The 57671-nt window shown below is 44.3% G+C and carries 51 protein-coding genes (1 of these 51 only partly in view); 35 read left to right on the forward strand and 16 right to left on the reverse strand.

The window, feature by feature from the left end:
- The 4 genes from oppC to R7O03_RS10000 form a co-directional block, all read left to right on the forward strand.
- Positions 1-176 carry the end of an oligopeptide ABC transporter permease OppC gene (oppC, locus tag R7O03_RS09985; protein ID WP_017633861.1) on the forward strand. Its footprint begins 727 nt before the window's first position, so the window shows 176 of its 903 coding nt (coding positions 728-903); its start codon lies off the left edge, out of view; its stop codon occupies positions 174-176.
- Positions 177-203: 27 nt separating this feature from the next.
- Positions 204-1175: an ABC transporter ATP-binding protein gene (locus R7O03_RS09990; protein WP_005380792.1), complete on the forward strand. Its 972-nt coding sequence runs from the start codon at positions 204-206 to the stop codon at positions 1173-1175.
- The gene (gene oppF, locus R7O03_RS09995) at positions 1154-2167 is read left to right on the forward strand and encodes a murein tripeptide/oligopeptide ABC transporter ATP binding protein OppF (protein WP_005387265.1); all 1014 of its coding nucleotides are present in this window, start codon (positions 1154-1156) and stop codon (positions 2165-2167) included. Before R7O03_RS09990 ends, oppF begins: the two co-directional genes overlap by 22 nt.
- Positions 2168-2334: 167 nt before the next feature.
- Positions 2335-3282 carry a glutathione S-transferase family protein gene (locus R7O03_RS10000; RefSeq protein WP_262638645.1) on the forward strand — a complete coding sequence of 316 codons (948 nt, stop codon included), beginning with the start codon at positions 2335-2337 and terminating at the stop codon, positions 3280-3282.
- 114 nt (positions 3283-3396) lie between these two features.
- On the opposite strand, the gene R7O03_RS10005 is transcribed toward R7O03_RS10000, so the two are convergent.
- From R7O03_RS10005 to R7O03_RS10015, 3 genes are all read right to left on the reverse strand, one after another.
- On the reverse strand, positions 3397-3819 hold the full coding sequence (locus R7O03_RS10005; RefSeq protein WP_005387269.1) for a hypothetical protein: 423 nt from the start codon (positions 3817-3819) through the stop codon (positions 3397-3399).
- A gap of 343 nt (positions 3820-4162) precedes the next feature.
- Positions 4163-6307: a phosphate acetyltransferase gene (pta, locus tag R7O03_RS10010; protein WP_005380805.1), complete on the reverse strand. Its 2145-nt coding sequence runs from the start codon at positions 6305-6307 to the stop codon at positions 4163-4165.
- Positions 6308-6443: 136 nt separating this feature from the next.
- Positions 6444-7640 carry an acetate kinase gene (locus R7O03_RS10015; RefSeq protein WP_005380807.1) on the reverse strand — a complete coding sequence of 399 codons (1197 nt, stop codon included), beginning with the start codon at positions 7638-7640 and terminating at the stop codon, positions 6444-6446.
- 346 nt (positions 7641-7986) lie between these two features.
- On the opposite strand from R7O03_RS10015, the gene yfbV reads away from it, so the two are divergent.
- The 6 genes from yfbV to R7O03_RS10045 all read left to right on the forward strand — a co-directional run bounded on the left by yfbV (position 7987) and on the right by R7O03_RS10045 (position 15239).
- A complete protein-coding gene (gene yfbV, locus R7O03_RS10020) occupies positions 7987-8439 on the forward strand; it encodes a terminus macrodomain insulation protein YfbV (RefSeq protein ID WP_005380809.1) in 453 nt (150 codons plus the stop codon).
- A 330-nt stretch (positions 8440-8769) separates the two neighbouring features.
- A complete protein-coding gene (locus R7O03_RS10025; protein ID WP_017633858.1) occupies positions 8770-9735 on the forward strand; it encodes an ABC transporter substrate-binding protein in 966 nt (321 codons plus the stop codon).
- A gap of 174 nt (positions 9736-9909) precedes the next feature.
- On the forward strand, positions 9910-10845 hold the full coding sequence (locus R7O03_RS10030; RefSeq protein ID WP_005380812.1) for an ABC transporter permease: 936 nt from the start codon (positions 9910-9912) through the stop codon (positions 10843-10845).
- On the forward strand, positions 10842-11636 hold the full coding sequence (locus tag R7O03_RS10035; protein WP_005387275.1) for an ABC transporter ATP-binding protein: 795 nt from the start codon (positions 10842-10844) through the stop codon (positions 11634-11636). The genes R7O03_RS10030 and R7O03_RS10035 overlap by 4 nt, the downstream gene beginning before the upstream one ends.
- Positions 11637-11777: 141 nt before the next feature.
- Positions 11778-13604 carry a maltodextrin glucosidase gene (gene malZ, locus R7O03_RS10040; protein WP_262657317.1) on the forward strand — a complete coding sequence of 609 codons (1827 nt, stop codon included), beginning with the start codon at positions 11778-11780 and terminating at the stop codon, positions 13602-13604.
- Between the two features lie 174 nt (positions 13605-13778).
- A complete protein-coding gene (locus R7O03_RS10045) occupies positions 13779-15239 on the forward strand; it encodes a sensor domain-containing diguanylate cyclase (protein WP_005387278.1) in 1461 nt (486 codons plus the stop codon).
- A 50-nt stretch (positions 15240-15289) separates the two neighbouring features.
- Here the strand turns inward: R7O03_RS10045 and dusC are convergent, their stop codons facing one another.
- Positions 15290-16249, reverse strand: coding sequence for a tRNA dihydrouridine(16) synthase DusC (gene dusC / locus R7O03_RS10050; protein WP_017633856.1), 960 nt, complete (start codon positions 16247-16249; stop codon positions 15290-15292).
- A gap of 170 nt (positions 16250-16419) precedes the next feature.
- Between dusC and R7O03_RS10055 the strand changes: the two genes are divergently transcribed.
- On the forward strand, positions 16420-17037 hold the full coding sequence (locus R7O03_RS10055; protein WP_005380818.1) for a YecA family protein: 618 nt from the start codon (positions 16420-16422) through the stop codon (positions 17035-17037).
- A gap of 79 nt (positions 17038-17116) precedes the next feature.
- On the opposite strand, the gene dsbB is transcribed toward R7O03_RS10055, so the two are convergent.
- Both dsbB and nhaB read right to left on the reverse strand, forming a co-directional pair.
- Positions 17117-17653 (reverse strand): disulfide bond formation protein DsbB, encoded by a 537-nt coding sequence (dsbB, locus tag R7O03_RS10060; protein ID WP_031781113.1) that lies wholly within the window; start codon positions 17651-17653, stop codon positions 17117-17119.
- Positions 17654-17736: 83 nt separating this feature from the next.
- The gene (gene nhaB, locus R7O03_RS10065) at positions 17737-19323 is read right to left on the reverse strand and encodes a Na(+)/H(+) antiporter NhaB (RefSeq protein WP_005380822.1); all 1587 of its coding nucleotides are present in this window, start codon (positions 19321-19323) and stop codon (positions 17737-17739) included.
- Between the two features lie 639 nt (positions 19324-19962).
- On the opposite strand from nhaB, the gene fadR reads away from it, so the two are divergent.
- Entirely contained in the window at positions 19963-20802 is an 840-nt protein-coding gene (gene fadR / locus R7O03_RS10070; protein WP_005380824.1) for a fatty acid metabolism transcriptional regulator FadR, read from the forward strand.
- Positions 20803-20912: 110 nt separating this feature from the next.
- Here the strand turns inward: fadR and R7O03_RS10075 are convergent, their stop codons facing one another.
- Positions 20913-21722: a hypothetical protein gene (locus tag R7O03_RS10075; RefSeq protein WP_213960464.1), complete on the reverse strand. Its 810-nt coding sequence runs from the start codon at positions 21720-21722 to the stop codon at positions 20913-20915.
- A 210-nt stretch (positions 21723-21932) separates the two neighbouring features.
- On the reverse strand, positions 21933-24008 hold the full coding sequence (gene metG, locus R7O03_RS10080) for a methionine--tRNA ligase (protein ID WP_318131694.1): 2076 nt from the start codon (positions 24006-24008) through the stop codon (positions 21933-21935).
- A 162-nt stretch (positions 24009-24170) separates the two neighbouring features.
- Between metG and apbC the strand changes: the two genes are divergently transcribed.
- From apbC to R7O03_RS10095, 3 genes are all read left to right on the forward strand, one after another.
- On the forward strand, positions 24171-25247 hold the full coding sequence (apbC, locus tag R7O03_RS10085; protein WP_138939567.1) for an iron-sulfur cluster carrier protein ApbC: 1077 nt from the start codon (positions 24171-24173) through the stop codon (positions 25245-25247).
- Positions 25248-25427: 180 nt separating this feature from the next.
- Positions 25428-26069: a uridine kinase gene (gene udk / locus R7O03_RS10090; RefSeq protein ID WP_005380833.1), complete on the forward strand. Its 642-nt coding sequence runs from the start codon at positions 25428-25430 to the stop codon at positions 26067-26069.
- Between the two features lie 188 nt (positions 26070-26257).
- Complete coding sequence (locus R7O03_RS10095; RefSeq protein WP_308386777.1) at positions 26258-28345, forward strand: AsmA family protein; 2088 nt, start codon at positions 26258-26260, stop codon at positions 28343-28345.
- Between the two features lie 62 nt (positions 28346-28407).
- Here the strand turns inward: R7O03_RS10095 and cobO are convergent, their stop codons facing one another.
- Complete coding sequence (cobO, locus tag R7O03_RS10100) at positions 28408-29013, reverse strand: cob(I)yrinic acid a,c-diamide adenosyltransferase (protein WP_005380837.1); 606 nt, start codon at positions 29011-29013, stop codon at positions 28408-28410.
- Between the two features lie 117 nt (positions 29014-29130).
- Here cobO and R7O03_RS10105 point away from each other — a divergent pair, with 117 nt between their 5' ends.
- The gene (locus R7O03_RS10105) at positions 29131-29580 is read left to right on the forward strand and encodes a low molecular weight protein-tyrosine-phosphatase (RefSeq protein ID WP_033905751.1); all 450 of its coding nucleotides are present in this window, start codon (positions 29131-29133) and stop codon (positions 29578-29580) included.
- A 60-nt stretch (positions 29581-29640) separates the two neighbouring features.
- Here the strand turns inward: R7O03_RS10105 and R7O03_RS10110 are convergent, their stop codons facing one another.
- Complete coding sequence (locus tag R7O03_RS10110) at positions 29641-31200, reverse strand: SulP family inorganic anion transporter (RefSeq protein ID WP_005380840.1); 1560 nt, start codon at positions 31198-31200, stop codon at positions 29641-29643.
- A 332-nt stretch (positions 31201-31532) separates the two neighbouring features.
- Positions 31533-34607 (reverse strand): ribonuclease E, encoded by a 3075-nt coding sequence (rne, locus tag R7O03_RS10115; RefSeq protein ID WP_262660021.1) that lies wholly within the window; start codon positions 34605-34607, stop codon positions 31533-31535.
- A 639-nt stretch (positions 34608-35246) separates the two neighbouring features.
- Between rne and rluC the strand changes: the two genes are divergently transcribed.
- Positions 35247-36191, forward strand: a complete 945-nt coding sequence (rluC, locus tag R7O03_RS10120; protein WP_054576337.1) for a 23S rRNA pseudouridine(955/2504/2580) synthase RluC — start codon at positions 35247-35249, stop codon at positions 36189-36191.
- Between the two features lie 58 nt (positions 36192-36249).
- On the opposite strand, the gene R7O03_RS10125 is transcribed toward rluC, so the two are convergent.
- The gene (locus R7O03_RS10125; RefSeq protein WP_170893526.1) at positions 36250-36831 is read right to left on the reverse strand and encodes a Maf family protein; all 582 of its coding nucleotides are present in this window, start codon (positions 36829-36831) and stop codon (positions 36250-36252) included.
- A gap of 149 nt (positions 36832-36980) precedes the next feature.
- On the opposite strand from R7O03_RS10125, the gene yceD reads away from it, so the two are divergent.
- From yceD to R7O03_RS10200, 15 genes are all read left to right on the forward strand, one after another.
- A complete protein-coding gene (yceD, locus tag R7O03_RS10130; RefSeq protein ID WP_005387307.1) occupies positions 36981-37505 on the forward strand; it encodes a 23S rRNA accumulation protein YceD in 525 nt (174 codons plus the stop codon).
- 59 nt (positions 37506-37564) lie between these two features.
- Positions 37565-37735 carry a 50S ribosomal protein L32 gene (gene rpmF / locus R7O03_RS10135; protein ID WP_005396978.1) on the forward strand — a complete coding sequence of 57 codons (171 nt, stop codon included), beginning with the start codon at positions 37565-37567 and terminating at the stop codon, positions 37733-37735.
- Positions 37736-37745: 10 nt separating this feature from the next.
- The gene (plsX, locus tag R7O03_RS10140; protein ID WP_017633846.1) at positions 37746-38771 is read left to right on the forward strand and encodes a phosphate acyltransferase PlsX; all 1026 of its coding nucleotides are present in this window, start codon (positions 37746-37748) and stop codon (positions 38769-38771) included.
- Between the two features lie 5 nt (positions 38772-38776).
- On the forward strand, positions 38777-39727 hold the full coding sequence (locus R7O03_RS10145; protein WP_017821385.1) for a beta-ketoacyl-ACP synthase III: 951 nt from the start codon (positions 38777-38779) through the stop codon (positions 39725-39727).
- A 75-nt stretch (positions 39728-39802) separates the two neighbouring features.
- A complete protein-coding gene (fabD, locus tag R7O03_RS10150; protein WP_054574794.1) occupies positions 39803-40726 on the forward strand; it encodes an ACP S-malonyltransferase in 924 nt (307 codons plus the stop codon).
- Positions 40727-40771: 45 nt separating this feature from the next.
- The gene (gene fabG, locus R7O03_RS10155; RefSeq protein ID WP_031781117.1) at positions 40772-41506 is read left to right on the forward strand and encodes a 3-oxoacyl-ACP reductase FabG; all 735 of its coding nucleotides are present in this window, start codon (positions 40772-40774) and stop codon (positions 41504-41506) included.
- Between the two features lie 246 nt (positions 41507-41752).
- Positions 41753-41986 carry an acyl carrier protein gene (gene acpP / locus R7O03_RS10160; protein ID WP_004406112.1) on the forward strand — a complete coding sequence of 78 codons (234 nt, stop codon included), beginning with the start codon at positions 41753-41755 and terminating at the stop codon, positions 41984-41986.
- 93 nt (positions 41987-42079) lie between these two features.
- On the forward strand, positions 42080-43330 hold the full coding sequence (gene fabF / locus R7O03_RS10165) for a beta-ketoacyl-ACP synthase II (protein ID WP_033905745.1): 1251 nt from the start codon (positions 42080-42082) through the stop codon (positions 43328-43330).
- 107 nt (positions 43331-43437) lie between these two features.
- The gene (gene pabC / locus R7O03_RS10170) at positions 43438-44253 is read left to right on the forward strand and encodes an aminodeoxychorismate lyase (RefSeq protein ID WP_065274708.1); all 816 of its coding nucleotides are present in this window, start codon (positions 43438-43440) and stop codon (positions 44251-44253) included.
- Positions 44250-45266 (forward strand): endolytic transglycosylase MltG, encoded by a 1017-nt coding sequence (mltG, locus tag R7O03_RS10175; RefSeq protein WP_033905743.1) that lies wholly within the window; start codon positions 44250-44252, stop codon positions 45264-45266. The genes pabC and mltG overlap by 4 nt, the downstream gene beginning before the upstream one ends.
- Positions 45263-45895 (forward strand): dTMP kinase, encoded by a 633-nt coding sequence (gene tmk, locus R7O03_RS10180; RefSeq protein ID WP_005387350.1) that lies wholly within the window; start codon positions 45263-45265, stop codon positions 45893-45895. The genes mltG and tmk overlap by 4 nt, the downstream gene beginning before the upstream one ends.
- A gap of 24 nt (positions 45896-45919) precedes the next feature.
- Positions 45920-46882, forward strand: coding sequence for a DNA polymerase III subunit delta' (locus R7O03_RS10185; RefSeq protein ID WP_033905742.1), 963 nt, complete (start codon positions 45920-45922; stop codon positions 46880-46882).
- Entirely contained in the window at positions 46873-47640 is a 768-nt protein-coding gene (locus R7O03_RS10190; protein ID WP_005372957.1) for a TatD family hydrolase, read from the forward strand. Before R7O03_RS10185 ends, R7O03_RS10190 begins: the two co-directional genes overlap by 10 nt.
- 444 nt (positions 47641-48084) lie before the next feature.
- Entirely contained in the window at positions 48085-49515 is a 1431-nt protein-coding gene (gene ptsG / locus R7O03_RS10195; protein WP_005372959.1) for a PTS glucose transporter subunit IIBC, read from the forward strand.
- Positions 49516-49727: 212 nt separating this feature from the next.
- The gene (locus tag R7O03_RS10200) at positions 49728-50129 is read left to right on the forward strand and encodes a hypothetical protein (protein WP_005372960.1); all 402 of its coding nucleotides are present in this window, start codon (positions 49728-49730) and stop codon (positions 50127-50129) included.
- A gap of 63 nt (positions 50130-50192) precedes the next feature.
- On the opposite strand, the gene R7O03_RS10205 is transcribed toward R7O03_RS10200, so the two are convergent.
- The 3 genes from R7O03_RS10205 to R7O03_RS10215 form a co-directional block, all read right to left on the reverse strand.
- The gene (locus R7O03_RS10205; protein WP_005372963.1) at positions 50193-50288 is read right to left on the reverse strand and encodes a MetS family NSS transporter small subunit; all 96 of its coding nucleotides are present in this window, start codon (positions 50286-50288) and stop codon (positions 50193-50195) included.
- Positions 50285-51751: a sodium-dependent transporter gene (locus R7O03_RS10210; protein ID WP_005372966.1), complete on the reverse strand. Its 1467-nt coding sequence runs from the start codon at positions 51749-51751 to the stop codon at positions 50285-50287. Before R7O03_RS10210 ends, R7O03_RS10205 begins: the two co-directional genes overlap by 4 nt.
- A 569-nt stretch (positions 51752-52320) precedes the next feature.
- Positions 52321-52911 carry an outer membrane protein gene (locus R7O03_RS10215; RefSeq protein WP_206970738.1) on the reverse strand — a complete coding sequence of 197 codons (591 nt, stop codon included), beginning with the start codon at positions 52909-52911 and terminating at the stop codon, positions 52321-52323.
- Positions 52912-53038: 127 nt separating this feature from the next.
- On the opposite strand from R7O03_RS10215, the gene R7O03_RS10220 reads away from it, so the two are divergent.
- Both R7O03_RS10220 and R7O03_RS10225 read left to right on the forward strand, forming a co-directional pair.
- On the forward strand, positions 53039-53131 hold the full coding sequence (locus R7O03_RS10220) for a YnhF family membrane protein (RefSeq protein WP_005372970.1): 93 nt from the start codon (positions 53039-53041) through the stop codon (positions 53129-53131).
- Positions 53132-53175: 44 nt separating this feature from the next.
- Complete coding sequence (locus tag R7O03_RS10225; protein ID WP_005372971.1) at positions 53176-54327, forward strand: patatin family protein; 1152 nt, start codon at positions 53176-53178, stop codon at positions 54325-54327.
- Positions 54328-54435: 108 nt separating this feature from the next.
- Here the strand turns inward: R7O03_RS10225 and pyk are convergent, their stop codons facing one another.
- Complete coding sequence (gene pyk / locus R7O03_RS10230; protein ID WP_151515006.1) at positions 54436-55878, reverse strand: pyruvate kinase; 1443 nt, start codon at positions 55876-55878, stop codon at positions 54436-54438.
- A 410-nt stretch (positions 55879-56288) separates the two neighbouring features.
- Between pyk and R7O03_RS10235 the strand changes: the two genes are divergently transcribed.
- Positions 56289-57506 carry an ROK family protein gene (locus R7O03_RS10235; RefSeq protein WP_213868095.1) on the forward strand — a complete coding sequence of 406 codons (1218 nt, stop codon included), beginning with the start codon at positions 56289-56291 and terminating at the stop codon, positions 57504-57506.
- Positions 57507-57671: the final 165 nt, after the last annotated feature.

Consider the following 57671-nt stretch of genomic DNA (forward strand, 5'->3'; position numbering starts at 1 on the left):
TTGGTGTTCAGGAACCAATGACAAGTTGGGGCGCTCTTCTACAAGAAGGTGCACAGACAATGGAAGTAGCAATCTGGCAGCTGGCATTCCCAGCAGTGTTCATGGTTGTGACGCTATTCTGCTTCAACTACGTTGGTGACGGCCTGCGCGATGCGCTGGATCCAAAAGACAGATAATTAAAAGATAAGATTAAGGAAGCAATGATGAGCTTATTAGATGTCAAAGATCTGCGCGTCGAATTCACCACGCAAGATGGTATCGTAACCGCAGTAAACGATTTGAACTTCTCTCTCAACCAAGGCGAAACCTTAGGTATCGTTGGAGAGTCGGGATCAGGTAAATCTCAAACCGTATTCGCAATCATGGGCCTTTTGGCTAAGAACGGTATTATTTCTGGTAGCGCAAAGTTTGAAGGCAAAGAAATCCTAAACTTACCAGAAAAAGAACTGAACAAAGTGCGTGCGGAACAGATCGCAATGATCTTCCAAGACCCAATGACATCACTGAACCCTTACATGAAAGTGAGTGATCAGTTGATGGAAGTGCTTATGCTGCACAAAGGCATGGGCAAAGCGGAAGCATTTGAAGAATCAGTACGCATGCTGGAAGCGGTAAAAATCCCTGAAGCGCGTAAGCGTATCACGATGTACCCGCATGAGTTTTCAGGCGGTATGCGTCAGCGTGTAATGATCGCGATGGCGTTGTTATGTCGTCCTAAACTGCTTATTGCCGATGAGCCAACAACAGCACTTGATGTGACGGTACAAGCACAGATCATGGACTTGTTGAATGAGCTGAAATCTGAGTTCAACACAGCGATCATCATGATCACGCACGACCTTGGTGTGGTTGCAGGTTCGTGTGACAAGGTGCTGGTGATGTATGCAGGCCGTACTATGGAGTACGGCAACGTAAACGAAATTTTCTACAATCCAAGCCATCCTTATGCGGAGGGGCTGCTGAAGGCGATTCCTCGCCTCGATACTGAGGGTGAAATTCTGCCGACCATTCCTGGTAATCCACCAAACTTGCTTCGTCTACCGCCGGGCTGCCCTTATCAAGAGCGCTGTCACCGTGTGATGGATCGTTGTAAGCGCGAGGCGCCAATTCTGACACCATTTGGTGATGGTCGTCAGCGTGCATGTTTTTCTGAATGGGAGGCTTGGAACAAATGAACGCAGTAGACAAAAAACTAATTCTGGACATTTCTGAGCTGAAAGTTCACTTCAGCATTGCCTCAAAGTCGGCATGGCCGTGGTCAAAGCCTTCGAGCCTGAAAGCGGTAGATGGCGTGAACGTTCGACTATACGAAGGGGAAACGCTTGGTGTAGTAGGTGAATCAGGTTGTGGTAAATCGACGTTTGCTCGTGCCATCATTGGTCTGGTTGAAGCTACTGACGGCCAAGTAGTTTGGTTGGGTCAAGACCTTACTAAAATGAAAAGCGTTCAGCGCCGTGAGACGCGTAAAGAAATTCAGATGATTTTCCAAGACCCATTGGCATCGCTGAATCCGCGTATGACTGTTGGTGATATCATTGCTGAACCTCTTGAGACATTCTATCCAGAACTGTCTAAGCAGGAAGTGAAAGATCGCGTTAAAGAGATGATGGCGAAAGTTGGCCTATTACCTAACGTGATTAACCGTTACCCACACGAGTTCTCGGGTGGTCAGTGTCAGCGTATCGGGATAGCGCGTGCGCTTATCCTTAAGCCTAAGATGATCATTTGTGACGAGCCAGTATCGGCGCTTGATGTATCTATTCAAGCTCAGGTGGTTAACCTACTTAAAGAGATTCAAAAAGAGTTAGGGCTTTCTCTGGTATTCATTGCGCATGACTTGTCTGTCGTTAAACACATTTCAGATCGCGTTTTAGTTATGTATTTAGGTAATGCCGTGGAACTTGGCGAGGCCGAGGCTCTGTTTGCTGATCCTAAGCACCCATATACGCGTGCGCTGATGTCTGCGGTTCCGATCCCGGACCCGGATATTGAGCGCAATAAGAAAATCCAAATGCTAGAGGGTGATCTTCCTTCACCTATCAACCCACCGTCGGGTTGTGTATTCCGCACTCGTTGCCCACAAGCAACCGAAGAGTGTGCGAAGACAAAGCCAACCATTTTAGGTAATGACGTTCACGCGGTATCTTGTTTACACGTTAGTGTATAAATTCAGCCTGTGACGGGCTTAAGCGCGACACCTTCATCGGGTCGCGCTTTTTTTATGTGTCTGATTTATACATTCGAATTTCTTGAACATGATGTCCTAAGTTCGATGATTCTCTGTTTGATAGGAAACGCTAATATAGACACAAACAGAACGAGAGGAGAGCAATCATGGGTAAGTTGGTTGAAGGTGTTTGGCAAGATGTCTGGTATGACACAAAATCAAATGGTGGCAAATTTGTGCGCGAAGATGCCGGATTCCGTAACTGGGTTAAAAACGACCCTGATGCGGAGTTTACACCAGAGTCCGGTCGATACCATTTGTATGTCTCTCTTGCTTGTCCGTGGGCACATCGAACCCTCATTTTCCGCAAGCTGAAAGGTTTAGAACCACATATTGATGTCACGGTCGTTTGCCCTGATATGCTCAGCCAAGGTTGGCAAATGGGGCTTCCTGAGCCATTGTTTGGTCACACGCGCATGTATCAAATTTACACGCAGGCCAAACCCGATTACACGGGCCGCGTAACCGTGCCTGTACTTTGGGATAAAAAGACCAATACTATTGTGTCAAACGAGTCGTCAGAGATCATTCGCATGTTCAATTCGGAATTCAATGCGTTAACAGGGAATCACGACGACTACTATCCAGATCATCTAAAACACGTTATTGATGAGTGGAACGATTTTGTTTATCCAAATGTCAACAACGGAGTGTATCGTTGTGGCTTCGCGACTACACAAGAGGCGTATGAAGAAGCGTTTGATTCTTTGTTTAATGCGTTAGATAAAATCGATGCTCACCTAGCTACGCATCGTTACTTAGCAGGGAACACAATTACTGAGGCGGATTGGCGTTTGTTTACGACTCTTATTCGTTTTGATGCGGTGTATGTGGGGCATTTCAAGTGTAACAAGCAGCGCATCGCAGACTACGAAAATATACAAGGCTACTTAAAAGAGTTGTATCAAGTAAAAGGCGTCGAAGATACGACGGATTTCTATCACATTAAACGCCACTACTACTTCAGCCACACTGGGATTAATCCGACGCAAGTTGTACCAAAAGGGCCTGATTTAGACCTAAATACTCCTCATGGAAGAGAAAGGATTGGCTAGTTTGCTGCTTCCATCGCAAATGAAAAAGTACTTAACGGTTAGCAATGCCGTTAAGTACTTTTGTGTCATCTAAATACCGGGAGTAGGAAGTTTACTTTTTCATTCATCGCCACCTTACTTAGCGCGTACGATGTCCATCACTAGCTTTCCGTCCACTTTTACAGGACCGTCCTCTTTAGCGCCGAGCGTATACTCAAACACACCAGTCTTCATGCCACCTTTCTCTCCGTGGACCATTAACATCAGCATATCGCCTGATTCTACTGGTTCCATCAAAATTGCATTTACGTTTTCATTCTTTCCCATTTTTAACGGAGCGTAGCCGATAACAGGACCAGGCTTCATTGATTCGTCTGTTCGGTGGACAACCATCCACCCATTGTCATCAGCATGAGCCATTTCAGCGGTCACCGTTCCTCCGGACATATCTTGATCGACGCCTTTAATACTCGAGGCGGAAAAGCTGAATGAAGAAAAACTAATCAGAAACGCAGCTAAACCAAACTTTATCAGTGATGTATTGATGAAATCCTTCATATATATTCCTTAGCAGTCAATGAGTTTGTGCATTGCAGTAGCTTTTACGTATTTCCTAGCAAAAAAGTTTAGCTAAAACGTAAATAATGCCGATAAATTGAACAGGGGCCGTGCTGCCTTGGAGCCAATGTATTTTGGGGAATGGGTCAATCGGTGTAAGAACAAGCGCGAGCATTGTCGATTAGGTGTGGTGGGGCGATAGGGAGAAAAGCTTTGCGCACCAGTAATTATAGGTTGTGCAGTGATTGGTATAAAAAACAAATAAGTGTTCTGGCCAGCAATAGAAAAAGCCCTCGACGAATCGAGGGCTTTGTATCTATATCTAACTAGATGTCAGAAGCGATTATTTAGCTTCTTGGTCTGCTTGGATAGCTGTTAGAGCGATGGTGTACACGATGTCGTCTACTAGCGCTCCACGAGACAAGTCGTTTACAGGCTTACGCATACCTTGCAGCATTGGACCGATAGATACTAGGTCAGCTGAACGTTGTACCGCTTTGTAAGTTGTGTTACCCGTGTTTAGGTCTGGGAATACAAATACTGTCGCTTTACCTGCAACTGGAGAGTTTGGTGCTTTAGAAGCAGCAACGTTTTCCATAATAGCAGCGTCGTACTGTAGAGGACCGTCAATGATAAGATCAGGACGTTTCTCTTGAGCCAGTTTTGTTGCTTCACGTACTTTATCAACGTCTGCACCCTTACCAGATTCACCAGTAGAGTAAGAGATCATTGCAACGCGTGGTTCGATACCGAATGCTGCTGCAGAGTCGGCAGATTGGATAGCGATTTCAGCAAGCTGTTCAGCAGTTGGATCTGGGTTGATTGCACAGTCACCGTAAACCAGTACTTGATCAGGCAGAAGCATGAAGAATACTGAAGATACGATAGACGCATTTGGTGCCGTCTTGATGATTTGGAACGGAGGAACGATAGTGTTCGCCGTAGTGTGAACAGCACCAGAAACTAGGCCGTCAACTTCGTCGTTCTCAAGCATCATTGTGCCTAGGAATACTGAATCTTGTAGCTTCTCACGAGCCACAACTTCAGTCATGCCTTTAGCACCGCGCAACTCAACTAGGCGAGCAACGTAGTTTTCACGAACAGCATCTGCATCAATGATGGTTACACCAGTACCTAGCTCAACGCCTTGTTGAGCCGCTACGCGACGGATTTCATCTGGGTTACCTAGAAGTACACAGTCTGCAATGCCGCGTTCAGCACAGATTGCCGCTGCTTTAACTGTGCGTGGTTCGTCACCTTCTGGAAGAACGATACGCTTACCTGCTTTACGAGCAAGTTCAGTTAGCTGGTAACGGAACGCTGGTGGGCTTAGACGACGAGACTTCTGAGTGCCTTCAGTCATAGACTCGATCCAGTTACCGTCAATGTGGCCAGCAACGTGTTCGTTGATGAACTCGATACGCTCTTTATCGTCTGCAGGTACTTCGATGCTGAAGCTCTGTAGGTTTAGAGACGTTTGCCAAGTGTTACCTTGTGCTTTGAAGATAGGTAGACCAGTGTCGAATGCTGGTTTACATAGGCCTTCGATTTCGCTAGGGATATCGTAACCGCCAGTTAGCAGTACTGCACCAATATCCACACCGTTCATTGCAGCAAGAGAAGCAGCAACGATAACATCAGGACGGTCTGCAGAAGTAACAAGTAGAGAACCCGGTTTGAAGTGCTCAATCATGTTTGGCAGAGAACGTGCACAGAAAGTGATGCTCTTGATGCGACGAGTGTTGATGTCACCTTCGTTGATGATATCTGCTTTCAGGTGTTTAGCCATGTCGATTGCACGAGTCGCAATCAGATCAATGCTCCATGGCACACAACCTAGTACACGAATTGGAGAAGTGTTGAAAATTTCCATCACTTTCAATTCGTTTTGTTTCGCGCTGTCTGCATCGTCAAAGATTTCAGATAGGTCAGGGCGAGTACGGCCAGCTTCGTCAACAGGAGCGTTTAGCTTGTTGATGATAACACCAGAGATGTTTTTGTTTTTAGTGCCGCCGAAGTTAGAACATGCTACTTCGATACGCTCTTTCAGTTGCGCAGGGTTATCAGTACCTGGAGTCGCAACTAGCACGATTTCTGCACCAAGTGTTGCCGCGATTTCCGCGTTTACTTGGTTTGCAAATGGGTGCTTACGAGTAGGTACAAGACCTTCGATTAGCGTAACGTCTGCGTCTTTGTTGATTTGGTTGTAACGTTCAACAACGGTTTCTAGCAGCTCGTCCATGTTGTCGTTACCGATTAGGCTTTCAGCAACAGACATCGCCATTGGTTCACCGATCTTCATATCGCTGTTACGACCAACGATAGTTGAAGTCAGATCTGGCTGATCACCACCTGAACGTGGCTGACAGATTGGCTTGTAGAAAGAAACTTTAACGCCTTTACGCTCCATAGCGCGAAGAACACCCATGCTAACGCTTGTTAGGCCAACGCCTGCGCTAGTAGGGATAAGCATAATAGTACGAGACATTCGTAGAGTACCTTTAGCTATTTGGGGGATAAAAGCTCAACTCTTATTCCATGAAGCTCGAAGAATAGGAGTTGAGCCCCTAAGAAATTCGTTTGAATGAAAATCTGGCTAGCCGAGTGGCTAGCCAGGAATTCAATTAAAGACCTGTCAGGCGAGCAGTGTCTTCAGCGATGACTAGCTCTTCGTTAGTAGAGATAACCATTGCAGGGATACGGCTGTTTTCAGTCGTGATAACGCCTTCGCCGCCGAAGCGAGCTTTAAGGTTAGCTTCGCTATCTACTTCGATACCGAAGATGCCAAGACGGTTTAGAACCATTTCACGGATAGGGCCAGAGTTCTCGCCGATACCGCCAGTGAAAGTGATTGCGTCTAGACGGCCTTCCATTGAAGCAGTGTAGCCAGCAACGTATTTAGCTAGACGGTGGCAGAACACGTCCATTGCGCGTGTTGCTTCTTCTTTTTGACCGTAGTTGTCTTCAACGAAACGACAGTCAGAAGTCACTTCAGTTAGACCTTGAAGACCAGACTCTTTAGTTAGCATCGTGTTGATTTGATCAACAGAGTAACCTAGAGCGTCGTGTAGGTGGAAGACGATAGCAGGGTCGATGTCGCCACAGCGAGTACCCATTACCAGACCTTCAAGTGGAGTAAGACCCATAGAAGTGTCTACAGATTGACCGTTCTTGATCGCACATACAGATGCGCCGTTACCTAGGTGACAGTTGATGATGTTTACTTCTTCAACTGGTTTGTTTAGTAGGCCTGCAACTTCACGAGTGATGAACAAGTGAGAAGTACCGTGCATGCCGTAACGACGGATACCGTGTTCTTTGTATAGGTTGTATGGAAGAGCGTATAGGTAAGACTCTTCAGGCATAGTTTGGTGGAACGCAGTGTCAAATACAGCAACGTTTTTCAGCTCTGGGAAGTTTTTCTTAGCCGCTTCGATACCGATGATGTGAGCAGGGTTATGAAGAGGTGCAAATGTTGCAGCGTCTTGAATACCTTTTAGAACTTCATCAGTAATTAGTGCAGATTGAGTGAACTGCTCGCCGCCGTGAACGATACGGTGACCGATTGCGCCTAGGTTAGCTTTAAGCTCTGGCTTAGAAGCAAGAATAGTTTCTACCATAAACGCTAGTGCTTCTTCGTGAGCTGCACCATTGCCTAGTTGAGCTTCGTGCTTGCCATCAAGTTTCCACTTGATGCGAGCTTCAGGAAGGTGAAGACACTCAGCAAGACCTGACAAGTGCTCGTCGCCGTTCTCGGCATCAACAACGGCAAATTTAAGAGAAGAACTACCGCAGTTTAAAACTAAAACTAGCTTAGACATGTATGACTACCTGTTATTCGTCTGATAAAAAATCAGTTAAAGAATGAAAAATTAATCACAAGAATAGCCGATACCCAGAAGGCTGCGTACTAATCCTGGTCAAAAATTGTTCTAATTCCATATAAAGAAATAGTGATGAACCCTTCCATCACTATGATGCGATCCGTGCAGATAGATATCTCGGAGTTGCTTAAATTGTAAATAACAGCAACAATGAGATTGAGGGTCTGCAAAGGATAGCGATAATAAGCAATGATAACAAAAAAAATTTGAAAGAATATTAACTTTCATCAATTTTTTGTACCTTCAGTTGAAATGTTCAACTATTTTTTAGTGAGAGAGCGGTATGAGTAATAAAGTCGGATTGATCCATAGCCTGAAAGATGGCCAGAATTACATGGAGATCTGGCCGGTTCGTAAAGAGCTAAGCGCCATATTTCCGGAACAGCGTATCATTAAGGCGACTCGCTTTGGCATTAAAGTCATGCCGGCCGTTGCTGCGATCAGCGTACTCACTCAAATGGCATTTAACAATTACCACGCGTTACCTCAATCCATTGTTGTAGCCTTGTTTGCGATTAGCTTGCCACTTCAAGGCATTTGGTGGCTTGGTGCTCGATCCAACACGAAATTGCCGCCTTCTTTGGCCTCTTGGTATCGGGAGTTGCATCAAAAAATTGTGGAAACAGGTTTTGCATTAGAGCCTGTCAAAGCTCGCCCTCGTTACAAAGAGCTTGCGATAATACTGAACCGAGCGTTTCGCCAGCTCGATAAATCGTCATTAGAGCGTTGGTTCTAATTTAAATTGTTTGAAATGGAGTGTGCACTGGCCGCTCCATTTTTGATCCTGCCTCTATTACCTACTTTGACGGTCGTTGATGAAGCGAGCGAAGCTTTGTTTACCAAAGATTCTTTCCGGATGAAGAAGTCCCCCCGATCACAAATGTTGCTTTAGTGTTAAATCTTTCTTTTCTTTACTAAGACTTAGTAGTAATAATAAAAACAAGATGCGCAAGAAGTGCACAGTTATATGAACACAACAATACCGCCTTCAAACATTTGAATTCACGAGTCGATACACATATTGAAAGCTCGTGAAACAAGGACGAAGTCACATCAAGGAGTTATGATGAAAACGAAACGTTTATTAGCCACTGCCGTTCTATCAGCTACTGCTATTTTCTCTTCTACCAATGTACTGGCCGCCACTGCAACTGTCGCAGTTTCACAGATTGTCGAACACCCGGCGTTAGACGCGACGCGCCAAGGGTTACTTGATGGTTTGAAAGCGAAAGGCTACGAAGAAGGCAAAAATCTAGAATTTGATTATAAGACCGCACAGGGTAATCCAGCGATTGCGGTGCAAATTGCCCGTCAGTACGTCGGCGAAAATCCCGATGTGTTAGTTGGCATCGCGACACCTTCGGCACAAGCTTTGGTGTCGGCTACTCGCTCTATTCCTGTTGTCTTTACTGCGGTAACAGATCCGGTTGGTGCGAAATTGGTTAAGTCGATGGAACAACCAGGCAAAAACGTAACTGGCCTGTCTGATCTTTCACCCGTTGCTCAGCATGTCGATCTCATCCAAGAAATTCTTCCTCAGGTGAAAAGCATCGGGGTTGTATTTAATCCCGGTGAAGCTAATGCCGTGACTTTAGTTGAATTACTAAAAGAAAGCGCAAAAGCAAAAGGCATACAAGTGGTTGAAGCGACCGCACTAAAAAGTGCTGATGTTCAGTCTGCGACTCAAGCGATTGCAGCGAAATCAGACATTCTTTACGCCCCAACAGACAATACAGTTGCAAGTGCGATTGAAGGGATGATTGTGGCAGCGAATCAAGCGAAGAAACCTGTATTTGGTGGCGCGACGTCGTATGTCGAAAAGGGTGCTATTGCAGGCTTAGGTTTTGACTACTACCAGGTTGGTGTACAAACCGCGGATTACGTGGCGGCGATTCTTGATGGTCAAGAACCAGGCAAGCTGGATGTAAAAGTCGCGACGGGCTCTGACCTTGTAATTAATGAAAGCGCAGCATCTAAGCTCGGTATCAAGCTGCCAAGTTCTGTGGTTGAACGTGCGACAAGCATGCAATAAGTAATGCTTTTTGGGGTTAAGCCTGTCACGTTGGTTGATAGAGGCTTGCCCCAAAACTGATACTCTCCAGATTTCTCGTGTAAAGCATTCTGCTAGAGAAGAAGGGGAGTATACGTTAGAAGTCTTACGTTCAGGTTGGTATTAGCCAGCCTGAGCATGCAGAAAGGAGCAGTTATGTCTGCATTTGCTTTTTTTGGTGCACTCGAAATTGGCTTGATTTATGGCCTAGTCGCTCTGGGTGTGTATCTTACGTTCCGTGTTCTCGATTTCCCCGATTTGAGTGTGGATGGCAGCTTTCCAATGGGAGCGGCGGTGGCTGCAACGGCGATTGTCGCAGGTATTAATCCTTGGCTTGCGACAATAATGGCGATGATAGCTGGTAGTATGACGGGATGGGTAACCGCTTTTCTGGCTGTTCGGTGTGGTATTTTACACCTGTTAGCTTCCATTCTTACCATGATCGCTGCATTTTCAATTAATATTCGTATTATGGGCAAACCTAATATGGCGTTGCTTGGAGAGGATACGATTCTCACTCCGTTTGAAGCATTGGGCGATGCGATGTTTATTCGCCCTCTGGTTGTTGGGGCCTTAGTTCTTCTGTCCGCTTTCTTTGTCATTCGCCTGCTGAACAGCGACTTTGGTCTTGGTTTACGAGCCACGGGTGTGAATGCGCGTATGGTTTCTGCGCAAGGGGCGAGCACTGGCTTTTATACCTACTTTGGCTTGGCTTTATCCAACGGGTTTGTGGGATTCGCAGGCGCGTTGTTTGCACAAACGAACAGCTTTGCGGATGTGACCTCTGGCGTGGGCACCATTGTCGTTGGTTTGGCAGCTGTGATTTTGGGGCAGACCCTTATTCCCGGGCGCAAGATTTGGGTTGCGGTGTTTGCGGTCATCATCGGTTCGGTACTTTATCGCCTTGCAGTGGCTTTCGCTTTGAGTTCTGGCATGTTTGGTTTACAAGCTTCAGACCTCAACCTTGTTACCGCAGTATTGGTGGCTGTGGCGCTTATTGCTCCGAAGCTAAAACAGAGCATGAGAGCGAAACAACGCGTTACTGATGCTAAACAAGCGGCATCAAAAAATGGTTCTGGGGAGGCATTATGATCGAACTAAATAATATTCAGGTCACGTTCAACCCTGGGACGATTTTGGAAAATCGTGCATTGAAAGGCGTCTCTTTAGAGGTTCCAGAGCATCAATTTCTTACCGTGATTGGTTCTAATGGCGCAGGAAAATCGACGTTGCTTGGTGCGGTGACAGGTGAGACGCCGATGATAGGTGGTCAGGTTATCATTGACGGCAAAGACGTCACCAAGCAGACGGTTGCCCAACGTGCGACGCAATGCGCCCGAGTGTTTCAAGATCCATTGGCCGGGACTTGTGGTGAACTGACGATAGAAGAGAACATGGCTCTAGCGCACATGCGTGGTAAAAAACGCAGCTGGGGGTTGGCGCTCTCTACTAAACGTCGCAAGCTGTTCCAAGAGCGAATTAGCATCCTCGGTCTTGGTTTAGAAGACCGCTTGGGCGATAGCATTGGGTTGCTGTCTGGTGGGCAGCGACAAGCCGTTAGCCTTGTGATGGCGACGTTATCGGAGAGTAAGCTGTTATTGCTTGATGAACACACGGCTGCGCTTGATCCTCGTATGGCGGCGTTTGTTATCGACTTAACTAAACGTATTGTTGATGAGTTCGATTTAACAGTGATGATGGTGACGCATTCGATGAAAGACGCATTAGCATGTGGCGATAGGACCGTAATGCTTCACCAAGGTGAAATTGTGCTTGATGTGGCTGGAGAGCAGCGCGCTAACATGCAGGTACCAGACTTGTTGGATATGTTCTCCAAAGTGCGTGGTGAAGAGCTGGCAGATGACAGTCTCTTGTTGAACTAAGCGGTATCCGACAAGTCACTACGCCTACTAAGTGTGATCCTCCTTGAGAAAATTGGCTGATATGTCAACTCGCAAGGAGGATTTCTTGTCTCTAATTCTTCAATAACATAGTGGCATATCCGATGACGAGGAGTGCCCATAATGAACCTGCCATTTATTTTTCATAGTCAAACTATTGATGGTTTAGCTTTTAATGACGAGCAAGTTACAGTCAGACTGAAAACCGAGACATTGGATTTTGATTCCGTCTATGTGCGTATTGAGCCGGACAATGAAGAATATCTGGTCGACATGGCTCAAGTAGGAACGGCTGGTGAATTATTACTATGGGAGGCATTGTTTCGACCAAATCAAGATCGAGATGTCACACATTATGTGTTTAAGCTCCTCAAAGACGGACAACAATACTGGCTCGATGCACGAGGCGTACAAAAGCGTATTCCACCCAAAGAGTTCCACTTTAAGTTGAATGTAGAGCATCAACCACCAAGCTGGGTCCAAGAGCAAGTTTTCTATCAAATCTTTCCTGACCGTTTTTCTGCTAGTAAAAGTGAGTCTGATATTCGCCACGCTTATGCTCAGTATGATTCTGCCTCGTTCGTCAAGGCGTGGGGAGACGCGGTAGGCTCTCACCAAAATACCGGGGCACGTGAATTCTTTGGCGGCGACCTCAAAGGTGTAGAACAAAAGTTGGACTATCTTGAACAGCTCGGCGTTACTGCGCTTTATTTTAATCCGATCTTTTCTTCACCAAGTAATCATAAATACGACACCACCGATTACTTCACTGTTGACCCTATGTTCGGCACCAATGATCAGTTTGCTGAACTGTGTGAGAAAATCCGTGGTAAGAATATGAAGATTGTCTTAGACGCGGTGTTTAACCACACATCAGTGCATCATCCTTGGTTTGATATAGAACAAAAAGGAGAAGGAGCGTATGGCAATCCGCAGTCAAAGTTCCGTGATTACTACTTTTTCGAAGGCGAAACCAATCACTACATTGGTTGGAAAGGCATTGGTAACTTACCGGTTCTGAACTTTGAAAATGAACAGGTGCGCGACTACATCTACCAAAGTGAAGAGTCTGTCATCAAGTATTGGCTGAAGCCACCGTACTTGGTTGATGGCTGGCGGTTTGATGTAATCCATATGCTTGGCGAAGGAGACGGCGCGAAAAACAATGCTCATTATGTGGCAGCGTTTCGTAATGCGACTAAGTCAGTAAACCCGAATGCTTATGTGTTAGGTGAGCACTTTTTTGAAGCAACGCAGTGGTTGCAAGGTGATCAAGAGGATGGGGCGATGAACTACTACGGTTTTGCTCATCCAGTTCGAGCTTTTATCGCACGACAAGACATTATGTACGATCCAATCAACATTGATGGTTTGGAGTTTAAAGCATGGTTGGACGAAGCCAGAGCAAAAATCCCATTTTCTAATCAGCTATCGCAGCTAAATCAACTCGATAGTCACGATACTGCTCGGTTTATCACACTGGTTGATGGTGATAAGCGTAAAATGAACATCGCGCTAGCAATGCTTATGACTTACGTTGGCACGCCTTGTCTTTACTACGGGAGTGAAGTCGGTCTAGAAGGAGGTCTAGACCCGGATAATCGTCGCTGTTTTCCTTGGAATGAAATCGAAAGTTCACAATGGCTATCGCTTTACCAACAATGGATCAAGATACGTAAACAATGTAAGCCTTTACAGTCGGGCTGTATTCAATGGCTGCATTGCACTAACAACCAGTTGGCGTACGCACGTGTACTAGGTCGTGAAGCAGTCGTTGTTATGATTAATCTCAGTGGTAATGAATGTTCAATCGATTTACCTATGTGGCAACTGGGCTTGGAGGTTAGCCAAGTTATATCGTTGCTAGATGACACAGAACAGGTTGATTATAAAGGTCATATCTCTGTCAATATGTCGGCACAGAGCTGCAAATTATGGCGACTAAAGTGACACCACACTCTATATTGATTAAACTCCTTTAATATATAAACGGTCTCAAACAGCGCGCACACATTTGTTTGGTCTCTTGTTATCTGGTGCTGCATTGCATGCGTCACCAGATAACGAGTATCAATTTAATAGCAGTCATAAGAGACTATTGACCTTTCATATGCATGGTACTCAATGGTAAACCAAAGGCGATTTAGCCTCTCATTTGTCATCTTTTTTCCTCTGGCGTTATTTGTAGTGGTTTTACTCGTGACAACGAAAAATTACTATGATGCGGTTAACCGCTATATCGATTCTGAGTATTCGCGTATCGAGCGTGCAATGTCTCGCGGTATTAAAGTACTCACGGCTTTAGATTACAGCTTCACCAACTATACCAATTACGCTAACCCACTGTTTGAAGAACATAATTCTTTAGTCAAAGAAGGGCTTTGTTATCTTTGGCCTATAGATGTGTTATTACTCGAAAGTGTTTATAGTGAAGGGTTACCTGCGGTTGACCTTGATTATATGATCGTAGGGGACGAAAGCTTATGTCAGCAAGGTTCAACGATTAACCAGTTAGCTGAACAAAAGGCGGGTTTTGCGCCGTCATTGTCATTTCTACACGATATTGAATCGCACATTGTTGGAATCCATTACATTGACAAGCGCGGTTACGTTATCTCCTCACCCGATACCTACGCAAAAAATTTCACAAGAGAGCTTTTGTCAACGCTAAAAGCCCGACCTTTTTGGCAAAAAACCGCGCAAGATAAAGTGAACATTACCTTGGCTGGACCAGGGCCTGTGTTGGACTCGATGGAAGGTCAAGTCATTAGTATGACGGTACCCGTCTATGAGAAAGGAGAACACCAAGGTGTTTTGTCTATTGATTTTGATATCAATACGCTCATGGCTTCATCGCTAGGTCTTGTAGGTCAGTTTCATTTGGTTTCCAATTTACAATCCATTCCTTCAAACAGTACACGAATCAAACCAGTCGAATTAGAGCGATTGAGTGCGAATCACAGCATGTACTACGAGTACAACCTTTGGGATGAAGCTAAGAACCTAGCGGTTTTTGAAAAATACAGCCTTATTGTCGCACTATTTATTTACGTGCTGAGTACCGTCGTCTTGTTCTATGTGAATATGCATAGCGAGCGACGTTACTTTAAAGAACTGGCAGCAAGAGACCCAATGACCAGCTTATTGAATCGTCGAGGTATGCAAACCGTGTGGCGTAATAAGATGACAAAAAAACAGGTTGCTTTGGCAGTGTTCGATATTGATAACTTCAAGAAGATCAACGACACCTATGGTCATGATGTCGGTGATTCTGCAATTCAGCTTGTTGCAAAATGTATACGTGAAAATATTCGCCATACCGATGTTGCCTCAAGGTTTGGTGGCGAAGAGTTCGTTTTAGCTATTTATGACGAAGATTCAGAAGGCATTAAACTCATTTTAGACAGAGTAAAAAAAGCCATAGATGAGCGCTCGATACGCGTAACGAAAGAAGGCTTTACGATCTCTGGCGGTGTGGTGTTTAGTAAAGAGAGCCGAGTAGAAAACTTTGATGAGTTGTTTAAAGCGGCGGATGAAAAGTTATATCAAGCCAAAAGTACCGGAAAAAATAAGATTTGTTACTAGGATTTAGGTACTAAAAAGGACGAGATATTCGTCCTTTTTGTGTTCGGGAATTATGCAACCTGAGAGTTTAAGTCATCGCGGTAGCGTTGAATATGCTCAACAATTGGTGCGGCTTTGTTAAACGTTCTGATTTCTCTAAATAGGTCTTTTGCTTCAGGATAAGCCTGACGTAAGTAAGAGAACCATTGTTTTACGCGGTTTGGGTAATACAAGCCTTTATCGCCTTTCATCTCGAACTTGGAGTAATAGATGAGCAACTCAACCACCTCGGGCCATGACATTGGCTGGTGGTTATGTTTCACCATATTGCCTAAGTTAGGGATATTGAAAGCGCCTCGGCACACCATCAAAGAGTTAACGCCAGTCGTTTCAATGCAACGTTGACCGTCTTCATAATTCCAAATTTCACCATTCGCTATCAGTGGGATATCAAAACGTTCGCGAATTTGGTTGATGTAATCCCATTTTATCTCAGAAGCTTTATAACCACCTTGTTTAGTACGTGCGTGTACGGTCAATTCATTTGCGCCAGCAGACTGAATGGCATCGACAATTTCAAAGCAATCTTCAGGGTTCTCCCAGCCAAGACGAATTTTTGCAGTTACGGGAATGGCTTCTGGAACGGCTTCTCGACAAGCTTTAACCACACGGTGAATGAGCTCTGGATGCTGGAGTAGCGCTGCTCCACCTTTACTTTTGTTGACCATTTTGGCTGGGCAACCAAAGTTTATATCAATGCCTCTTGCGCCAAGGTTTGCCGCTTTAATTGCGTTCTCAGCCATCCAGTTCGGTTCTTGTCCCAACAATTGCACATGTACTGGCACACCAGATGCAGTCTGAGAACCTTGCAACAGCTCTGGGCATAAACGGTGAAACACATGATCGGGTAATAGCTGGTCGATTACGCGAACAAACTCCGTAACACACAGGTCATAGTCGTTTATCTCGGTCAGGATTTGGCGCATCAAATGATCTAAAACGCCTTCCATTGGGCCTAGTACAACTCGCATAGCTTGCCTAATACAGTTTGGTGGTAAAAAGGAGGGCGATTGTAGCGATGTAAGTTAAGTTTGTCATTAAAAGACTCGAAGCGCCCAATGCAGTCAAACACACAACGTTAGGTTACGTGCTTTTGAGCTCTGAGGTATAATGCCGCCAAATTTATGGGAAACCAGATGTCATGCAATACACATTGATTGAAAAAGGTGAAGTTCACGTCGATGAATCTTGCCTATTTATCGAAGGCGCAGTGTTAGCTGCGAATCTGACGACAAAACCACTCGCTCCTGAAAAGTGGTTAGAGCCGCTATTAGGTGAGGGATTCAAAGCGATTCAACCAGCTGTGGAAGAGCAAATTCACAAGCAGCATAACCGAATTCAACGAAACGAATATTCCGTGCTAGAGCTAACAGGCAAAGAACCTGAACAACTTGCTGATTTTGCCGAAGGCTTTATGTCTGTTTGGCCAATGATTGAAGAACAGTGGCAAGACGTTGAGCTCAATGATGGATTACAGCGTATGCTGCAAGCATTACTGACCACTTTGATGCTGGCTATCGATGAGCCAGCAACGCAGCAACAGATGCGCGACGCAGGTATTGAAACGCCACCGGCCCTGACAGATTTAGTCGATCAGCTTGATTTAATGGTCGGTGAAGTCGCGCTGGGCGCGGATGAGTTAATGGTAGGCAATAAAGCTCAAAGCCTAAACCCATTCAAAGGTATCGGGCGCAATGATCCCTGTCCTTGTGAGAGCGGAAAAAAATTCAAGCAGTGCTGTGGTCAATCACGCGGCTAAAGCGAATCGCCGCGCTATCCACTTAACAAAAAGCCGACCAGATGGTCGGCTTTTTGTTAATTTTTACGCGTCAGTAGGATTAACGAATTGGATTAACGGGTTTTGCTGGGAAGAATTGTGCAATTACAATTAATGCCAAAGCGATTAAATTGCCTGCAAAAATTACTACTAACCATTGTGGCATTGATAAATCAAGGAGCTGCCACACAACCTTAGAGCAATCACCATATGCTTCAAACATCCAAGGAACCCACTGATTGAGCGGAGCCCAGCTGGGGAATGTGACGAATAAATCGCAAGTCGCGAATGGTGATGGATTAAACTGGTAGTCAACGTGCTGCATCGCAAGTAACAAACCCTTGTAAGCACTTAATCCCCAGCCTATCAAACCTAGCCAGCGGAAAATTGGGTTCTTGGGTGCCAATATACCAACCATTGCAGCGACGCCCACTCCCATCATCGCGACTCTTTCATAAATACACATGACACATGGTGCAAGCATCATGACGTGCTGAAAATAGAGGGCACATGCTTCAAAGAAAACGACGAATAGCAGAAGCAGTAGCCACGATAAACGTCCCTTTGAAAACTGGTTAAGTGAATTTAAAATAGTCACGTTTTTGTTCCTGTCTGAAATAGAAAAAGCTCTGAATACTCAGAGCTTTTTATCGTGGATAAGTTTCCTAATCAACTCAAATTTTAGTGACCACCGGATACTACGGGAGTCAGATCACCACTATGAGGTAAAATCCAACCAGCTTCGTAGAAAGAAGCTGTTGCAGGCTCTAGGAAGAACATGATTCCCATCAGACCGACAATCGCAAGAACGACGGTGTAAGGCAGCGCCATGATAACCATTCGACCGTAAGACAGACGAATTAATGGAGCGAGAGCCGATGTGAGTAAGAATAGGAATGCCGCTTGACCGTTTGGCGTTGCAACAGAAGGCAGGTTAGTACCAGTATTGATTGCCACCGCCAGTAAGTCGAACTGATCACGAGTAATGAGACCCTCAATGAGTGCAGTTTTTACTTCATTGATGTAAACCGTACCAACGAACACGTTATCCGACACCATAGATAATAAGCCATTCGCCACATAGAACAGAGCTAGCTGAGTACCTTTATCTTCAACGGCAAGCACCGCATCGATGACTGGTTTAAACAGCTCTTGGTCAATGATTACAGCAACGATCGAGAAAAATACTGCAAGCAGTGCAGTGAAGGGCAGGGCCTCTTCAAACGCTTTCCCCATGGAGTGCTCTTCAATGACACCAGTAAATGCGGTCGCTAAAATGATCACAGAAAGGCCAATTAAGCCGACAGCCGCTAAGTGCAAAGCGAGTGCAACGATCAACCAAACCGCAATAAGACCTTGAACCCAGAGTTTTGCGACATCTTGATTTGTTCGCGTTTTACGCTCTTCACGGTCAAAATCGACGAGGATCTGACGAACGTTGTTAGGAAGCTTCGCGCCGTAGCCAAACACTTTAAGCTTTTCAACTAAAGCACAAGTGATGAGACCACAGAAAAATACAGGTAGTGTCACCGGAGACATACGGATTAGGAATTCACCAAATAACCAACCCGCTTGGTCTGCAATAATTAAGTTTTGAGGTTCACCAACCATCGTGGTTACGCCACCTAAGGCAGTACCTACACCAGCATGCATCAACAAAGAGCGCAAAAAGGCACGATAGTTTTCTAGGTCATCACGCGTTAGTTCAGTGATCGTGTCATCTTGTGTATGGTCATGGTCACCGATAGGGTTACCAGACGCTACTTTGTGATAGATAGAGTAAAAGCCGATCGCCACGCTGATAACAACGGCGATAACCGTCAAGGCATCCAAAAATGCAGACAAAAATGCCGCAGCAAAGCAGAACGCGAGTGATAGTAGGGTTTTAGAGCGAATGCCAAGTAAAATTTTGGTAAAAATGAACAGCAATAGCTGCTTCATGAAGTAGATGCCCGCAACCATAAATACCAGAAGTAGCAGTACTTCGATGTTTGCTACTAATTCGTGCTTAACTTGCGCAGGGCTAGTCATGCCGATAGCAATGGCTTCAATAGCAAGTAAACCGCCAGGTTGTAATGGGTAGCATTTTAATGCCATTGCTAGCGTGAAAATAAATTCAGCGACCAACAACCATCCAGCTACAAATGGGTTTATTAGGAAGAATACAATCGGGTTAATTATTAAGAAGGCTATAATGGCAACTTTGTACCAATCAGGCGCTTTACCAAGGAAGTTCTTGATAAAAGCGTTTCCGAGCGATATCGGCATGATAATTCTCTTTATAACAAAATTATGAATAGACACTACAATAGTGCTTAAGTATCTGTTTGTTAGACTTATTAACTAGTCTTTAAAAACAATAACTTAGTAAAACAACAATCCTTTGTTTATTGTAGTCTTGCCAAGTTACTTCCCCTGAACTCAAGCACCGCTCACTTTCGACCGCAAACTCTACACTCAGGCATTTATTAGTCAATAACAAAACGTGATGCTACCGACTAAAATGACTTTTTAAATGTAATAACGCGATCAAAACGGCGCTACTATACCATGAAAGTCTTAAAAAAATCCTCTTGGATTTTAAATGACGGTCAGTGACGAGAAAAGGCAAATTAAGAAAGAATATTAACTGTGATATACAAAGTAATTTTTCATATTTTGAATATAAAAATGTGACACGGTTGTCTTTATTTCTCCGAGATTTGTGAGCTGTTTAATTAAATGAAAATTCATATTTTACTGCTTTCGATCGCATGTTAGAGCCTCTTAAATTGACACAACATATAGAGTATTAACTCTATGTTATGTAGTCGTTTCCACTATTGATCGTAAATTTTCTCAAACCGCTAAGTAGTGGTATGATGAGTAGTATCGACCCTCAGAAATCAATATTGGATAAAAAGTAGAATGGTCATAAAGGCGAAAAGCCCTGCGGGATTCGCAGAAAAATATATTATCGAGAGCATTTGGAACGGCCGTTTTCCTCCAGGCTCAATTTTACCTGCTGAGCGCGAGCTGTCCGAACTGATTGGTGTTACTCGAACGACTTTAAGAGAGGTTCTTCAACGACTAGCCCGTGATGGATGGCTGACTATCCAGCACGGCAAACCTACGAAAGTTAACCAATTTATGGAGACCTCTGGTCTGCATATTTTGGATACTTTAATGACGCTAGACGTTGATAATGCGACAAACATTGTAGAAGATCTGCTTGCGGCACGTACCAACATCAGTCCTATCTTTATGCGCTATGCATTTAAAGCGAACAAAGAGAGCTCTGAGCGTACAATTAAGAACGTAATCGAATCTTGTGAAGCTTTAATGAATGCGGCTTCCTGGGACGAATTCATCGCTTCTTCGCCGTATGCTGAAAAAGTTCTGCAGAATGTAAAAGAAGATAACGAGAAAGATGAAGCGAAGCGTCAAGAAATCTTGATTGCTAAAACGTTCAACTTTTACGATTATATGCTTTTCCAGCGCCTAGCATTCCATTCAGGAAATCAAATTTACGGTTTGATCTTTAATGGTTTGAAGAAGCTCTACGATCGTGTCGGTAGCTACTACTTCTCAAATCCAGCTTCTCGTGAGCTAGCTCTGAAGTTTTACCATCAATTGCTCGAAACTTGTGAAAGTGGCCAGCGTGAACAACTACCAGTAGTGATTCGTCATTATGGTATGGAAAGTGCGTTGATCTGGAACGAAATGAAAAAGCAATTACCAACGAACTTCACGGAAGACGACAGTTAAGCGCTGACAAGTTGGATAAGCGAAAACCGCAGTGCCTTAGGCCTGCGGTTTTTTTGTTTTTATTTATAAGTCGGCGACGAACCAAGCACCAATAATAAGGCATGGAACGTTTATCCTGCTAGCGAGAGTCTGGGTAACGGTAGATATAATGACTCTACAACATCTGAAAGGACATGGTCGTAAGTATTGAAGATGGTCAATGACAAGTCCGATGTGACGCCATAAAGCTCTGCTTCTGTTAAGTCGACATGACTCTCTGTCACGTATTCATTTAGCGTCTGTATTGAGTGCGTGGAAGCAGGAGAGGTAATGCTAAGTGGAGCGATAACCGCTAGTTGGTTTAGCTTACGCATCATGACCGATGCATAATTTTTGAAACGTTCATTTCCGCCTTGCTCTCCTAAATCTTGAATGCTGATTCGTAACTGAGTCAGGGTCTCCAAGCTATCCATAATGTTTTGCCAGTTCATGTGATACTCATTATGCAAGTCATCTCTTTGTTCAACCGCTAGCCATGCGATGGTTACTTCATCCATCAAAAACAAGCAATGACGAATTAACTTACCATGCTCCATCTGGTTTCTTGCAACACTATGGTCATTCCATTGTTCAAGTAGTTTCCCTACTTTAATCTGTAATACGCGATACATGGGTTTGTTTTCAAACCGTGATGTTTCGACTAGAAGATGCAGCTTGTTAGTCAGAGCATCATGAAGAGCGTCCAATTTTTGTTGATCGTTTTGTTGGAATTGAAGCGAGTAGTGAGTAGCAGCTCGGTGGTGTCTCAGAAGGTGAACAACATCCCGCAACAATGTTAACAGCTGATATTTGCGCGCATGTTGCTGCTCTCTTTTAGAAGATAAGTGATATATTCCGGCTAAAATAGCGATGGACAATAGTGTGGAAATCAAAACAAACATAACCAACTCCTTGTTAGTGTTTGGACCTAACAAGGAAGATTGCAGTTTTGATGCCACTAATTAAATTCTATTAAAACAGTAATTTAGGATTGTTATGGGAGAGGTGCTGTACAAGTTTGGTGCACAAACTCCCCAAAAGTGTGAATTCAGTCAAAAAAAGTCCCCGCTGAACTGGCGAGGACTTTTTAAATTTGATTGTAAAGCTACAACTTACATTACGCGCATGCCAGGTTGAGCGCCTTCGTGTGGTTCAAGGATCCACAGGTCGCTACCACCAGGGCCTGCCGCTAGGATCATACCTTCAGACATACCAAATTTCATCTTACGAGGTTTTAGGTTAGCGACCATTACGGTTAGCTTGCCTTCTAGCTCTTCAGGTTTGTACGCTGACTTGATACCAGAGAACACCTGACGAGTTTCACCACCGATGTCCAATTGGAACTTAAGCAGTTTGTTGGCTTTTGGTACTTCTTCACAAGAGATGATACGAGCGATACGCATATCTACTGCAGCAAAAGCGTCGAACTCAATCTCTTCAGCGATTGGATCTTTATCTAGCTCAGTTTGGCTAGCCTTGTTCTTTTCCGCTTCGGCTTTTTCTTTCGCCGCCATTTCTGCCGCCGCATCTTCTTTAGACGCTTCGATCATCGCTTCAACATTCTTCGGATCGATACGGTTGAACAGTGCTTTGAACTTAGTGATCTCGTGGCCTGTTAGTGGAGCAGCGATGTTTTCCCAAGTTAGCTCTTGGTTTAGAAACGCTTCAGTACGCGCAGCTAGCGATGGCATTACTGGTTTCAGGTAAGTCATCAGTACACGGAATAGATTGATACCGACAGAACAGATGTCTTGTAGTTCCTGATCTTTGCCTTCTTCTTTTGCTACAACCCACGGTGCTTTATCATCAACGTATTGGTTAGCTTTGTCTGCCAATGCCGTGATTTCACGGATTGCACGACCAAACTCACGCGTTTCGTAAAGCTCAGCGATACGGTCAGCAGCAGCAACAAATTCGTTGTAAAGTTCAGGCTCTGCAAAGTTCTCAGACAGTTTGCCTTCAAAACGTTTCGCGATGAAACCTGCGTTACGAGATGCCAGGTTAACGATCTTGTTAACAACGTCAGCGTTTACGCGCTGAGTGAAGTCTTCAAGGTTAAGATCTAGATCATCGATACGGCTGTTTAGCTTCGCAGCGTAGTAGTAACGTAGACACTCAGGGTCTAGGTGCTCTAGGTAAGTGCTTGCTTTTACGAACGTACCTTTAGACTTCGACATTTTCGCGCCGTTTACGGTTACGTAACCGTGTACGAATACGTTGTTAGGCTTGCGGAAGCCAGAACCTTCTAGCATTGCTGGCCAAAATAGGCTGTGGAAGTAAACGATGTCTTTACCGATGAAGTGGTACAGCTCTGCTGAGCTGTCTTTTTTCCAATACTCGTCGAAATCTAGGTCGTCGCGCTTGTCACATAGATTTTTGAAAGAGCCCATGTAGCCGATAGGCGCGTCTAGCCACACGTAGAAGAATTTGTTTTTCTCACCAGGGATCTCGAAGCCAAAGTATGGTGCGTCACGTGAGATATCCCATTGCTGCAAACCAGATTCGAACCATTCTTGCATTTTGTTCGCTGTTTCAGCTTGTAGCGAGCCAGAGCGAGTCCACTCTTTTAGCATGCTTTCAAACTGAGGTAGGTCGAAGAAGAAGTGCTCTGAATCTTTCATTACTGGCGTCGCACCAGAAACCGCAGATTTAGGATTGATCAGTTCTGTTGGGCTGTAAGTCTCACCACAGTTGTCACAGTTGTCACCGTACTGGTCTTCAGACTTACATTTTGGACAGGTACCTTTTACGAAACGGTCCGGTAAGAACATCTCTTTTTCTGGATCGAACAGCTGAGAGATAGTGCGGCTAGAGATAAAGCCATTTTTCTTCAACTCAAGATAAATGTGTGACGCTAGCTCACGGTTCTCATCTGAGTGTGTGCTGTGGTAGTTATCAAAGCTGATATCAAATCCAGCGAAGTCTTTTTGGTGCTCTTCGCTAACTGCGGCAATCATTTCTTCAGGAGTAATACCCATCTGTTGCGCTTTAAGCATGATTGGCGTGCCGTGAGCATCGTCAGCACAGATGAAGTTTACAGTGTTGCCGCGTAGGCGTTGGTAACGAACCCAAATGTCCGCTTGGATATGCTCAAGCATATGACCAAGGTGGATCGAACCGTTAGCGTACGGAAGGGCACAAGTTACCAGCATTTTCCTTGACGGAAAGTTTTTTGGATCGTTTGCCATACTTAATATTCGCTTTTCTTGATAGGTATAAATAAATTTTGATGGATAATACTACCCCATGAACTGACTAACTCCAAGGTGTCAAACTGCGGAATGCCTTAGTTTTTTTGGGGTTCTGGTTGAGCCTGGACGGTGGTAGCATGACATCTAAAAGGAGGGCTTATGCATCAGTTCACTTCAAAACAAGATTTTTGTCACTGGTTTAACCAATTCCAACATCCACAGTTGGTGGAAAACTGGGCAGATATTCATGGCGTAATTTCGATTACGACACAGGGTTCTATTGATATAACGTTGCCATTCGCAAGTAATGAGCTTCAAACCGTACTGCATGACTGGATCAAACAGCAGCAAGCCTCGGGTAAAGTGGCTGAATTCCCATTTAATATTCGCCTTGGAGTTAAAGCTTTAGAAACTCAAGTGGCTAACTCGGTTAAGGGTGTTAAGAACATCATTGCCGTCAGTTCTGCGAAAGGTGGCGTTGGTAAATCTACTACCGCAGTTAATTTAGCGTTGGCAATTGCTCAATCTGGGGCGAAAGTGGGATTGTTGGATGCAGATATCTATGGTCCGTCTGTACCTATGATGTTGGGGCAAGAAGATGCTAAACCAGAAGTTCGTGATGGCAAGTGGATGGAACCCATTTTTGCTCACGGCATCTATACTCATTCTATCGGTTATTTGGTGGATAAATCAGAAGCGGCGATATGGCGTGGTCCAATGGCTTCAAAAGCGTTGTCGCAGTTATTAACTGAAACAGATTGGCCAGATTTGGATTATTTGGTGATTGATATGCCGCCAGGTACGGGGGATATTCAATTGACTCTGTCACAACAAATTCCGGTAACAGGTAGCGTGCTAGTCACAACGCCGCAAGATTTAGCCCTTGCCGATGCAAGGAAGGGAGCGGCAATGTTTAACAAAGTCCATGTCCCGGTTATTGGTGTTGTGGAAAACATGAGTTATCACATTTGTAGTCAATGTGGCGCGAAAGAGCATATTTTTGGTATGGGCGGAGCTGAAAAAATGTCGCAAGAATTTGGCTTAGCATTGTTAGGACAAGTTCCGCTTCATATCTCTATGCGAGAAGATATTGACGCTGGCGTGCCAACAGTAGCAAGACGCCCAGAAAGTGAGCATGCAGGGTATTATAAGCAACTTGCCGATCGCGTATGTAGCACGATGTTTTGGCAAGGCAAAGCAAAACCAGATGCGATTAGCTTTACAATGGTGAACTAAGTTTACTATGCCTGTTGGTTGATAATTGCACATTTTAACGTTTGCTCGGAGGTTAATCCTCTGAGCAGGCAGAAACTTATGACTAAACCCTAATTCCAACTAGTAACTATGGGGTGAACTCCCTATAATCAGGCAGTTTATCTTTTTATGTGACTAGAAATCATCATCGGGTGCAAACTAATGTCTGATAATAATCAATGCGTCATCGTAGGTATTGCTGGCGCTTCTGCTTCTGGAAAAAGTCTGATCGCGAGCACTATTTATAATGAGCTTCGCGCGAAAGTAGGCGATCATCAAATCGGTGTCATCACGGAAGATTGCTACTACAACGACCAAAGCCACCTAAGCATGGAAGAGCGAGTAAAGACGAACTACGATCACCCGAGTGCGTTGGACCACGACCTACTGTGTGAGCACCTAGAAAAATTGGTACGTGGTGAAGCAGTAGAAGTGCCTGAGTACAGCTACACTGAGCACACAAGAACAATTAACACCACCACAATGACACCTAAAAAGGTGATCATTCTAGAAGGTATCCTTCTTCTTACAGACCCTCGTCTTCGTGATTTGATGCATGCGACAGTATTTATGGACACACCGTTAGATATTTGCTTGCTTCGCCGTGTTAAGCGTGATGTGGAAGAACGAGGCCGAACTATGGAGTCTGTTCTTAAGCAATACCAACAAACAGTACGTCCGATGTTCATGCAGTTTATCGAACCTTCTAAGCAATATGCGGACATTATTGTTCCTCGCGGTGGTAAAAACCGTATCGCAATTGATGTATTAAAAGCTCACATTGCAAGACTTTTGAAAGCTTAAGCCTATAGACGGCTATATCGCTTTATTTTTAAGAGAAGAAGTGGCACCTTAAGTGCCACTTCTTTTTTTGTTTTTAAATTAGTCAGTTGCAGGTTAAAACCAGACACTTTTCACGCTTTTGTGGAACTGTCAGCGGTAAATGGAGTCTGCGCTTATAATTGTAAAAACACTCGAGCAAGGAAAAACAAATGAAGAAACTGCTCTTAATTCTAGCAATACCGATTGTGGTCATTTTGGTCGCAATTTTAACGTTAACCATCTTCGTCAATCCGAATCAGTTTAAACCCCTTATTGTTGAGCAAGCGCAAAAGCAAACGGGATTAGAGTTGGTGATTGAAGGGGATATCAGTTGGCAATTTTTCCCATCGATTGGCTTTGAGTTGGGACATACAGAATTGCGAAACCCACAAGGCTTTAGTAAACCCAATTTATTCAAAGTTGATACCGTTGGTGTAGACATCTCTGTTATGCCACTTTTTAGTCAGCAGCTTGAAATTGGAAACGTCACGCTTGATGGTGCTGAGTTCTACATTGAAACCAAGAAAGATGGCAGCAAGAATATTGATGCATTGACGAAAGCCCAAACACAACAAGCAGAACAAGAGAGCAATGCTGCGCCTACGCAAAATGGTGAAACGCAAACTTCTGGTTCTGATTGGAGTATTAATCTTGCTGGCGTTACGGTTTCTAACGGTTCATTAGAAATGCAGGATAAGCAAGCCGGTAGTTACACCAAACTTTATGATATTTCATTAAACCTTTCCGAATTCGCTTTTGACAACTGGACAACGGCTGATTTTGGCGTGAAGGGCGAAATGAACGACCAAAAGTTCACCGCGAAAGGTCAGGCAGACTTTAAGCTAGAAAAAGGTTTGGCAAACTACGCGCTAAAGAACATCAACTTTGATGCGACATACTCTGACCCTGCCAATAAAATTGAATCGGCAACGATCGGTTTAGACACGTTTGAATTCGATAAAGTAAATAACCTGACTTATGCCATTAAGGGTGACGCTGGTGGTATGAAGTTAGATATGCAGGGTGCTGGTCAACTTAGCGTGGACAAGGCTATCAGCAAAGTACAGTTGGATAAGTTAACTCTTAAATCGACTTTTGAGGGTGATGCCTTACCTCAGTCCCAGATGAAAGTCGACATGGTGTCTGATCTGTCTTTCGACCTAACGAAAAACCATCTGAGTTTTGTTCTAGAGAAGTTAACAGCGAATGCTATCGCCCTAGATGGTAAGGCAGATGTGACACTCGGTGATATTCCTAAAGTACGCTTTGCTCTCCATAGCCCCAATATCGATCTTGATGAGTTCTTAGGGTTAGATAAGCAAGCTGCCGAAGGTAATAAGCCTGCTTCTGGTGGCGAGAGTGCTCCTGCCGGACCTGAGGTTGAGCCTGATTTGTCTGCGTTGAAAGCGTTAGATGTAAAGGGTGACATTACCATCGACAAATTCAAAGCGGCAAATGCGAAGATGGAAGCGGTAAAAACGAGCTTCACTGTAAATCGTGGCGTGTTTGAGCTTACATCATTTAGTTCGAAGTTGTACCAAGGCTCAATCTCAGCGACAGCGAAGTTAGATGCACGCCAATCACCAGCGACTTACAGCGTTAAAAAGTCAATCAAAGGCGTGAAAGTTCAACCGCTACTTATAGACGTTGCTGAAAACGACAAACTTGAAGGGACAGGTAACATTGATGTGAATGTTACAGGTAAGAGTCTCACGCCTACCGGTATCAAGAAGAATCTATCTGGTACGGTTGTTATCAATTTTGCTGACGGTGCGGTGAATGGCATCAACGTTGCTCAGTTGATTCGTGAAAACTATGCGAAATTTAAAGGGCAAAAAGTTGAAGGCACCAATGAAGCTAAGAAAACAGACTTCAGTGCGATGACGGCGACATTGAAACTCAACAAAGGTGTAGTATCAACGGATAATATGCAAGCTCAGTCTCCATTGTTACGTGTTCGTGGTAAAGGTACCGCAAACTACATCAATGAAACAGTCGACTTTACTATCAGCACGTCAGTTGTAGGCAGCCTAGAAGGCCAGGGCGGTAAAGATATAGATGAGCTGAAAGACATCACGATTCCAATCAATGTGTCTGGTAAGTGGGCAGATCCTAAATTCAAGCTCGTATTCGATGATGTTCTGAAGCAGAAAGCTCAAAAAGAAATCGATCGTGGCGTGGAGAAGCTAACGGACAAAATCAAAGACGAGAAAACCAAAGATGCGGTCGATGGTTTATTGAAGAATCTTTTCAACTAACCGTGCGTGAAAATCAAAAGGGTTGGCATTTTGCCAACCCTTTTTAAATTACTCTGCGAGTGTTACCAATCGACGCCTTTGAGGGCCTTTACGCCAGATTCAAATGCGTGCTTTACATTTTTCACTTCAGAAACGGTATCGGCCATTTCAATCAGGGTTCGATGTGCGCCACGCCCAGTAATAATAACCGACTGCATTTTAGGTCTGTTGCTCAGTGCTTCGACCACTTCGTCTAAGTCGATGTAGCCGTAGCTCACCATATAAGTTAGCTCGTCAAACAAGATGACATCGATAGAGTCGTCTTGCAGCATGCGCTTACATTCTTGCCATACGCCTTGCGCTGCTTCGGTATCAGCGGCTTTGTTTTGAGTTTCCCACGTAAAGCCGGTTGCCATTACTTGGAATTCAACGCCGAGTTTCTCAAGTAGGTTGCGCTCACCGTTGTCCCAAGTACCTTTAATAAACTGCGCGACAGCACAATTCAAACCATGACCCACTGCGCGTGCGATCGTACCGAATCCTGATGTCGATTTACCTTTACCATTTCCGGTAATGATCAGTAGCAGACCTTTTTCCTCTTGAGCAGCAGCGATTTTTGCGTCTACCTGTTCTTTGACTTTTTGTTGGCGAGCTTTATGGCGTGCTTCTTTATTTTCTTCGATAGACATAATACTTCCTCAATTCCTTTTCGTGCTGTGCCCAAGCTAATTTGGGTTCATTGATTTATCTCGCTATGATAGACCAACATATCGTGAAGAAAAACCACCGATAATTCAGGGAATAAAATGAAGAAAATACTTGTTGTTTGTATGGGAAACATTTGTCGGTCACCAACTGGAGAGGCAGTGTTAAGAGTGAAAGCTCAAAAGCTAGGCGTTGAAGTAGAGGTTGAGTCGGCAGGTACAATTGGCTACCACGCAGGAAACCGACCGGATTCAAGAGCGATGGCAGCAGGAAAGCAGCGAGGCTATTCTTTTAAAGGAATGCAAGCGCGCCAAGTCACCATTGATGACTTTGAAAAGTTTGACCTTATATTAGCCGCAGATAAAGCAAATTTGGCCGATTTATTGGATATTTGTCCGTTGAAGTATCGACACAAAGTATCGTTATTTTTAAGTCATTCTGAGTCAGTTTACGACGAAGTCCCGGACCCATATTATGGTGGGGAAGATGGCTTTGAACTGGTGCTTGATTTAATCGAAGAGGCATCAGACGCAATTTTGAAGAAGCTATAATCGCCGTGCTTGAAGACAATAGAAAAAGGGATGAGCTCAGCTCATCCCTTTTTATTCGTGTTAACCCGCTAGTATGTCGGTTGCGACTTTGTAGCTTGGGTCTTCCTTCACGTTAATTTCAACCAAGCTGCCAGCTTTGTCCAAAAGTTTACGACAATCTGGGCTTAGGTGACGAAGGTGTAGCGTTTTACCTTGAGCATTGTAACGCTCAGCCAGTGTTTCAATGGCTTCAATTGCAGAGTGATCTGTCACGCGAGAGTCTGCAAAATCGACAATCACATCTTTTGGATCTTCAGGCGCGTTAAACAACTCCAGGAAGTTAGCCGCAGAGCCAAAGAAAATAGGGCCGTGAATCTTGTACTCTTTTGAACCTTCCTCGTTTAAGCACGTGTCGGCATAGATGTGCTTAGCGTGTTGCCATGCAAACATTAATGCAGAAACGATAACACCAACCGCTACGGCAACAGCAAGGTCAGTAAGAACAGTAACAACGGTCACAAGAACAATAACGAAGAAGTCTTGCTTCGGTACGCGGCGTGCTAGCTTAAATGTTGCCCATTCGAATGTACCAATGACAACCATGAACATCACACCAACCAGAGCAGCGAGTGGGATCATTTCAATTAGCGAAGAAGCGAATAAGATAAACATCAATAGAGCGATAGCCGCAACGATACCAGATAGACGGCCGCGACCACCTGAGTTTACGTTGATCATCGACTGACCAATCATCGCACAACCACCCATTGCGCCAAACACAGAACACGTCATGTTTGCCATACCTTGACCGATACATTCGCGGTTAGATTGACCACGAGTATTCGTCATCTCATCTAAAACTGTCAGTGTTAGTAGAGATTCAATTAGACCAATGGCCGCGAGAATGATCGCGTATGGAAGAATGATTTGTAGTGTCTCTAGTGTAAATGGTACCGCAGGAATAGAGAAGGTTGGTAGTGAACCTGCGAGTGTTGCAGCTTCATCACCAGACATTGTACGCAGGAAGTCAACAACAGTGCGAGTTTCCAGATCCAAGCCAACCACTAAAGCCGTCACCGTTACGATCGCAACAAGTGAAGAGGGTACAGCTGTTGTGATTTTTGGTAGAAAGTGAATGATTGCCATAGTCAGCGCAACCAAACCAAGCATTAGCAGCATCTGGTCTTGTGGTAGCCAAGTAAGCATGCCGTTGATGTCTGGCGCTTTAAACTGACCCAACTGAGCTAGGAAGATAACAATAGCCAGACCGTTCACAAAACCGATCATCACAGGGTGAGGTACGATACGGATGAACTTACCCAATTTAAACATACCAGCGGCAATTTGAAGAATACCAGCGAGCATGATGGCTGCGAATAGGTACTGGACACCGTGAGTCGCGACAAGCGAAACCATTACGACTGCCATGGCACCTGTTGCACCAGAGATCATGCCAGGACGACCACCGAAAATGGAAGTAATAAGACCAACGATGAATGCAGCGTAAAGACCGACCATCGGATCTACGCCTGCGACGAACGCAAATGCGACAGCTTCAGGAACCAATGCTAGCGCAACGGTTAAGCCTGATAGCACATCATTTTTTACGGAGTGCTTAGAAAATTGGGGAAATTCGAACATGTTTGTTTTTAAGTTCTCTTTGCAATGAGTTAAACCCGACACATATTCGTATTTGCACAAGCCACTGGAAGGTTGATTTTTAATCAAACATTGCAGTGTAAACCGTAGTATTAAAAGAGCAGCATCAGAATGGTGTCGAAAACTTGAGTCGGCGCATGCTACCGAAAAGTGTGATTAAGTTCAAGAATGATACGAATAATGGCGTACAAATGTGATCACGAATCGGTATTTATATGAACAATTTATTGGGCAAATATGAAGATAAAAAAGGCTACCAGATGGTAGCCTTTAATTTATTTATGCCGTTAAGCAGTTGAACGTAATGATTTAGCCTAGTTAAAGTTAGGCTTTGTCATCTCTGCCGATGCACGGTTTTTAGCCACTTGGCTACCAGCACCTTTAGCTTGGTAACGTTCGGTTTTGAACGGTGCTGCTGCAACCGTGATTTCGCGTAGCTCTTGAGGGCCAGGTGCTTTCGTCATCGGTGCGCTAGCGTTTAGCTTAGCCGCAACTTTAATGGCTTCGACTTTAGGCTCTGGTTTATCTACTGGCGCTTCGGCTGCAATCTCTTTTGCTGCTTCAACGATAGGCTCTTCAGCAGGTGCCGTTTCTACAATGACATCAACCGGTTCAGCATGTTCAGTTACAGGAGTTTCAACGATAGGCTCTACCGATGCTGTTTCTACTACTGCCGATTCAGCTTTTTCTGCGATTACTGTTTCAACAACAGGTGCTTCTACTACTGGAGCTTCCACTTTCGCTTCAACGGTTTCTTGAACCTTGTGTTCAACAACTGGCGCATCTGTTACGACAGGTTGCTCGCGACGAATAATCACTTTACCCATTGCCATTTCTGGACACGCAAAGCCACCTTGGATTGTAGGTACTGCTGCTACAGCTTCTTCCTTAACTCGCTCTTCCTTCTTAGGTGCTGGTTTCGGAATGTAACGTGGCATTACTTTACCCATAGCCATTTCAGGAGAAGCGACACCTCCCTTACGTAGGCGGAACGGGTTAGGGCGGCGATCACGGCCACGGCGACGACGCTGGCCGCTTGCACGCAGGTGACGTGGCGAACGACGATTACGACGTTGCTTAGACTCTGCTTGCTTGTTGTCTTGCTGTGCCTCTACCGCTGCTTCTGTTGGCTTTTCAACTTTAGCTTCAACCGTTTCTTGAGTCTTAACCGCTGTTTCTTCGGCTTTCTTCTCAATCGCTTCTTGGTCCTTAACGCGTACAGACTTGTTCAATTTGCGACGTTGGCGGCGCTCTTTCACTTTTTCTGCTTTCGCATTTTGCTGCTTCGGTTTGCTCTCTTCTGGTTTTGTTTCAGTACGAGCTTCCGCTGCTAGCTGCAGACCTTTTTCCGCTACTTTTGCGTTTGCTTTCTGCTCTTGGGCTTTATCTGCCTGTTGAGCTTTAGGTTTACGCTTTTGGTTACGGTTTTGCGGTTTATTTGTTTGTTGTTGAGCTTCGTTTTGCTCATTAGCCTGCTCATCACGAGGCTTACGACGACGTCGGTTATCGCGATTGTCGCGGTTATCACGATTATCGCGCTGGTTGTTATTGCGACGACGATCGTTGCGATCACGTTTGTTACGTCGATTATCGCGATTTGGTTTTTTCTCTTCCTGAGGTTTCTGTTCTTCTTTTGTTTCTTCAGAACCACCGAATAGGAAGCTACCAAGTGCTTTAAACAGACGGCTGAACAATCCAGGTTTCTCTTCTTGTTCAACGTTTTGTTCTTTCTTCTTCGCCTCAGGAGCTGGTTTAGCTGCTGGTGCAGGTGCGGTTTGAGACGGAGCCGCAAAGCCTTTAAGAACTGGCTCTTCAATTCGTTTTGGTTTTACGTCAACTTCCGCTGGCTCTTTACCTTCCGCTTCTTTCATTGCTTCCAGTTTTTTAGGAAGTAGGTAAGAAATCAGATCGAACTCTTCGCCTTCACGAACACGGATAACTTCAAAGTGCGGTGTTTCCATATCAGAGTTAGGAACAACCGTAATTTTCACTTCTTGAATGCGTTCGATATGGTTTACTGAACGACGTTTTTCGTTCAATAAGTAAGAGGCGATTGGCACAGGTACGACTGCAAGTACTTGTGCTGTGTTGTCTTTTAGCGCTTCCTCTTCAATTAAACGAAGTACAGAAAGTGCTAGAGATTCGTTGTCGCGAACGACACCAGTTCCGCTACAGCGAGGACAGATGTGATGGCTTGCTTCTGCAAGAGAAGGGCTCAAGCGCTGGCGTGACATCTCCAACAAACCAAAGCGAGAAATACGACCGATTTGTACACGAGCGCGGTCAAGGCGAACGGCTTCACGTAGACGGTTTTCTACTTCTCGTTGGTGACGAACTGGGGTCATATCGATAAAGTCGATAACCACTAAGCCACCTAAGTCACGTAGACGCAATTGGCGAGCAATTTCGTCGGCTGCTTCTAGGTTCGTGTTTAGAGCTGTTTCTTCAATATCGCCGCCCTTGGTTGCACGAGCAGAGTTGATATCGATAGACGTTAGTGCTTCAGTCGGGTCAATAACAATAGAACCACCAGATGGCAGACGCACTTCACGTTGGAAAGCCGATTCAATTTGGCTTTCGATTTGGTAGTGGCTGAATAGTGGAACTTCGCCTTCATATTTCTTAACGCGGTTAAGGAAATCAGGGCGCACCAATTGAATGTGCTCTTTTGCACGTTCGTAGATGGTGTTGCTATCAATTAAGATTTCGCCAATATCACGACGCAAATAGTCACGGATTGCACGAACGATAACGTTACTTTCTTGGTGGATTAAGAATGGAGCAGGGTTAGAGTCCGCTGCACCTTTGATTGCACCCCAGTGGTTAAGTAGTACATTCAAATCCCACTCAAGCTCTTCAGCACTCTTGCCAACGCCAGCAGTACGTACGATTAGGCCCATGCCCTGAGGCAGTTCCAAAGTACTTAATGCGGCTTTTAGTTGAGTACGCTCGTCACCTTCGATTCGACGAGAAATACCGCCAGCACGAGGGTTGTTAGGCATCAGAACAAGGTAACTACCAGCAAGAGAAATGAAAGTAGTAAGAGCTGCGCCCTTGCTTCCACGTTCTTCTTTTTCCACTTGAACGATAACTTCTTGGCCTTCCGTTAGCACTTCTTTGATGCTTGGACGACCTTGGTAGGTGTAACCTTCAGGGAAATATTCGCGGGCAATTTCTTTGAGAGGGAGGAAACCGTGACGCTCGGCGCCGTAATCAACAAATGCGGCTTCTAAGCTTGGTTCGATACGTGTGATACGTCCTTTGTAGATATTCGCTTTTTTAGATTCATGACCTGGACTCTCGATATCAAGATCGAAAAGTCGCTGGCCATCAACCAGAGCGACACGCAACTCTTCTTTTTGAGTTGCGTTAATTAACATTCTTTTCATTGAAAATTCTCGTTGTCTTTTCTTTTATATCTTTCTTGTCGACTTGCCACTGTTTTTTCGCTCTTTCACGGTGCCTGATCCCATGGCTTGTATTTTGCAGCCTCCCGGCTGGAAGGGGATGCTCTCGGGCACTTCAGTCATCACAAGCCTCTTGTGGTTTCTGTTGGAAACGTAGACTTGTGACCCGCTATTTGGGCGGTAGGTACTCAACGTGAATATGCGAGGAGTAGGGTGGCAAGAGTGTTGAATTCGATGTGTCTCACGCCAATGCTGCACTCGACCTTCAACGATCTACTCACATTGCTTGAGGATAAATGATTGGTAATGAATAAAATGTAACCAAACCTTCCTTAGCAGCTGTGAACTATAGCAGTGCGCGTGGCTATCAGCAATCTGCTTTCACGCAAACGATAGAAAATTTGCCGCTAAACTCAAAATTTCTATTTTATAACTGGCTGTTTCATAAGCAATTGAGATGTGCAAACTGTTCAAGACAGAAAACAAATTGAGAACTTGATTGAGAGTTTTAATAATTTAAACAAAAGCTTGGCGAAATTTAGACCAGTATGTGCCACCGAGTGTTTCTTTTACGACAAGAATAATGTGAAGTCGCACGAAATTGAGTTTACAATACCGCCCATGAACGAAATAAGAACAAAAGTCCAGTTCGTCGACATCGACGAAGATATGGCGGGTCAGCGCATTGATAATTTTTTGCGCAACCAATTAAAAGACATTCCTAAAAGCATGATTTATCGAATTGTGCGTAAGGGCGAAGTGCGCGTAAATAAAAAGCGTATAAAAGCAGAGTACAAGTTAAAAGCAGGCGATCTCGTTCGTATTCCACCGGTGACCGTCGAGAAAAAAGATGACGATGTCGCACCAAGTACGAAACTTAACAAAGTCGCTGAGTTGGAAAATATGATTATCTTCGAAGATGATCATATGTTGATTCTAAACAAACCATCTGGCACCGCTGTGCATGGTGGCAGTGGTTTAAAGTTTGGTGCGATTGAAGCGCTTAGGGCTCTGCGACCTCAAGCTCGCTTTCTTGAACTTGTGCATCGTATTGACCGTGATACTTCAGGGATTTTGCTGGTTGCTAAGAAGCGTTCTGCACTTCGTCACTTGCAAGCCCAGTTTCGTGAAAAGACAGTAAAGAAGTTTTACTTAGCTCTTGTCATGGGGCAATGGAAAAGCAGTTGTAAGGTTGTGAACGCGCCACTGCTCAAAAACGAAGTGAACAGTATTGTTCGTGTTAACCCTAATGGTAAGCAGTCAGAAACGCGTTTTAAGATTTTGGAAAAGTTCGAACAAGCTACATTGATTCAGGCGAGTCCGATTACTGGTCGAACTCACCAAATCCGAGTTCATACGCAATACACTGGTCACCCAATCGCTTGGGATGATCGCTACGGTGATCGTCGCTTTGATGCTTATACAGGTCAAGTTGGTTTAGATCGTTTGTTCCTACACGCGGCAAACATTAAGTTCCAACACCCATCAAATGATGAGTGGATGGAAATCAACGCACCGATGGAACCGAAACTAGAAAAAGTGTTGGCGGGTTTAAGAAACGCGTAACCATGTTTTCCTCGCGGATGCAAAAGGGAGCCACAGGCTCCCTTTTATCGTATTTGGGTTAAAGGACATCGAGTCCTTGAACATGCAACATATCAATCAAATCAATCAATGGTAGTCCGACAAGTGTGTTCGGGTCTTTACCAACTAATTTCGTAAACAAACAAATTCCCATGCCTTCGGCTTTAAAGCTGCCTGCGCAGTAAAAAGGTTCTTCCCTGTCGACGTAGCGTTCGATTTGTTCAAGCGTTAAATCTCTAAAGTGCACCTCGAAAGAATCAAAGCCGACTTCTGTATGGTTTGTGACGGTGTTATGTACTGCAAGACCAGTATAGAAAGTGATGACTTTTCCACTTTGAGCCAAAAGTTGATTTATCGCGTTATCTCTATTTAAAGGCTTGCCAACGATTTCACCATTAATGACACAAACTTGGTCACTGCCGATAACTAAACTTGCTGTATCCGTCTGGCAAGATATTGCTTTCTCTTGGGCCAGTCTCTGCACAAGTTCAGTTGGCGTTTCTTGGTCAAAAGGTGTTTCATCGCAATCAGGTGATAAACAAACGAATGGTAGTGAGAGCTTTTCAAGCAGTTGTTTACGAAAAGGGGAAGTTGAGGCTAAAACCAGTTGGTAATTTTTCATTTTGAATTACAATTCGTGGGAGCATTTCCAATAGGATAATCGATCAAAAATGATTCTGGCTAATGCTCTGTATGTTAAGCGTAAAAAAGTACAACTTTTTTGCCTTTTTCTTTGACTAATTTTGATTTGGAAGATAATATTCGCGCCCTATGCAAAAGGTAAAAATACCGCGAACGGTTGACCCAGCTAAAGCTGCACAGAAACGATTGGATTACGATGGCATCATCCAAGCTAGTCTTTTCAAGCGCTTAGTGGAAACAACTGAAGGCGTAAAACGCGACGCAGAAGTCTCATTGTCATTTGGGATGGATGAACAGCGACTCGTTGTTATCTCTGGTAAAGCTAACATCGAAGTCGATTTAGAGTGTCAGCGTTGTAATGAGGTATTCGCACATGAGTGCGAAGTTGAATTCCTTTCTACTCCTTACTACGGTGAGAAAACAGAACAGGAAGCACCAGAAATTTATGATTTGGTAGATCTAAATGAATATGGTGAATTAGACCTCATACAACTTGTTGAAGACGAGTTCATCTTAGCATTACCTCAAATTGCGATGCACGATGAAGCGGATTGTAGCGTTGATTCAAATAACATGGTTTTTGGTGAGATTCCTGAAGAAATTGAGGAAGAAAAACCGAATCCATTCGACGTTTTGAAAAGTCTGAAAAAGTAATAGGTGTGGTAGCCGATTCTTCTTCAGGTTTTTAACCCAATAGTATAGGAGTAGGGTCAATGGCCGTACAGAAAAACCGTAAAACTCGTTCTAAGCGCGGTATGCGTCGTTCACACGATGCGCTAACTACAGCAGCTCTATCTGTAGACGCGACTTCTGGTGAAACTCACCTACGCCACAACGTAACTGCTGAAGGTTACTACCGTGGTCAAAAGGTTATCAACAAGTAAGGTTGAACCTTTGCAAAGTATTACCGTTGCACTTGATGCAATGGGCGGGGATTTCGGTCCACGCGTAACAGTGCCTGCCGCCGTGCAGGCACTGTCTCATTTCCCAGAGCTAAAAGTGATTCTTATTGGTGATCAATCTCTGATCACGTCTCAATTATCTCAACTCGGTACCTCGACCAGTTCCCGCTTGACTATTCTTCACAGCGAGAAAGTTATCTCGAACTCAGAAAAACCTTCATTGGCGTTACGTAATAGCCAAAATAGTTCTATGCGTATGGCTATCGATTTGGTTTCTGAGCAGAAAGCGGATGCTTGTGTTAGTGGTGGCAACACCGGTGCATTAATGGCACTATCGCGTTTCATTCTTAAGTTACTTCCTGGCATTGAACGTCCTGCTTTAGTTTCCGCTTTACCGACGATTACCGGAAAGCGCACTTGGATGCTGGATCTGGGGGCGAATGTATCGTGCGATGCTGATAGCTTGTTCCAATTTGCTGTAATGGGCAGTGCATTAGCTGAAGAACACTTGGGTCGTCCTCCTCGCGTTGCTGTACTCAATATTGGCGCAGAAGAGATTAAAGGTAACGATTTAGTCAAACGTTGCGCAGAAATGCTTTCTCAGACCGATGCGATTAACTTTGTCGGTTATATTGAAGGTAATCAAATTTTGCATGATGTTGCGGACGTCATTGTTTGTGATGGATTTGTCGGCAACGTATGCTTAAAAGCCAGTGAGGGAACAGCTCAACTTTTTATCGAAAAAATTAAAACCAGCATAATGGCATCAACGATAAAGGGTTGGATAGCTAGAAAGTTGTTTTCTAGGCTGTTTAATGAACTAAAAACACTGAACCCCGACCAGTATAACGGCGCAAGTTTGCTAGGATTGCGCGGCATTGTCATAAAAAGCCATGGAAGTGCGGATGTATCTGCGATTGTCAATGCACTTGGCGAGGCAGTACACGAGGTCAAACGACAAGTACCAAGCCGTATTAGCGATCGTTTGGAAGCGGTTTTACTCGAGAGGCATTATTAGTCTTCATGTATAGCAAAATTTTAGGTACTGGCAGCTACCTGCCATCTCAGGTGCGTACAAACGCAGATCTAGAGAAAATGGTAGATACAAGTGATGAGTGGATCGTTGCTCGCACGGGTATTAAAGAGCGTCGAATTGCTGCAGAAAACGAAACTGTAGCAGACATGGCATTCTACGCAGCTGAAAACGCTATCGATATGGCGGGTATTGATAAAAACGATATCGACCTGATTATCGTAGCCACAACGAGCAGTAGCCATACTTTCCCTTCATCTGCGTGTCAGGTGCAGGCAAAGCTTGGCATTAAAGGTTGTCCAGCTTTTGACTTAGCCGCTGCTTGTTCTGGTTTTGTGTACGCATTATCTGTTGCAGACCAACATATCAAATCTGGTATGTGCAAAAACGTACTTGTGATTGGTTCAGATGCTTTGTCTAAAACGTGTGATCCGACAGACCGTTCAACCATTATCCTATTTGGTGATGGTGCCGGAGCCGTTGTCGTAGGCGCTAGCCAAGAGCCTGGCATTATCTCTACCCACATATACTCGGATGGTCAATTCGGAGAGCTTCTAAGCCTACCTGTACCTGTGCGGGGGCAAGATGCGGATAAATGGCTTCATATGGCTGGGAACGAAGTATTCAAAGTCGCTGTCACTCAGCTATCGAAACTAGTAAAAGATACGCTTGAAGCCAACAACATGCATAAGTCTGAACTAGACTGGCTAGTGCCGCACCAAGCGAACTACCGCATTATTTCAGCGACAGCGAAGAAACTTTCGATGTCACTAGACCAAGTCGTGATTACACTTGATAAACACGGCAACACATCGGCTGCAACTGTGCCAACAGCACTAGATGAAGCGGTACGTGATGGTCGTATTAAACGCGGTCAAACTCTGCTTCTTGAAGCGTTTGGCGGCGGATTCACTTGGGGCTCGGCCCTTGTGAAGTTCTAAGTTTCACAAGAATTCAAAATTTAAGGTGCACTTGGTGCATCTTATTTCTTTTTACTTTGCTTAAAGGAAAACAACATGAGCAAGTTTGCTATCGTATTTCCAGGTCAAGGTTCTCAAGCTGTAGGTATGCTTGCAGAACTAGGCGAACAATATGACGTAGTAAAACAAACATTTGCAGAAGCATCTGACGCACTAGGTTACGATCTATGGGCGCTTGTTCAAAATGGACCTGCAGAAGATTTAAACGAGACTTTCCGTACTCAACCAGCTTTGCTAGCTTCATCTGTTGCAATCTGGCGTGTATGGCAGGAACTTGGCTTAGAGCAACCAGCCAACCTAGCTGGTCACAGCCTAGGTGAGTACTCAGCACTTGTATGTGCGGGTGTTATTGACTTTAAAGAAGCCATCAAGCTGGTTGAATTACGTGGTCAACTTATGCAAGAAGCAGTACCAGCTGGTACTGGCGCAATGTACGCGATTATCGGTTTGGCTGATGATGCGATTGCAAAAGCGTGTGAAGACGCAGCGCAAGGCGAAGTGGTCTCTCCAGTAAACTTTAACTCGCCTGGCCAAGTCGTTATCGCTGGTAGCAAAGACGCAGTAGAGCGAGCTGGTGCGCTATGTAAAGAAGCTGGTGCGAAGCGTGCGCTTCCTCTTCCTGTTTCAGTACCTTCACACTGTGCACTTATGAAGCCAGCAGCGGAAAAACTTGCTGTAGCTCTTGAGTCTATCGAATTTAACTCACCACAGCTGCCAGTTATCAACAACGTTGATGTGATTGCTGAGACAGATCCTGCAAAAATCAAAGATGCGCTTGTTCGTCAGCTACATAGCCCAGTTCGTTGGACTGAGACAGTTGAACTGATGCACGAACAAGGCGTAGAAAATCTTCTTGAGCTTGGTCCTGGTAAAGTTTTAACAGGTCTAACAAAACGTATCGTGAAAACGCTAACTGCAGCCGCAGTGAATGATATCGCATCGCTAGACGCTGCGAAGTAATCCATCAAGCGATAAATTTGCGATAAGAAAAGGAAACACAACATGATGAATCTAGAAGGTAAGATCGCGCTAGTTACCGGCGCAAGCCGTGGTATTGGCCGCGCGATCGCGGAACTTCTTGTCGAGCGAGGTGCTACGGTTATCGGTACTGCTACTTCTGAAAGTGGTGCGGCTGCTATCAGCGAGTATCTTGGTGATAACGGTAAAGGCTTAGCGCTTAACGTGACTGATGTCGAGTCTATCGAAGCGACATTAAAAACGATCAACGAAGAATTTGGTGTGATCGATATTCTGGTGAATAACGCTGGTATTACTCGTGACAACCTATTGATGCGCATGAAAGATGATGAGTGGAACGACATCATCGATACCAACCTAACGCCAATCTACCGCATGTCTAAAGCGGTTTTACGCGGTATGATGAAAAAACGTGCGGGTCGTATCATCAACGTAGGCTCTGTTGTTGGTACCATGGGTAATGCTGGTCAAACTAACTACGCAGCAGCGAAAGCGGGCGTGATTGGTTTTACTAAATCAATGGCTCGTGAAGTTGCGTCTCGTGGTGTAACAGTGAACACTGTTGCTCCTGGTTTCATCGAAACTGACATGACTAAGGCACTAAATGATGACCAACGTGCGGCAACATTGTCGAACGTGCCAGCAGGTCGTTTAGGTGACCCACGTGAAATTGCATCAGCAGTAGTTTTCCTTGCTTCTCCTGAAGCAGCGTACATTACTGGTGAAACTTTGCATGTAAATGGTGGCATGTACATGGTTTAATGCGACAGTTTATGCAAAATAAGCTATTTTACATTGTGAAAAATAGCCTATAGTTGCAGTTAACTGTCATGAACTTGTCATGCTTATGCGCAAGATTTGTGCATGATTTAAGTCAAAAATGTATTGAAATTCGGTTAAATTCGCTAATTTTGTGGTTTGACCAGCAAGGACCCCCTTGCAACTTTCAATAGTTCGAATAAACTACGGAATCATCGCATTAGGCGAAATCTGTAAAGGAAAAGAAAAATGAGCAACATCGAAGAACGCGTAAAGAAAATCATTGTTGAACAGCTAGGTGTAGACGAAGCAGAAGTTAAAAACGAAGCTTCTTTCGTTGACGATCTAGGTGCTGATTCTCTAGACACTGTAGAACTAGTTATGGCTCTAGAAGAGGAATTCGACACTGAGATTCCTGACGAAGAAGCTGAGAAGATCACTACTGTTCAAGCTGCAATCGACTACGTAAACAGCGCTCAGTAATTAGCTCTCCCAGGCGGTCTCCTAGACCGCCTGTGTTCTTTCTAACTTCTTCTATCCTCTCATAGAAATATTCAATTCCCGGAGAATTATATCGTGTCCAAGCGTCGTGTAGTTGTCACTGGCATGGGTATGTTGTCACCGGTAGGCAACACAGTAGAATCATCTTGGAAAGCCCTGCTAGAAGGTCAAAGTGGTATCGTAAATATCGAGCACTTTGATACTACGAACTTCTCAACTCGTTTTGCAGGTCTTGTTAAAGATTTCGATTGCACAGAGTACATGTCTAAAAAAGATGCTCGTAAGATGGACCTTTTCATCCAGTACGGCATTGCAGCGGGTATTCAAGCTCTTGATAACTCTGGCTTACAAATTACCGAAGAAAATGCGGCTCGAGTTGGTGTTGCTATCGGCTCAGGCATTGGAGGTCTTGACCTTATCGAAACTGGCCATACCGCATTAGTAGACAAAGGCCCTCGCAAAGTTAGCCCATTTTTTGTTCCTTCGACCATTGTAAACATGGTTGCAGGTAACCTATCTATCATGCGTGGTCTTCGTGGTCCAAATATCGCGATTTCTACCGCATGTACTACTGGCCTGCATAATATCGGCCATGCAGCACGTATGATTGCCTACGGCGATGCAGATGCGATGGTTGCTGGTGGTGCAGAAAAAGCTTCTACGCCTCTTGGCATGGCTGGCTTCGGTGCAGCTAAAGCGCTATCTACTCGTAATGACGAGCCTCAAAAAGCGTCTCGCCCATGGGATAAAGGCCGTGATGGTTTTGTTCTAGGTGATGGTGCTGGCATGATGGTGCTTGAAGAGTACGAACACGCGAAAGCACGTGGCGCGAAGATTTACGCAGAACTGGTTGGTTTTGGTATGTCTGGTGATGCTTACCACATGACATCTCCAAGCGAAGATGGCTCTGGTGGTGCACTTGCGATGGAAGCGGCGATGCGTGACGCTAACATCACAGGTACTCAAGTAGGTTATGTGAATGCTCACGGTACTTCTACTCCTGCTGGTGATGTTGCAGAAATCAAAGGCGTGAAACGTGCTCTTGGTGAAGAAGGTGCGAAGCAAGTTCTTGTATCTTCAACTAAGTCGATGACGGGTCACCTATTAGGTGCTGCTGGCTCTGTTGAAGCAATTATCACGGTTATGTCTTTGGTTGACCAAATTGTTCCGCCAACCATTAACCTTGATGATCCAGAAGAAGGTCTAGACATCGACCTTGTGCCGCATACAGCGCGCAAAGTTGAAGGTATGGAGTACGCTATCTGTAACTCGTTTGGCTTTGGTGGTACAAACGGTTCTTTGATCTTCAAGAAGTTCGCTGAGTAACACTATCTAACCTAATTTAGATAAGCGAAACTTGTATTCTAACGGCTCGATGCTTAGCATTGAGCCGTTTTGTTTTATTTGTTGTCTGCTAATTTGAAGGTACGTGAATGTTTTGGGTAAATGGAGTTCCGCAAACGCATGTAGAGCTAGGTGATCGCTCATTCCAATACGGTGATGGAGGCTTTACCACCATCCTGACCCAAAATGGAGAGTTGGTTTACTGGCAGGAACATACTGAGCGCATGAGTGCTTGCCTTGACGCTTTGAAGATCTCTTCACCTGACTGGAAAGTTGTGCATGATTGGGCAAGCAAAGCGGTTTTATCTGACGCACGAGCGGGGGTGAAGATTCACGTTAGCCGCGGTATTGGCGGGCGAGGGTATAGCCCTAATGGGATTGAAAGCCCTATCGTGACGATTTCCAATTTTGCGTTTCCTTCTCATTATTCATCTTGGCAAGAACAAGGTGTGGACTTGGGCGTTTGTAATACTCGTCTAGGGATTCAACCTTTACTTGCGGGACATAAGCACAATAACCGTTTAGAGCAGATTCTCGCCAAGGCTGAAATCGACAATACAGAGTTTGCAGATGCAATAACGTTAAATGTGCAAAACCATGTCATTGAAACTACAATGGCCAACCTTTTTTGGGTTAAAGGTAATAAAGTATTTACGCCGGAGCTGACCTTATCAGGCGTTACGGGCGTAATGCGTCGTAAGGTGCTTGAGTTACTTAAAGTAAGTCATATTGAAGTCATCGAGGGGCGTTTTATACTTCCAGATTTGCTGAGTGCTGACGAGGCTTTCATGTGTAACTCAATATTAGGTGTCGCACCTATTCGCAGCATAGTGACATCGAACTCTAAGACTATATTTCCGATAGGAAAATTGACTCAACGACTGCAAGGGAATTTAACTACGTGATTAAAAAACTGTTGGCTTTTGTTGCGCTGATCGCAGTGATAGGCGCAGCAGCTGTTTTTTATATAATTTCACAGGCTAAACAATACGTTGAAAAGCCTATTCTATTGGAACAACCTCAGCTGTTTACTGTAGAAAGTGGTACAAGCTTTCATCATGTCATGCGCGCCTTAGTTGAAGATGAGGTGATTGAAACATCGGAGTACATCCGTTTAATTCCTCACTTGTATCCAGAATTGTTGCAAGTGCGAGCGGGTACTTACCAACTTGAACCTGGTATGTCACTTTCGCAAACATTGGAGCATCTGAATACTGGAAAAGAATACCAGTTTGCGATCACTTTTGTTGAAGGCAGCCGCTTTTCTGAATGGGTAGATCAACTAAAAAGTGCTCCTTATTTAAAGCATGATTTAACCGATCTTTCAGAAAAAGAAATGGCTGCGAAGCTCGGAATTGAGAGAGAAAAGCTAGAAGGGTTGTTTTTAGCAGAAACCTACCATTACACAGCGGGTGCGAGTGAAAGCCAGTTATTAAAACGAGCGCATCGAAAACTCAATAAAATACTGGATGCTAGCTGGGAAGCTCGTCAAGAAAAGCTGCCATTACAGGACAAATATGAAGCCTTGATTCTCGCGTCTATCATCGAGAAAGAGACGGCTATTGATTCTGAGCGTGAGCGCGTCGCTTCTGTGTTTATCAACCGATTGAACAAACGCATGCGGTTACAAACTGATCCGACAGTTATTTATGGTATGGGTGATGCTTACGATGGCAACATTCGTAAGAAAGATTTGCGTACGCCGACACCATATAACACCTATACCATCAATGGTTTGCCACCAACACCGATTGCGATGGCTGGTGAAGCTTCCATTGAAGCGGCTTTGAATCCAGAAAGCAGCAACTATTTATATTTTGTAGCAAGTGGAAAGGGCGGACATGTATTTTCGAAATCCCTTGCTGAGCACAACCGTGCTGTTCGTGCCTATTTAAGAGAACTAAGAAAGAACAAATGATGAAAGCAAACTTTATTGTCGTTGAAGGCCTAGAAGGCGCGGGTAAAAGCACTGCGATTAAAACCGTTTTAGATACGCTAAAAGCGGCCGGTATTGAGGATATCGTAAATACCCGTGAGCCAGGAGGCACACCGCTAGCAGAAAAAATGCGCGCTCTGGTGAAAGAAGAGCACGAAGGCGAAGAACTTAAGGACATGACGGAGTTGCTTCTTCTGTACGCTGCACGTGTTCAGTTGGTTGAGAACGTGATCAAACCAGCTTTGGAAAACGGTCAGTGGGTGGTTGGTGACCGACACGATATGTCGTCGCAAGCTTATCAAGGTGGTGGCCGTCAGATTGACGCATCGTTAATGAAAAATCTCCGGGATACAACGCTTGGTGATTTTAAACCTGCTCTTACTCTCTATATGGACATTGACCCTCGTGTTGGGCTTGAGCGTGCGCGTGGGCGTGGTGAGTTAGATCGTATAGAGAAGATGGATATTAGTTTCTTCGAGCGTACACGTGAGCGTTATTTGGAGATTGCTCATGCCGATCCTTCCATCGTTATCATTAACGCAGAACAGACGATTGAAGGCGTGTCGCGTGATATTCGGGACGCTCTAAACGAGTGGCTAGCTCGTCAATAAGTGAAATGTAAATTTAGGTGACTCATGTTAAATGATTATCCATGGCTACAGCCAATATGGGATAACCTCAAAGTAGGGTTAGAGTCGGACAGAATACCAGGTGCGCTTTTATTACAAAGCGATCAGGGCTTAGGCATCGAAAAACTTATCGAGTTTTTTAGCCAAGCGCTTCTTTGCCAAAATTACGCGAGTGAAGCATGCGGTTTTTGTCATAGCTGCCAGCTAAATCAATCTCAAAACCACCCTGATTTACACTGGATCAAGCCAGAGAAAGAAGGAAAGGCGATAACGGTGGACCAAATTCGCGCTTGTAACCGTCTTGCTCAGGAATCATCTCAGCTTAATGGTTACCGCCTATTTGTAATAGAACCGGCGGACTCTATGAACGAGTCGGCATCGAATGCGCTGTTAAAGACGCTAGAAGAGCCTGGGGCAAAGTGCTTGTTTTTGCTCGTTACCCACAATCAGGAGCGTCTGCTCCCAACGATTCGTAGCCGTTGCCAACACTGGGTTGTTGCGCCTCCGTCAGCGGAACAAGCGATGCAATGGATGCACGAACAAGGGGCGAAGCAAGTTCCTGCTTATGCCTTAAAACTGAATATGGGCTCTCCAATAAAAACATTGGATGCGTTAAATAATGGTGAGCTCGAAGCTTACTTGGCTTTTGAACGCAGTTTTATTAAGGCAATGTCTTCGCCTGTTTCAGACGTTTCTGAGTGTGCTTCTTTAATCGCTAAACACTCAGAGCAATCACTAGACTGGGCATGGTATTTACTGACAGATGCTCAGAAAGCGCAGTTTGGTGTATCAGAAGCTCAAATGCTTCCGGGCGCGACAAAGTTTCAACCGGACAACTATAACGGTTTGTACTCATCAGCGAAGGCGCTGATGAACCTGAAAGCTCAGGTGCAAGCCTTTCCTGGCCTGAACCTTGAGCTACTATCAATGAATTGGTTAATTGAATCACGAGAGGCATTATGTTCGTAGATTCTCATTGTCATTTAGACAAATTGAATTACGACGATCTCCACATCAATGTGGAAGACGTTATTAACAAAGCTAAACAAGCAAACGTAACTGAGCTACTTTCTGTTGGAGTAACGCTGGATTCTTTCCCGAAAATGATGGAAATGATCGAGCCTTATGACAATGTTTATGCTTCGTGCGGTGTGCACCCACTTGATGTTGAAAGCGACTTTTCGATGGACGTATTGCGCCACCATGCGTCGAATGCAAAAGTCGTCGCTATTGGCGAAACGGGTTTAGATTATCATTACAAGCCCGAAACGGCCGCGTTACAGAAAGAGCGCTTTGAGCAACACGTTGATCTTGCAGTGGAGCTCAACAAACCTTTAATTATCCATACCAGAAACGCACGTGCGGATACTCTAGATATTTTGCGTAAGGGTGGGGCAGAGAAATGTGGTGGTGTTATCCATTGTTTTACAGAAGATCTTCCATTTGCTGAAGCTGCACTGGAGCTGGGGTTTTATATTTCTATCTCGGGGATTGTTACTTTCCGTCAAGCTACAGAGTTAAAAGAAGTGGTGAAGACTCTACCTTTAGAGAAGCTTCTTATTGAGACAGATTCTCCTTACTTGGCTCCTGTCCCTCATCGTGGCAAAGAGAATCAACCCGCTTACGTTGTCGAAGTCGCTTCTTATATTGCGCAACTCAAATCGTGCTCTCTTTCTGAAGTGGCACAAAAAACCACCGAAAACTTCCGAAATCTTTTTTTGCGATAAAAAAATAATAAGAGCATAAAAAAGGAGCTTAGGCTCCTTTTTTGTTGATAAAAACAACAGATACGCTCACGAGTTTAATGTTTACTAAAAATGTTGATTTAATAACATTCAAAAATCACAAATGTAATTTTGTTACTAAAAATAACATTGAGGCGTATTTTATTTACGCCTTAAAATTAATTATATAAATAATTAATTCTTTATAAAACAGTAATATAAGTTCAATGCAAACCTTTTCATCGGCTGTTTTTGGGTGTGATCCAAGACTTGTTTTGAAACTAAATTTCGTAACTGTGTGGAAAGTTTGAGGGTCATCAATATATATTTAGAGCCGGAAAATATAATGCAGTTGTGGTTACATTTTCATTGGGTGCTAACCTTTAGGCTACGGGGGTGTGCCGTTAGTGCCCAAATAATACTTATAAATTTATCAGGAGCATAAACATGTTTAAGAACCTTTTTGCTAACCTGCAAAAAGTTGGTAAGGCTCTGATGCTTCCAGTATCAGTTTTACCAGTTGCAGGTATTTTATTAGGTGTGGGTGCTGCCCATCTAAGCTTTATTCCAGAGATCGTTTCTAATCTTATGGAACAAGCTGGTGGTTCAGTATTCGGCCAAATGGCACTTCTATTTGCAGTAGGTGTAGCGCTAGGCTTCACTAACAACGACGGTGTTGCAGGTCTTGCAGCTATCGTTGGTTACGGCATCATGACGGCAACGCTAGGTGTAATGGCGGGCGTTATGGGTGTTGAGAAAATCGATACAGGTGTACTAGGTGGTATCCTTGTCGGTGGTGTGGCTGCTTGGGCATTCAACCGTTTCTTCAAAATCCAACTTCCAGAGTACCTTGGCTTCTTCGCTGGTAAGCGCGCAGTGCCAATCATCACTGGTTTTGCTGCGATCATCCTAGGTGTTATCCTTTCTGTTATCTGGCCACCAATTGGCGGTGCAATTTCTGCATTCTCTGATTGGGCTGCACACCAAAACCCACAGCTAGCATTCGGTATCTACGGTGTTGTTGAGCGTTCTCTAATCCCATTCGGTCTACACCACGTATGGAACGTACCGTTCTTCTTCGAAGCAGGTTCTTGTGTTAACGCTGCCGGTGAAGCTCAAAATGGTGTACTAACTTGTTACCTAGTTGCTGATGAAGCATCTCGTGCTGCTGGTAATGGCTTCGGTCAGCTAGCGGGTGGTTACATGTTCAAGATGTTCGGTCTACCAGCTGCAGCAATCGCAATTGCTCATTGTGCTAAACCAGAAAACCGTGCAAAAGTAATGGGTATCATGGCGTCAGCTGCACTGACTTCATTCCTAACTGGTATTACTGAGCCAATCGAATTCTCATTCTTATTCGTTGCTCCACTACTATACGGTATCCACGCTCTACTAGCTGGTTCTGCATACATCGTTTCGAACACTCTAGGCTTTGTACACGGTACTTCTTTCTCTCACGGTCTGATCGACTTCCTAGTTCTATCTGGTAACGCTCAGAAGATGGTGCTAATGATTGCCGTTGGTCTAGTTTACGCAGTAATTTACTACGTAGTGTTCCGTGGTGTAATCACAGCGCTTGACCTAAAAACACCTGGCCGTGAAGATGAAACGGAAAGTGCAGCTGTAACTTCTGGCTCTGATATGGGCGGTGAACTGGTTGCAGCGTTTGGCGGTAAAGCTAACATTACTGGTCTAGATGCATGTATCACACGTCTACGTGTAGCAGTTGCAGATACAGCAGCTGTTGACCAAGACAAGCTAAAACAACTAGGCGCTGCTGGTGTTGTAGTTGTAGCTGGTGGTGTACAGGCTATCTTCGGTACTAAGTCTGATAACCTAAAAACTGAAATGGATGAGTGGATTCGTAACCACGGTTAATCGCAATCATTCATAGTAATGCATAAAAGGAGGCTTCGGCCTCCTTTTTTAGTTCCTATTTTATTAACTGACAGTTCCTTTTTAGTGTGATCCTAAACTCATCTTTACTTTTGTCAGCTTTTTCATACATCGAGCTTACCCATCGTTGACATATTGATACGCCATTATGTTTGAATAGCGAATAATGTTTTTTTGAATAATTGATAACGTGTATGAAGAACAAATTCATTTTAGTTTTGGGACTAGTTTCTAGTACGGCAATGGCGGCAAGCGAACCAACGGATCTATCAGTTGGTATGGCTGTCGATCAACAATTAAGTGTTGTTGTAGAGTTAGATAACAAATATCGTGGCATTATCGGAAACGATGGTATGGCGTTTGATTACATCGCTAAGCGTGGAACATTCGATCAAAACATGCCTGTGACTTGGTATGTCGGCGTTGGTGGCTGGTATGAATGGGATGACGAGTTTGGTGTGAGAGTACCACTTGGCGTGAACTGGGATTTATCACGCGGCTGGGACCTTTATGGTCAAATACACCCAGAGCTAGATCTTTACAAAGGTGCTGACTTGCAACTTGGCGGCGCCGTTGGCATCAAGTACAGTTTCTAGAATAAAAGAAACATAAAAAAACGCCGGTAAATACCGGCGTTTTTTGTTTGGAATGCAATACTGTTATTGTTTATCCATGGCTCGCTTGATGCAAACGGCAGCGCCGCCCCAAGTGATACCTAAACCAATAACCATCATAATAATTGCGCTGATTGTCATTTTGCTGTCTCCTTGCGGTTCACTGCGTTGATCACTAGACCAAAGATAAAGAGTGCGGCGATAAGTGCCCAGCCTAAAGTTAGATCATAGCCACCGTAGCCTTCAGTAATTAGGGCGTATAGCTTGGTCGCTAAGATAATGGCGAGCATGATTGGTGTAACGAAGCGTAAGCAGATCTCGAACCATTGACCAACAGAGAAATCAGAGCGCTCGTTAACGTAATTACGTACTTCTGGCACGCGCTTCAATAGCCACGCCATCAAGACAATCTCAACCAGACCACCAACCATGATGCCAACGTTGTTTGCAAAGTGGTCTACTAGATCGAGTAGCAGCAGACCGCCATTGGTAGCAAACGCCATAGAGACAACGAAGCCAATACCAATCACAACATTTGCAGCTTTTTTACGGCTCCACTTCAGCTTGTCGATAATGGCTGAAGTTACGGCTTCCATAATTGAAATATGCGAACTTAGACCAGCAACCACCAGTGCAAAGAAGAACAGTGGACCAAGAATATATGGGGCAGGTAGTAGGTTAATTGCCGCAGGTAAAGTAACAAAAGCCAAGCCAACGCCTGCAGATACAACCTCTGTTAACGGCTTACCTTGCTCTTGAGCCATGTAACCCAATACTGAGAAGATCATGATGCCGGCTAGGATCGAGAAGCCACAGTTGATCAACACGGTCATAAACGCGTTATTCGTTATGTCTGACTTTTCTGGTAGGTAGCTAGAGTAAGCTAGCATGATGGCGAAGCCGATACTTAGCGTAAAGAAGATCTGACCATATGCCGCTGCCCATACTTTCACATCCCAAATTTTGCTGAAATCGGGTTCGAACATGTAGTTCACGCCATCTAGAGCTCCTGGCAAGAAAATCATACGTCCGATTAAGAAAATCACCATCAAGAATAGGATTGGCATCATAATTTTAGATGCTCGTTCAATTCCTGATTTCACGCCTTTGGCAATAGCGGTGTAAGTAATTGCCCAAGCAATCACCATGGATAAAGCAATCTTCCATTGAATACTGCCTAAGTCTGTTGGTGAGTTGTCACCTAGCTTTAGGTATTCACTAAAGAAAAATGCGTTGGTATCGGTTCCCCAACCTTGAGTGAACGACAACCCAAAGTAAGAAATCGACCAACCGATAACAGCCACATAGTAAACGGCAATAACTGCAGCCACACCAACTTGGAACCAGCCAAGCCATTCAAATTTAGAATGAATTTTCGCTAGTGTTTTTGGTGCCGAGCCTCGGTATTTTTGTCCCATACTGAACTCAAGGATCATAAATGGAATACCGGCAGTGATCATGGCAAAAATGTAAGGAATAAAAAATGCGCCGCCACCGTTTTCATAGGCCATGTATGGGAAACGCCAAATGTTTCCCAAACCGATAGCAGACCCAACTGCTGCTAAGATGAATCCCGCCCGGGATCCCCATTGTTCTCGCTTCATATTTGACTCCTATAAGACTCCCTGAGGAATGAAGCTCTCTACGTAACACAGTAATAATTGCGCAAACAGTTGGAAGAAAGGACCGCTGTTATCCATCAGCTTTTCTATCCTTAATTCTAACTTCTTATAATTTTATAGAGCTATATTCTGGCTACTGTAAGAGAAAGTAGATTATTAATCTTAAAATTTTGATGTGTGTTTGATAAAACTGAAATATTTATCTGTTTTCACTGATCAGACTAACTTCTAATAATACTTAGCGCAATAGAATCTAAATGTTAATTCAGATGCGTTGTATGGTTTTAATCTTGTTAAATTTGAGTTTGATTGTGGTTTTGTGTGGTTGGGTGGTTGTTTGTCTGGAATAAATGACTGGGATCTAATAATTGCTTTGGTGTTTAAGACTATTTTGATTAATTAGGGCGTACGGCTATCTTTTGTGCACCTATCTAGATGATGCTTCGTTACTTTGCCAAACAATGGTGTTTAGACGATATCCTTTATCGGCTCTGTGCAGGACTCGTTCAGCGTTCTTTGTGACGAGTCCTACAAAGGAACATGCATAAAAATTAGAAGCGGAAACTAAAACCGACATTTGATTGGAATTGGTTCATCCAATCAGTATCGAACTTAATGATACAGCTTGAGCCGTCATTAGGTAGAGTACAGGCGCCAGATGTATCGTTATCAACGACCGTACCTAACCATCTCAGTTGGGCTGTTAATGCAAAGTTCTTTGAAAATTCATATTCCAGTCCTGCAAAAGCGCTAGCCGAAAATCCGTATTTTTTGTCTACCCAATCCACATCGGCATAAGAAGCGCCCAAACCTACACCGATATAGGTTTGCCAATTTTCTGCGACAGGATAGTACATGCTGCTTTGGAAGTGCAGATAATGTATATCTGCTGAGTTGGACAGCTTTTCAAGTTCCGTCGATTGATTGGAGTAAAACAATCCGATCCTTCCTTTTTCTAAGGGAGTCTCGACTGAAAGAGCGTAGTTCACTGCGGGGTCGAGATCGTATGTATTACCACTTTCATCCTCTACTTGGCCGCCTCCTGTATAGCCTATGTATGGTGTAACGATGATATTCGCTTGTGCATTGATAGCAGTACTCATCATCATGATTCCTACTAGCCAGCTGAGTTTTTGGTTCATGCCCTATCTCCTTATTATGACTAAGCTAATTGTGATGGGTTAGTCAAAATTGCGCGACTAAATTAAGCAAATCTTGAACATATTTCACACCGGTGTTATTAATTTGTTACATATTAAGGAGGTGTTTATGGAACACGATCTAAAATCCGCATTAATCATTGTGGTGACTGTTTTTGCAGTGCTTTTGTCATTTGGCATCATTGCTATTACAACAGCTTAAGATAACCACTTTTACCAAACGTTTTAACAAAATGGCGTGAGCCTATGATACGTAACAGCGGTATAATCACAGAAAGCCATGCAGAGCTTGATGTAAAAGTTTATGAGCACTTTAGGCATGGTAAAACTGCTTTAGTCACGCAAGGTGGAGGGCAGAGAGGGATTTTTACCGCTGGCGTTTTAGACGCCTTTTTACTTTCCAACTTCGATCCTTTCGATGAATTCTATGGCACCTCTGCCGGAGCACTTAACTTATGTTCTTACTTGTGTCGTCAACATGGCATGGGCAAAGCTTTTATTACCGAGCTGACAACGTCTCCTGAATTTTTTAATCTGTTTCGCTATATCCGAAAGCAGCAGTACTTAGGTTTAGAGTGGGCATTAGAACGGATTCAAGATTTCCCATACAAGCTTGACCTTGATTTAGGTCGCAGTGCATTGGGAAAACGAGGAGCGTTTGCTGCGGTAACGAATATAGAGACGCTATCAGATCAGTATCTACCAATCTTGGATGACTCGTGGTTTAACACTATGCTAGCGACATGTGCGATTCCCAAGTTGTACCACGGACCTGTCGACGTAAATGGCAATAAGTTTGTTGATGGCGGCGTGTCTGCCTCTATCCCTGTACAAGAAGCGTGGCGTCAGAATGCTCGCAACATTATTGTCATTCGCACAGAGCCGTTTTCAGAGATTGAAGCGAGAGCCCAAAGTGAAGTGGGGGATGTGCCTGTCGAATGGTATCGAGAGTCTATCAACTCAGTACAGCAATCATGGCAGCAAAAAGTGAATCAGTGGAAGCTGGATTGGGCGTCGTTCTTCCAACAAAAAATTAATGCAGCACATCAATCGAAGCTTGCAGGGAAAATGCTGTTAAATGGAGGCCGTTGGTTGTTCGGTGCCGATAACTTGTATCGTTTAAGTCATCTGATTGGTGAGAATTTTGATTCAGGTTTAGCCGACATGCTGATGATTCATTATCAAACATTTGAGCTCACTCAGGCCTTTATATCTGCTCCACCTGACGACACTTTTATTTTACAAGTTGCGCCTAAAGAGGGACTTCGTTCTTCTTCTTTGTTAAGTGACCAAGAGTCACTAGAGCATGACTATCAACTTGGGCTTCAAGCTGGGTTTAACCTAGTTCAACTCTATGACCAGCTGGATGTTGAAATTGATGGTAGAGAGAGTGCATAAACCTTCTTACGTTCACGATGTGCGCAATATACAAAGCATATAAATAAGGCTCCATTTTCGGAGCCTTATTTGCGGGTTCTTGTGGTTAACTCCGGTTAGGTATAACGACTACGCTTGTAGAATGCGCATGCAGTTGGTTGAGCCAACAACATCCATTACATCGCCTTGAGTAATAATGACTAAATCACCTTTGTGCAAGAACCCTTGCTCTTTAAGGCTAGTAATCGCTGCTTGAGCCGTTGGTAAACCCGCATCACTTTTTGACTCGAAATATACAGGTGTCACGCCTCGGTATAATGCTGCTCGATTTAGTGTCGATTCATTCCGTGATAAGGCAAATATTGGCAAGCCAGAGCTTAAGCGAGACATCATCAACGCAGTCCTGCCGGACTCAGTTAACGAGATCATCGCTTTAATTCCTTCCATGTGATTCGCAGAGTACATGGTTGCCATTGCGATGGTTTCTTCAGCGGTTTCGAAGGTTCTATCTAAGCGATAGGTTGATAGACTTGCCTCCGACATTTTTTCTGCCCCCACACATACTTCGGCCATGGATTTGACCGTTTCTACAGGATATTTACCTGCAGCGGTCTCTCCAGAAAGCATCACCGCGTCAGTGCCGTCTAGAACCGCATTGGCTACATCCATCACTTCAGCACGCGTTGGCATTGGGCTAGTAATCATGGATTCCATCATTTGTGTCGCAGTAATCACGATACGGTTTAAACTGCGTGCGCGGCGAATCAGTTTTTTCTGGACACCAATGAGCTCAGGGTCACCGATTTCTACACCAAGGTCACCACGTGCAACCATCACCACATCGGATGCGAGAATAATGTCGTCAATAGACTCATTGGTCGCGACGGTTTCTGCTCGTTCGACTTTAGCCACTAACATGGCTTCAAGGCCTGCATCTCTGGCTAAGCGTCGAGCGTAATGCATGTCTTCGCCGTTACGTGGGAATGAAATAGCAAGGTAGTCCACTTGAATTGCTGCGGCGGTAAGAATGTCGGCTTTATCTTTCTCTGTGAGCGCATCGGCTGACAATCCGCCGCCTTTTTTGTTGATCCCTTTATTGTTGGACAGTGGACCACCGACAATCACACGGGTATGAACTTTATTACCCTCTACTTTGGTAACTTGCAGCTGAACGCGTCCATCATCGAGTAATAAAATGTCATTTGGTGAAACATCTTGCGGTAGTTCTTTATAATCTAACCCTACAGATTCTTTATTGCCTTCACCTTTTGGTAAATCACTATCTAATGTGAATTTATCGCCCACATTCAAAATGACTTGGCCGTCTTTAAACGTTGATACACGGATTTTAGGGCCTTGTAAGTCACCAAGAATAGCAACCTGACGCCCAAGTCTTGCTGCAATGGTACGGACTTTGTTCGCACGTTGAATGTGGTCTTCACTGGTTCCATGTGAAAAATTCATACGGACAACGTTTGCACCGGCTTTGATGATCTCCTCAAGTATATTGTCCTTATCCGTTGAAGGACCCAGCGTAGTGACAATTTTTGTTCGTCTTAATTTGGAAGTCATAGATTCTCCGATGAATGTGTGTGTACAGGTAACTTGAACTCTATCCTTACTTTACGCAATCGCTCTCAAGGTTAGCCTCGTTGCTGAGCCCACACCTTAAAGCTACTTGAATATAAGTATATGCACAGAATGTTTACATTAAGAGTAACCCCGGTAAAACAGACAGATATTCGACAGGCAATGGCCTTATTGATAAAAATGCGCTGCTTTAAAGGCACTACTTCATAATTTAGTGAATAAAAATAAGTTATTTTTCAAACAATTTAACAGGAGTAGATTCTTCGTTATTTGATTGAATACACAAACAAACAGGTTTATACGTGATGCTTGTCACGGGGATTTATTAATTCACTTCACAATTAGTTCGCAAAGTAAAAAAATTGTCCCGTTATAGAATTTCGGAGTGCAAGATGTACATGGCTCAACCGGGCCATATTGATCATATCAAACAGGTCAATGCTGGTCGTGTATATAAACTAATTGACCTAAAAGGTCCTATTTCTCGAATTGATTTGTCCAAGCAGAGTGAGCTTGCTCCTGCTAGTATCACCAAAATCACTCGAGAATTAATTGAAGCGCACTTGATTCATGAAACGACAGTACAAGAAGCGACGAGTCGTGGTCGACCTGCTGTCGGTTTGCAGGTCAATAATGAAGGCTGGCAATTTTTGTCAATGCGTTTGGGGCGAGGTTATTTAACTATTGCTTTGCATGAGTTAGGCGGTGATGTACTGATCGATACTAAAATCGAGATACACGAGCTTGATCAAGACGATGTGCTTGAGCGCCTGCTTTACGAAATTGATGAATTTTTTCAGACTTACGCGGATCAACTGGATCGGGTTACCAGTATTGCCCTTACGCTGCCTGGTCTCGTGAACTCAGAGCAAGGTGTCGTTTTGCAGATGCCTCATTACAATGTCGAAAATCTTGCTCTTGGACCAGAGATATACAAAGCAACAGGCTTGCCAGTTTTCATTGCCAATGACACGCGAGCTTGGGCATTAGCAGAAAAGCTTTTTGGTCATTCTCAAGATAATGACAACTCCGTTCTTATCTCTATCCACCACGGTTTAGGTGCGGGCATCATTCTGGATGGGCGCGTTTTGCAAGGTCGTCACGGTAACATTGGTGAACTCGGGCATATTCAAATTGACCCAAATGGAAAACGTTGTCATTGCGGCAATATTGGCTGTTTGGAAACCGTTGCCAGTTCTCAAGCAATTCGTGAAGAAGTCGTAAGACGAATCGCTGATGGCGAAGACTCTGTTCTTGCTAAACAAGAGGAAATGAGTATTGAGAGCATTTGTGAAGCCGCTGCAAACGGTGATCCTTTGGCCGTCGATGTGATTGAAAAACTTGGACGCTACTTAGGCTCTGCAATTGCTATTGTGATCAACTTATTTAACCCTGAGAAAATCTTGATCGGTGGTGTGATTAACCAAGCAAAAGATGTGCTTTATCCTGCGGTTCGTCGCTGTATCGAAGAGCAGAGTTTACCTGTTTATCACCAAGATCTTGAGCTGGTGGAGTCTCGTTTCTATAAGCAAGCCACAATGCCTGGTGCCGCGTTGATTAAGCAAGCGTTGTACGATGGTCAACTATTGATGAAGGTTGTGGAAGGTTAAGTACTTTTTAACATGATGATGTGCCTGGCTGTTGAGACTGCATTTGTAGGTGATTTAGGGTGAGACTTAACGGCTCACCCTTTTTGATCGCCTATTACTAGAAAGGGAATTTGAGTTATGTTGCATTGCTATATCTGCGCCATTCATGTAATTTCCTAAAAAGCT

The organism is Vibrio sp. Vb2960, assembly GCF_033337665.1.
GTDB lineage: Bacteria > Pseudomonadota > Gammaproteobacteria > Enterobacterales > Vibrionaceae > Vibrio > Vibrio alginolyticus.

Bases quoted from the DNA above. Each gene is read 5' to 3' on its own strand.
- R7O03_RS09990 (WP_005380792.1), top strand. From the start codon at position 204: ATGAGCTTATTAGATGTCAAAGATCTGCGCGTCGAATTCACCACGCAA.
- oppF (WP_005387265.1), top strand. From the start codon at position 1,154: ATGGGAGGCTTGGAACAAATGAACGCAGTAGACAAAAAACTAATTCTG.
- R7O03_RS10000 (WP_262638645.1), top strand. From the start codon at position 2,335: ATGGGTAAGTTGGTTGAAGGTGTTTGGCAAGATGTCTGGTATGACACA.
- R7O03_RS10005 (WP_005387269.1), bottom strand. From the start codon at position 3,819: ATGAAGGATTTCATCAATACATCACTGATAAAGTTTGGTTTAGCTGCG.
- pta (WP_005380805.1), bottom strand. From the start codon at position 6,307: ATGTCTCGTACTATTATGCTTATCCCTACTAGCGCAGGCGTTGGCCTA.
- R7O03_RS10015 (WP_005380807.1), bottom strand. From the start codon at position 7,640: ATGTCTAAGCTAGTTTTAGTTTTAAACTGCGGTAGTTCTTCTCTTAAA.
- yfbV (WP_005380809.1), top strand. From the start codon at position 7,987: ATGAGTAATAAAGTCGGATTGATCCATAGCCTGAAAGATGGCCAGAAT.
- R7O03_RS10025 (WP_017633858.1), top strand. From the start codon at position 8,770: ATGAAAACGAAACGTTTATTAGCCACTGCCGTTCTATCAGCTACTGCT.
- R7O03_RS10030 (WP_005380812.1), top strand. From the start codon at position 9,910: ATGTCTGCATTTGCTTTTTTTGGTGCACTCGAAATTGGCTTGATTTAT.
- R7O03_RS10035 (WP_005387275.1), top strand. From the start codon at position 10,842: ATGATCGAACTAAATAATATTCAGGTCACGTTCAACCCTGGGACGATT.
- malZ (WP_262657317.1), top strand. From the start codon at position 11,778: ATGAACCTGCCATTTATTTTTCATAGTCAAACTATTGATGGTTTAGCT.
- R7O03_RS10045 (WP_005387278.1), top strand. From the start codon at position 13,779: ATGGTAAACCAAAGGCGATTTAGCCTCTCATTTGTCATCTTTTTTCCT.
- dusC (WP_017633856.1), bottom strand. From the start codon at position 16,249: ATGCGAGTTGTACTAGGCCCAATGGAAGGCGTTTTAGATCATTTGATG.
- R7O03_RS10055 (WP_005380818.1), top strand. From the start codon at position 16,420: ATGCAATACACATTGATTGAAAAAGGTGAAGTTCACGTCGATGAATCT.
- nhaB (WP_005380822.1), bottom strand. From the start codon at position 19,323: ATGCCGATATCGCTCGGAAACGCTTTTATCAAGAACTTCCTTGGTAAA.
- fadR (WP_005380824.1), top strand. From the start codon at position 19,963: ATGGTCATAAAGGCGAAAAGCCCTGCGGGATTCGCAGAAAAATATATT.
- R7O03_RS10075 (WP_213960464.1), bottom strand. From the start codon at position 21,722: ATGTTTGTTTTGATTTCCACACTATTGTCCATCGCTATTTTAGCCGGA.
- metG (WP_318131694.1), bottom strand. From the start codon at position 24,008: ATGGCAAACGATCCAAAAAACTTTCCGTCAAGGAAAATGCTGGTAACT.
- apbC (WP_138939567.1), top strand. From the start codon at position 24,171: ATGCATCAGTTCACTTCAAAACAAGATTTTTGTCACTGGTTTAACCAA.
- udk (WP_005380833.1), top strand. From the start codon at position 25,428: ATGTCTGATAATAATCAATGCGTCATCGTAGGTATTGCTGGCGCTTCT.
- R7O03_RS10095 (WP_308386777.1), top strand. From the start codon at position 26,258: ATGAAGAAACTGCTCTTAATTCTAGCAATACCGATTGTGGTCATTTTG.
- cobO (WP_005380837.1), bottom strand. From the start codon at position 29,013: ATGTCTATCGAAGAAAATAAAGAAGCACGCCATAAAGCTCGCCAACAA.
- R7O03_RS10105 (WP_033905751.1), top strand. From the start codon at position 29,131: ATGAAGAAAATACTTGTTGTTTGTATGGGAAACATTTGTCGGTCACCA.
- R7O03_RS10110 (WP_005380840.1), bottom strand. From the start codon at position 31,200: ATGTTCGAATTTCCCCAATTTTCTAAGCACTCCGTAAAAAATGATGTG.
- rne (WP_262660021.1), bottom strand. From the start codon at position 34,607: ATGAAAAGAATGTTAATTAACGCAACTCAAAAAGAAGAGTTGCGTGTC.
- rluC (WP_054576337.1), top strand. From the start codon at position 35,247: ATGAACGAAATAAGAACAAAAGTCCAGTTCGTCGACATCGACGAAGAT.
- R7O03_RS10125 (WP_170893526.1), bottom strand. From the start codon at position 36,831: ATGAAAAATTACCAACTGGTTTTAGCCTCAACTTCCCCTTTTCGTAAA.
- yceD (WP_005387307.1), top strand. From the start codon at position 36,981: ATGCAAAAGGTAAAAATACCGCGAACGGTTGACCCAGCTAAAGCTGCA.
- rpmF (WP_005396978.1), top strand. From the start codon at position 37,565: ATGGCCGTACAGAAAAACCGTAAAACTCGTTCTAAGCGCGGTATGCGT.
- R7O03_RS10145 (WP_017821385.1), top strand. From the start codon at position 38,777: ATGTATAGCAAAATTTTAGGTACTGGCAGCTACCTGCCATCTCAGGTG.
- fabD (WP_054574794.1), top strand. From the start codon at position 39,803: ATGAGCAAGTTTGCTATCGTATTTCCAGGTCAAGGTTCTCAAGCTGTA.
- fabG (WP_031781117.1), top strand. From the start codon at position 40,772: ATGAATCTAGAAGGTAAGATCGCGCTAGTTACCGGCGCAAGCCGTGGT.
- acpP (WP_004406112.1), top strand. From the start codon at position 41,753: ATGAGCAACATCGAAGAACGCGTAAAGAAAATCATTGTTGAACAGCTA.
- pabC (WP_065274708.1), top strand. From the start codon at position 43,438: ATGTTTTGGGTAAATGGAGTTCCGCAAACGCATGTAGAGCTAGGTGAT.
- tmk (WP_005387350.1), top strand. From the start codon at position 45,263: ATGATGAAAGCAAACTTTATTGTCGTTGAAGGCCTAGAAGGCGCGGGT.
- R7O03_RS10185 (WP_033905742.1), top strand. From the start codon at position 45,920: ATGTTAAATGATTATCCATGGCTACAGCCAATATGGGATAACCTCAAA.
- R7O03_RS10190 (WP_005372957.1), top strand. From the start codon at position 46,873: ATGTTCGTAGATTCTCATTGTCATTTAGACAAATTGAATTACGACGAT.
- ptsG (WP_005372959.1), top strand. From the start codon at position 48,085: ATGTTTAAGAACCTTTTTGCTAACCTGCAAAAAGTTGGTAAGGCTCTG.
- R7O03_RS10200 (WP_005372960.1), top strand. From the start codon at position 49,728: ATGAAGAACAAATTCATTTTAGTTTTGGGACTAGTTTCTAGTACGGCA.
- R7O03_RS10205 (WP_005372963.1), bottom strand. From the start codon at position 50,288: ATGACAATCAGCGCAATTATTATGATGGTTATTGGTTTAGGTATCACT.
- R7O03_RS10210 (WP_005372966.1), bottom strand. From the start codon at position 51,751: ATGAAGCGAGAACAATGGGGATCCCGGGCGGGATTCATCTTAGCAGCA.
- R7O03_RS10215 (WP_206970738.1), bottom strand. From the start codon at position 52,911: ATGAACCAAAAACTCAGCTGGCTAGTAGGAATCATGATGATGAGTACT.
- R7O03_RS10220 (WP_005372970.1), top strand. From the start codon at position 53,039: ATGGAACACGATCTAAAATCCGCATTAATCATTGTGGTGACTGTTTTT.
- R7O03_RS10225 (WP_005372971.1), top strand. From the start codon at position 53,176: ATGATACGTAACAGCGGTATAATCACAGAAAGCCATGCAGAGCTTGAT.
- pyk (WP_151515006.1), bottom strand. From the start codon at position 55,878: ATGACTTCCAAATTAAGACGAACAAAAATTGTCACTACGCTGGGTCCT.
- R7O03_RS10235 (WP_213868095.1), top strand. From the start codon at position 56,289: ATGTACATGGCTCAACCGGGCCATATTGATCATATCAAACAGGTCAAT.